The following is a 56,913-nucleotide window of genomic DNA, read 5'->3' on the forward strand; positions in this document are numbered from 1 at the left end:
GGGACATCGGCTACCACTACCTGATCGACGCCGACGGGACGGTGTACGAGGGCCGTTGGTCCGGCACCGACGGCACCCCCGCGCACGACGCCGCCGGCCGTCTCGTCACCGCCGCGCACATCGGCGGCTACAACTCCGGCAACCTGGGCATCGCGCTGCTCGGCACACTCACGAACACACCCGCGTCGGCCGCCGCCCGCGCCGCCCTCGTCCAACTGCTCGCCGAACTCGCCGTACGCCACTCGGTCGACCCGCTCGCCACCGTCGGCTACCGCAACCCGGTCAGCGGGGTCACCCGCACGGTCGCGGCCATCAGCGGTCACCAGGACTGGGCGGCGACCCTGTGCCCCGGCACGCTCCACGCCGATCTTCCGCAACTCCGCACGGACGTGGACCGGTTGATCGGCTGAAACACCCTCCATCACCACGCAAGGAGAAAGCACATGCGCAAGATCGCGACGATCCTCGCGGGGCTGTGCCTCACGGCGGGAGCCGGCTTCGCGTCGGCACCGGCCGCCAGCGCGGCGACGCCCTGTCCGAGCGGGGCCGTCTGCATCCGCGAGACGGACGGCTCCATCCTCAGCCGGAACATCTTCTACAGCTACGGCGCCCACAACCTGTCCAACGTCACCGGCTACCGCGTACTGGTCAACAGCCAGACGGGCGGGGCGGGTTTCCAGGTCTGCTTCGGCTACAACGGCGTCAACTGCTCCGAAGTGGCCCGCGAGACGGGCGAGTACGCGCCGTACGACATGACGCCCATCAACTCCGTGGTCCTGGTCCGGTGAGCGCCGGACGCGGTCGTGGGACCGCCCTCACCCGTACGGCCGTCAGTGCCACGGCAGTTGTCGGCCTCGCCCTCGGCACCCTGATGGGAGCCGGCGCGGGCCTCGCCGCCGCGCAGCCCGCCACCCGGCCCGCCGTGACCGCCCCGGACGTCACCGTCCTCGCCGTCAACAACCTCGGCCTCGACACCGCCCGCGCCATGAACTGGCAGTGCTGGCTGCGCAATACGGGCTACGACCCCGGCGCGATCGACGGCCAGCTCGGCACCAACAGCTGGATGGCGGCCCAACGCAAGTTCAACGACCTCGGCCTCGGCGCCGGCTCCGTCGACGGGGCCGTCGGCCCCAACACGATCCGCGCGCTCCAGCGTTACCTCAACATCTTCGGCTACAACCTCACGGTGGACGGCATCGCCGGAGCGAACACGAGGGCTGCGTTCTGGGCCTTCAACTCCTCCGGCTGCTGAACACGAGCCCGAACGGCCGGTTCCCGGAGGCGAGTTGTCAGGCCCCCGGGAACCACCGCCGCCCCACCGACTCCGTACGATGTGGCCTTGCCCAGCCACCCCCGAACGGACCCCCTCCATGACGACCAGCCCCCGGTCCCGGCTCCACACGACCGTGGCCGCCCTGCGGGCCGCCCTGGCAAAGAGCCCTGATCTGTACGGGCGTCTCCTTGGCGGCACGCTCGACGAGAAGACCGCCGGAGTGGCCGAGGCGGACGGGGTACCCGGTGAATTCCTCGCGTTCTGCCGGGTGTTGAACGGCGCGGACTGCGCCCCGTCCGTTCGCCTCTTCGGGCTGGAGGAGGCACGGGAGCACCAGTACTACTGCCGGCCGATCGACGGCTCACCCCTGCCGCTCTCCCCCGACACGCTCTTCTGCATCGGCCTCCTCGACGACACCCCCCTCTACCTCGACCGCGCGACCGGCGCGGTCCTGGGCATTCCCGACCAGCACCGCGAATGGTTCGACGCCGACCACTTCCACCAACGTGCCCCAGGAACAACAGAGTTCTTCCTCGACCACCTCGCCTCCCCGTCCTACCGCCCACTCGCCCTGCCGGGCGACGACTGGCTGGAGCTGTTGTGCCGGGCGGGGGTCGTCGAGGTGTCGTGAGGGCTGTTCTTGCGGGTGAGTGCCCCGCCGGGAGCGGTTCCGGGCTCAAGGTACCGGGGAACCCGGTTGATCAGCTCCGTCGGTCAACTCGGCTGAGCAGTAAGCCCGTTCACAGTGCCGCCGCCGCGCTGTGCAGGTTCTTCGCTGCCAGTGCGAGCCCCTCCGTCTGGGAGTAGGCCGCGTCCTCGTGTTCGATGTTGACGGCCATGTCAGGGTCGATCTCGGTGAGGGCGTGGAGGAACTCTGTCCAGAACGGGACTTCGTTGCCGATGCCGACTGCGACGAATTTCCAGGCGGGGTTCTCGGGCCAGGTGTTGCACCAGAAGCCGTAGCCTGTGGGGACCTTGTCGGGGGCGTCGGGCGGGACGCGGGTGAAGGAGGTGTCGAGTACGCCTCGGATGTCGGCGCCGGGGCAGAGGGTGGCGTCCTTCGCGGCGGCGTGGAAGACCAGGGGGCCGAGCCATTTGATGGACGCGATGACGTCCATGCCCTGCCACATGAGGTGGGAGGGGTCCATCTCGGCGCCGACGTTGGTGAGTCGGCCCTCGTCCACGAGACGCTTCAACGTCACCGGAGAGAAGACCACGTTGTGCGGGTGCATCTCGATCGCGACCCGGACGTCGTTCTCCCGGGCCAGCGCGTCGATCTCCCGCCAGAACTCGACGGCCACCCCCCACTGGTAGTCGAGGACGTCCAGGTAGACCCCGTCCCACGGATTCACCACCCACGACGGGTACTTGGCGTCCGGGTCCGACCCCGGGGTGCCGGACATGGTGACGACGTGCCGCACCCCGAGCAGCCCCGCGAGCCGGATCGTCCGCCGCAGGTCGTCCGCGTGCTTCGGACCCACCCCCGGCAGCGGGTTGAGGGGGTTGCCGTTGCAGTTGAGGCCGGTCAGTTCCAGGCCGCGTTCGGCGAACACGGCGAGGTACTCCTCGCGGGCCTTCGCGGAGGACAGCAGCAGATCGACCGGGCAGTGCGGGGACGGGATGAACCCGCCCGTGTTCACCTCGACTGACGTCAGCCCGTTCTCCTTCAGGATGTCGAGGGCGTCGGTCAGCGTGCGGTCGTGCAGGCAGGCGGTGTAGGCGCCGAGCTTGAGAGCCATGTCAGCAACTCCTAGGAGAACGTGGGGACGTGGACGGCGGCACCGTCCCGGCGGGAGGACTCGACGACCGCGCGGATGATCTCCATCGTCCGCAGCGCGTCCGCGAACGTGGCGCACTCCGGGAGGGGTTCGGCGACCCCCGCGACCTGATCGAGGAACGCCCGCGCCTGATACGTGAAACTGTCGCCGTTCGCGACCCCGACCCCCGGCGCCTCCATCGGCACCCCGCCCGCGAAGTACGGCAACGCCGGCCCGGCGACGACCTGCCGCGCACCCCGCGTACGGGCCTCGGGCTGGGCGTCGTCGAAGAGGTACTCGGCCGGCCGGTGCTGGTCGAACGCGGCCCGCCCGCCCACGCCCACGACGTCGAACGCGAGCCCGTTGGGCATCCCGAACCCTGTCCGCGTCACCGAGAACGTGCCCACGAGCCCCGACTCGAAGCGGGCCGTGAAGGACGCGGTGTCCTCGTTCTCGACCTCCCCGAACTCGTCCGACACGGGAGCCGCGTTGTGCCCGACGACCGCGCCCAGCGGCACCGGCCGCTTCGTGATCTGCGTCGACAGCGAGGCCCCCGACACCGAGGCGATCGGCCCGGCGACGTACTCCGCCGCGTCGATGATGTGCGAGCCGACGTCCCCGAGCGCACCCGAACCGGGCCCGCCCTTGAACCGCCAAGTCAGCGGCCCCGCGGGGTTGGTGGCGTAGTCGGCCCAGTAACGCCCGCTGAACAGCGTCAGATCGCCCAGCTCACCGGCCCGCACATGCTCGCGTATCCCGGCGATCGCGGGCGAGCGCCGGAACGTGTACCCGACGGCCGTCACGACATCGGCGTTCCGCTCCAACTCGGCCATCGCACGGGCGTCTTCGACCGACCCGGCGAGCGGTTTCTCGCACAGCACATGCTTCCCGGCCGCGACCAGCGCCTCGGCGATCGGCCGGTGCAGATCGTTCCCGACGACGATGCTGACCGCGTCGATCGACGGGTCCTCGACGACGGCCTCCCAGCTCGGCAGCGCCCGCTCGAAGCCGTAGCGGCGGGCGGCGTCCTCGCCGAGCGCCACGTTCGCGTCGGCGATCGCGGCGAGCCGCACCGGCGGCAGCCCGGCCCCGAACACGGTGTTCACGTTGCGGTATCCGGCCGCGTGACTGCGCCCGGCCATCCCGGCGCCGATGACGGCGACGGAGAGAGGCTTGTTGGACATGAGGACTCCTTTGCTCATTTCAAGCGCTTTAAGAAGAGGTTTGAGAAGAACCCGCCAGCAGACGGCCGATCTGCTCCCGCATGAACACCGAGGACTCGCGCGCCCGGTCCTCCCACGCGAAGACGCAGGAGGTCAGCGTGCCGTCGAAGCCGTTCGCGCCGAGCGCCCGGAACAGTTCCTCGAAGTCGACCTCGCCCTGTCCGATGTCCAGGTGCTGGTGGACGCGGGCGGTGGTGCCGGGCGGGTTGAGGATGTACCGGTTCCCGGAGGACGCCGTGTGGTCGAGGACGTCGGCGAGGTGGACGTGGGTGAGGAGGTCGCCCGCGTACTCGATGATGCCGGGGGCGTCGTCGCCGATGTGGAAGGTGTGCGGGGCGCAGTAGAGGAACGTGACGTTCGGGTGGTTGATCCCCCGGATCAGGTTGACGGCGTCGTACCCGTTCTCGATGAAATCGTCCGGGTGCGGCTCCAACGCCAGTTTGATTCCCTCGCGTTCGAACAGGGGGAGGAGTTCGTCGAGGGACTTCCAGAACTGGGCCTCGCTGCGGTCCGGGTCCTCGGGGCGGCCGTTGAACTCGGAGATCATGCTGTCCACGCCGAGGTCGGCGGCGATCTGGAGGGAGCGTTTCCAGTAGCGGACGGCGGCCTGGCGGGCCTCCTCGTCGGGGCCGGACCAGCGGAACAGGGGGAGGAGGGAGGAGATGCCGACCCCGGCGGCGTCGAGGGCCTTGCGGAACTTGCGGACGGTGGCGTCGTCGACGCGGGGGTGGCGGAAGAAGGGGATGAAGTCCTCCCGGGGGGACAGCTCGATCCAGTCGTAGCCCAACTCGGCGACCGTGCGCGGGAGTTCGAGGAGGGGGACGTCACGGATCATGTAGGGGTCGAGGGCGATCTTCATGACGGGGTGCCTTCCGGGGTGAGCGAGGCCAACTCGTGTTCCAGTGCCGCGAGTTCGGCGCCGCCGGCCATGTGGTGGGTGAGCGCTTCGAGGGTGATCTCGCTGCGGGCGGCGGAGAGTTCGAGCGTGCCGAGGCGTAGGACGCTGAAGTGGTCGCCGACCATGTAGGCGTGGTGGGGGTTGTGGGTGATGAAGATGACGCCGAGGCCGCGGTCGCGGGCGGCGGCGATGTACTTCAGCACGACGCCGGACTGTTTGACGCCGAGGGCGGCGGTCGGCTCGTCCAGGATCAGCACGCGTGCGCCGAAGTAGACGGCGCGTGCGATGGCGACGCACTGCCGCTGGCCGCCGGAGAGGGTGCCGATGGGCTGTTCGAGGTCGTCGAGGACGATGCCCATGTTGCGGAGTTCTTCGTCGGCGGTCTTCTTCATCCGCTCGATGTCCAGCCGCCTGATGGGCCAGGGGCCTTTGGTCATCTCGGAGCCGAGGAAGAAGTTCCGCCAGACCGGCATGAGCGGGACGGTCGCGAGGTCCTGGTAGACGGTGGCGATGCCCCGGGCGAGTGCGTCGCGCGGGGTGCTGAAGCGGACCGGCTGCCCGTCGACGAGGAACTCGCCCTCGGTGTGCTGGTGGAGGCCGGAGATGATTTTGATGAGGGTCGATTTGCCGGCGCCGTTGTCGCCGAGGACGCAGGTCACCTTGCCGGGGTGGACGGCGAGGGAGACGCCGTGCAGGGCACGGATGTTGCCGTACGCCTTGCCGGTGTTCCGCAACTCGACGACGGCGGAGGGGGTTTGGGTCATGTCCGTCACCTTCGGGTCGCCGTACGGCTGACCCACAGATTGATGAGCGTGGCGCCGAGGAGCATGACGCCGAGGAACGCCTTGAACCAGTCGGGGTTCCAGCCGGCGTAGACGATGCCCTGCTGGACCATCCCGAACATGAAGGCGCCGAAGACCGGCCCGATCGCCGAACCGGCACCGCCGGTCAGGAGGCACCCGCCGATGACGGCCGCCGCGATGTAGATCAGCTCCTGCCCGACGCCCTCGCCCGACTGCACGGTGTTGAAGGAGAACAGCTGGTGCATCCCCACGAACCAGGCACCGAACCCGACGGCCATGAACAGGGTGATCTTCGTGAAGTTCACCGGGACACCGACCGCGCGGGCCGACTCCTTGTTCCCGCCGACCGCGAACACCCAGTTCCCGTACTTCGTCCGCAGCAGGACCCAGGTCGCGAGGGCTGCGAAGACCAGCCACCACACGACCGTGATCTTCACTTGGACGCCGCCGACGTCGAAGGACGACGCGAAGACCGTGCGGGCCTGGTCGAAGCCGTCCATGGTGCTGATGTCGTCGGTCGCGACGTTGCTCGTGACGAGCTTCGTCACGGCGAGGTTGGCGCCCTGGAGGATCAGGAACGTCCCCAGCGTGATGAGGAAGCTCGGCAGTCCTGTGCGCACCAGCAGCCAGCCGTTGAGGTAACCCACCGCGAGCGAGACGATCAGGGCGGCGACCACACCGACCCATACGTTCATGGTGAGCTGGAAGCTGAGCATGGACGCGGTGAGCGCGGAGGAGATGACCGCGACACCCGACGAGAGGTCGAACTCCCCGCCGATCATGAGCAGGGCGACCGGCAGCGCCATGATCCCGATGGTCGACGACTGGTAGAGGACCGTCGCCATCGAACCGCCGTCACGCACCGTCGGCGCCGCGATCAGGAAGAACACGAAGACCGCCGCCGCCCCGAGGAACACCCCCACCTCGGGATGAGTCAACGCCCTTATGGCAAAGGGGCGTTGGACCGTACGGCCGGCCAGTGGGACGGTGCTCACCGAGTCCCCTTCGCGGCGAACGCGGCGACCTGCGCGACGTTGGACTTGTCGACGAACGCCGGACCGGTCAGCACCGGCGCCTCCCCGCCGCCGCTGTAGTTGCCGTTGTTCTTGTAGAGCCACAGCGAGTCGACCGCCAAGTACCCCTGGAGGTAGGGCTGTTGGTCGACGGCGAACTCGATGGTGCCCTTCTGGACCGCGGCCACCAGCTCTTTGTTGAGGTCGAAGGTCGCGATCTTCGCCTTGGAGCCCGCCTCGGACACCGACTGCACGGCCGTCAGCGCGATCGGCGCGCCGAGGGTGACGACCTGGTCGATGTCCGGGTTCTGCCGGAGCTTGGCGGTGATCGTCGACTTCACGGACGGCATGTCGGTGCCGTTGACGTTGAGGATCTCGGTCTGCCCGCCGAACGTCTTCTTCACCCCGGCGCAGCGCTCTTCGAGGTTGACGTCGCCCTGGGACTGGATGACGCACAGCGCGTGCTTGGCGCCGGTGCCGGTGAGGCGGGTGCCGAGGGCCTGGCCGGAGACGGACTCGTCCTGGCCGAAGAAGGAGAGGAGGCCCTGCCGCTTCCAGACGGAGAGGCCCGCGTTGAGGCCGACGACCGGGATACCGGCCTGCTCCGCCTTGGCGACGACGTCCTTGAGGGCGTCCGGCTTGGCGAGGGTGACGGCGATGCCGTCGACCTTCTGGTCGATCGCGTTCTGCACCAGGTTCGCCTGGTCGCCGGCCGTCTCGTCGTTCGAGTAGATCAGCTTGACGTTGTCCTTCGCGGCGGCGGCCTCGGCGCCCTTGCGGATCGTGTCCCAGAAGGTGTCGCCCGAGGGGGCGTGGGTGACCATCGCGATGGTGATCCGCGGGGTGTCCGCCTTGCCGGCCGAGGCGTTCTGGGCGCTCTCCTCGGCCTTCTTCCCGCCGGAGGAGCTGGAACAGCCCGCGAGGGTGAGGGTGACCGCGGCGGCCAGGGCGATCGCGGGGGCGAGTCTGCCGGTGGTGGGGTTCATGGTGGGTGCACCTCGCTGTGCAACGGAGGGAACGGGGGAGCGGGGGGACTTCGTCGAGACGTCATGACAATTTAAAGCGCTTTAAGTGCTGGTAATATCGGCCTGGTCCGGGCGGCGTGTCAAGGGTGCTGCACGGGTCGGATTCCGGCGCGGGGAGATGCGGATGGGAAGCGGTGCCAGGCGCCCCCGGCTGGAGGACGTCGCCGCGAAGGTCGGCGTCTCCACGGCCTCGGTCTCCCTCGTCCTGCGTGGTGTGCCCGGCCCCAGCGAACGCACCCGCCAGCGCGTCCTGAAGGCCGCCGCCGACCTCGGCTACCAGGTCGACCGCACCGCCAGCACCCTCGCGAGCCGCCGCTCGCGGCTCCTCGGGGTCATGATCGAGATCCGCAGCCCGTTCCACGCGGAGCTGGTCGAGCACCTGCACGACGCCGCCGAGGAGGTCGGGTACGACCTCGTCCTCGGCACCCTCACCCGCACCCGCGACGAGCACACCGCCACCCGTACGCTCCTCGCGTTCCGCAGCGAGGCCCTCATCCTGCTCGGCCCGACCTCACCCGCCGAGACCCTCGCCGCCCTCGACGCCCAGGCCCCCGTCATCGTCGTCGGCCGCCGCATCACCGGCGCCGCCCTGGACGTCGTCCGCAGCGCCGACGACGAAGGGGTCGGCCAACTCGTCGACCACCTGGTCGACTTGGGGCACCGCGACATCGTGTACGTCGACGGCGGCAAGGGCGTCATCGCGACGGACCGGCGCCGGGGGTACCGCACGGCCATGCGCCGGCACGGCCTCGACGACCGGATTCGGGTGCTTACCGGCGATCACACCGAGGAGTCGGGGGAGCGGGCCGCCCGGCTCCTCCTGGAGGCGCCTCAACTGCCCACCGCTGTCGTCGCGTTCAACGACCCGTGCGCCATCGGGGTGCTGACCGCCCTGAGCCGGGCCGGAGTCGACGTGCCCGGCCGGGTCTCCGTCGCGGGGTACGACAACGACACGCTGTCCAGGCTGAGTTGCTTCAACCTCACGACCGTCAGCCAGGGGGCGCGGGAGCAGGCGCGGCACGCGGTGACCGCGGCGGTGGAGCGGCTCGACGACGGCCGTACGGCTCCGCGTGAGGTGGTGCTCACGCCGGGGCTGGTCGTACGGGGGACGATCGCCCGCGCGGTGTGAGCTTTCGCGGGCATACGATCACATCTGAACCTCTTTGCCGTCTACCTGTCCCCAGGTCCGATGTGCCCCCTTCGCCCTCTCCCTAAGGTCGATCACGCCGCCGCCCGGACGAGGCGCGCGGCGAAAGGGAGGAACCGGTGCGATTGAGGAGATGGCTGGTCGCGGGCGCGGCGGCGGTCACGCTGGCCTCGGGGGGCGTGCTCGCGGGGCCGGGGACGGCCGCCGCCGACAACGGGGACGGGCTCTCCGCCTGCAACTCGGGCGAGATCTGCTTCTGGCGGTACGGCAACGCCGTGCTGTGGACCAAACAGTTCTGGTACAACGCCGACCACGGTGGCTACACCTGGTGGGCCGGCCAGGCCACCGACGTACGGATGCAGGACGACGCCGTCGAGATCACCAACCGGGACACGCAGTGCCGGGTCCGGGTCGGCAACCTCAGTGCGGCCAGCGGGATCTGGACCTGGCGAGAGTTCCCGAACGACCACGTCCGCCGCGACCTCGGCGCGATCCGCAACACCAACGACCGCCACGAGCGCATGTGCTGACGTGCCGTCAGGCAGGTCAGGTAAGGAGCAAGGCATGAACGTCCGACGACTCAGGGCGGTCGCCGCCGGTGCGGTGCTCGCCGCGTCCCTCGCCGTCCTCGCCCCGGCGGCGGCCCGCGCGGACAACGGCGACAACCAACCCGGCTGCGCCCACGGCGAGATCTGCTTCTGGTACGACACGCACGACACCTACCAGAAGCAGTTCTGGTACAACGCCGACCACGGCGGCAACAACTTCATGTTCTACGACCAGTACAACTACCGGGTCTCCGACCAGCGCCTCCAGGACAACGCGCTCCAGGTCACCAACCGCGACACCCAATGCCGGGTCCGCGTGGGGGACTTGTCCGGCGGGCTGTGGACCTGGCGGGAGTTCCCCAACAACAACGCCCGCTATCAGCTCGGCGACATCAACAACCGCAACGACCGGCACGAACGGCTCTGCTAGCCGCTCCTCACGACAGGGCCCGGCGCCGCGAGGTGCCGGGCCCGCCCCAGGGAACGCCGATGCGCACACGATGGACCCGGACCGCCCTCGGGATCACGGCGGTCGCGGCGCTGCTCACCTCCTGCGCGGCCGAGGCCGCCGAGGCGCCCGACCTCTCCGCCGTCCCCACCGACCGGGTCGCCGACGAGATCTTCCAGTCCGACGCGATCGACCTCATCGAGTACGTCAGGAACCGGCTCACCGCCGACTGCATGGACGAGCAGGGCTACCCCCAGCTGAAACGCACCCGACTCAGCACCCGCACCAAGCCGTTCACCGACATGGACGTCCGGCCCCCGCTCTTCACCACCCGCACCGACGAACAGGCCGCCCTCTACGGCTTCGGCGAGAACCGCGCCCCCGAGTCCGCCAACGTCCTGAGCCACGACCGGGGTTTCGACCGCCGGCTCGACACCTGCCAGGACGCGGCGGGCCGCCGGCTCGGCCCCGAGTTCGACAAGGTGCAGAACCAGAGCTACCAGCTCTACAACGACGTCGCCGACGAACGCGACGCCCTCCTCAAGACCCCCGAGGAGACCGCCGTCACCGCAGCCGCCCTGCGCCCGATGCTCGCCTGCGTGGAGAACACCGGCTTCCGGCAACGGACTTCGGGCGCCCGGGACCTCGACGCGTTCGGCATCGGGCGCCCCACCGGACGGTACGAGGGCGCCGAACCGCCCGACCCGCGCGCGGTTCCGGGGACCGTCGAGATCCTCCCGGCCGTCCCCGAACGGCGCTACGTCCCCACCGCCGAGGAGTCCCGCCTCGCCGTGGCCGCCGCCCGCTGCGCCCGCGAGACCGGCTTCGGGGAGAAGATCACCGCCCAACGGGTCAGGGTGCTGCGGGTAGTTGTCGCGGGACATGCGGCAGAGGTGGGCGAACTACGGCCCCAGGTCGAGGAGATGGCGAAGACGGCGGCGAAGCTGGAGGGCCGATGAACGTGGCCGGGCTGTTCCTGAGGGGGCGGCTGGATGAGGCGGGGGAGGGTACGGGTACGGGTGCGGCTACCGGTGAGGAACCGGCGAGCGCTCTCACCCGCAACCGCCGCCGAGCCCTCGCCTCCGTCGCCGCCGCCGTTCTCCTCGCCACCCTCGCCCTCACCGTGGGCGTCCTCGTCGGCCCCACCGTCCGCTCACCCGCGCAAGCCGTGGCCGACGCCGCGCCGCCCGCCGCCTCGCCGGTCACCGCCCTCGCCGAACGCCGGGTCCTGACCGAGCCGTTGATCACCCGGGGCACCGTACGCCCCGGCGCGTCCGTCGAGGTCACGGCACCCGCCGGGCTGACCGGCGACACGGCCGTCGTCACCCGGGTGACCCTGAGACCCGGCGCGAAGGTACGCGAAGGCGCCGTCCTCGCCGAGATCTCCGGCGCCCCCCTCTTCGGCCTCGTCCTCCCGTTCCCCCTCTACCGCGACCTCGGCGAGGGTGCGCGCGGCCCCGACGTCACCGCCGTCCAGACGGCCCTGCGCCGCCTCGGCACGGGTGCCCAAGTCACCGGCGTCTACGACGAGTCGACGGCCGGAGCCGTCAACGCCCTCTATCGGCAGCGGGGTTACACCCCGCCGTCGGACCTCCGTCGCACCGCCGTCGTCGCCCTCGACCGCGCCGGCCGTACCGTCTCCGCCGTCCGCGCCCGGGTCGGTGCGGTCCTGCGTGAACCGGACGCCGTGCTGCTCGCGCTCGACACCGCCGCCGTGACCGTACAGGCCACCGTGGCACGGAAGTTGAGCGTCGGGACGCGCGCCGAGATCCTCGACGAGACGCAGGGGGCCCGGCTCCCGGCGGTCGTGCGAGACGTCGCCGACCGGCCCGGCGCCGAGGGGTACGCCGTCACCCTCGCCTTCACGGACGGCGCGCTCACGCCCGGCGCGGACCGGACGGTTCTCGTGACCGTCCAGCCGGTGCGGGACTCGGAGCCGGTGCTGGCCGTGCCGGTCGCGGCCGTGTACTCGCGGGCCGACGCGGTGACGTTCGTGACGGTCGAGGGGGAGGGGAGGCGGCTGAGTGATGTGGTCGTGGAGACGGGGAGGTCGGCGGGCGGGTGGGTCCAAGTCACGCCGAAGGGCGGGGAGTTGGACGCCGGTACGCGGGTCGTCGTAGGGGACTCCGCATTCAAGTCGGAACAGGGGGAGGCGTCTTGAGTCTCGTACTCGATCTCCGTCAGGTCGCCCGGAGTCATCGCGACGGGCAGGTCGTCCAGGCGTTGCGGCCCACCGATCTCGCCGTCGCCCGGGGGGAGTACGTCACCGTCACCGGGCCGTCCGGTTCGGGGAAGTCCACGCTGCTCCAGCTGATCGGGCTGCTCGACCGGCCCGACGCCGGGACCTGCCATGTGCTGGGTCAGGACGTCGGTGTCCTCACGGAGGCTCAACGCGGTGCGCTGCGCGGGGAGTTGTTCGGGTTCGTGTTCCAGGCGTTCCATCTGGTCGCCGGGCGGAGTGTCGTCGAGAACGTCGAACTCGGCATGCTCTACGGGCGCCGTACCCCTGAGGAGCGCCGGACGCGGGCGCGGGCCGCCGTCGAGCGGGTCCGGCTCGGTCATCGGGCCGGCGCCGACCCCCGGACCCTGTCCGGCGGTGAACGCCAGCGGGTCGCGCTCGCGCGGGCGGTCGCCGGTGATCCCGTGGTCCTCCTGTGCGACGAACCCACCGGGAACCTCGACCGGGCCAACACGGAGAACGTGCTCGGTCTGCTGCGGCGGCTGCACGGGGAGGGGATGACGCTGGTCGTCGTCACGCACGACGCGCGGGTGGCGGAGCAGGGGAGCAGACGGCTGCGGGTGGAGGACGGCGTGGTGCTGGAGGGGGCGGGATGAGGCTCAAGGGGCGCCGACAGCGTCGTACCGGACCGTCCTTTCCTCCTGTCGTCTCCCGGCTCCGGCCCCGGGATCTCCTCTCCGAGGCCGCCCTGTCCCTGCTCGCGCATTCCGCGCGGTCCGCGTTGACCGTGCTCGGTGTCGTCCTCGGGTGTGCGGCGTTCGTCGCGGCGAGCGGGATCGCGTCGACACTGTCGCGGCAGGTCTCCGACTCGTTCGACGTGGCGCGGGCCACCCAGGTCGTCGTACGGCAGAGCGGGCGGGGCGGGGGAGCGGGGGTGCCGGAGTGGCAGCGGGGGGTGGCGCTGGAGCGGGTGCGGCGGTTGAGCGGGGTGGAGGCGGCCGGGGCGCGGACGAGCCTTCCCGAGCGGGCGGTCAGCCGTACGCTCACCGCCGGGAAGTCCGGTACGCAGGCGAAGGTGGTCGGCGTCGACGCGGGTGCGTTGGCGGTGATCGGGCCTCGTCTTGTCGTCGGCCGGGTGTTCGACGCGTTCCACGAGCGGGTTGCCGCGCCGGTCGTTCTGCTGCCCGCGGCTCTCGCGCGCGTCCTCGATGTGCGGCGGGTCGGTGTCGCCGTTCTCATCGGGGATCGGCCCTATACCGTGCTGGGTGTCTTCGACGATGTCGTCCGTGAGCCGGGGACCCTCGCGGCGGCGGTGGTTCCCTTCAGTGCCGCGCAGGTGTTGGGCGGGACTGCCGAGCGGGACGTCCTCGTCTCCGTGCGGGCCGGTGCGGCGCGGACGATCGGGGCGCAGGCGCCGTTGGCCTTGCGGCCCGAGTCCCCCGGGGATCTGGAGGCCGTCGCCCCGCCCGATCCCGTGACCCTCCGGCAGGGCATCGAGTCCGACGTCACCACTCTCGCGCTGGCCGCGTCCCTGCTCGCGCTCGGCGTCGGTACGTTCTCCATCGCCACGGCCGCGACTGCCGGGGTCTCGGCGCGGGCCCCCGAGATCGGGCTGCGCCGGGCCGTCGGTGCGCGGCCCGGGCATGTCTTCGTCCAGCTGCTCGCCGAGACGACGATGCTGGGCGCCGTCGGGGGAGTGGTGGGCAGCGCGCTGGGGGTGGTGGCGGTGGTGGGTGTCTCCCTCGGGAACGGGTGGGAGCCGGTCCTCGACCTCGGCACCGCCGGGGTGGCCGTCGTGGGAGGGGTGGTCGTCGGGTTGGTGGCCGGGTTGTTGCCGGGGTGGCGGGCGACGCGGGTGGAGCCGGTGGGGGCGTTGAGGGGGACGCGGTGAGGGGGGTGGGGGTGGGGGTGCGCGGTCGGGGGTGGGGTGCGGGGGCGTACGGCGGGTGCGGGTTGCGTTGTGGCCGATCGCGCAGTTCCCCGCGCCCCTGAAGGCGCTGACGCGCCCCGGGGCGGCGGCCGGCCGTGGGCCGCGCATCGGCGGAGCCCCATGCATCAGCGGAGCGCCGCGCTTTCCGGGCAGAGCGCCGCGCTTCCCTGAGCAGAGCCCAGCGCTTCCCTGAGCAGAGCCCAGCGCTTCCCCGAGCGGAGCGCTGCGCTTCCCCGGTCAGAGCGCTGCGCTTCCCCGAGTAGAGCTCCGTGTTTCCCTGCGCAGAGCCCCGCCCCTGCGCAGAGCCCCGCCCCTGTGCACAGCCCCGCGTTTCCCGAGGTAGAGCCCCGCGCTTCCCCGGGCGGGTGTTCGTTTGCGCAGCAGGTGCCGCCCCGCTGGGGTGGGCGGTTGCTCTTGAGTGGTGGCGGTCGTGGATCAGGTGCTCGCGGCGTGGAAGGGCCCTGCCCCGATGGGCGCGTCAGCGCCCTGTCAGGGGCGCGGGGAACTGCGCGGCCGGCCACGATCCACCCGCACTCGCTAGCCGGTCTCACCCCCCACCCCCATGCGCCATAGCCACCGCATGTGCCCGATCCCGCGCCCCCAACTTCCCCAGCAGGTTCGTCACATGGTGTTTCACGGTTCGGACGGTGATGCCCAGCCCCTCCGCGATCTCCGCGTTGGAGGCGCCTACCGCGATGTGTTCGAGGACTTGCCGTTCGCGGCCGGTGAGGGTGGTGGGGAATGCCGGGGAGGTGAGGGGGAGGCGGCGGAGGAGGCGGGCTCCTACGGCGGGGCTGACCCATCGGCCCCCGCCTCCGACCGTGACGACGGCGGAGAGGAGGTCGGTTCCGAGGGTGGGGCGGAGGACGAGCCCCGCGACCCCGGCCCGGCCGAGTTCACCGAGTTCGGAGTCGGTCACGCAGGCGTGGGTGATCAGGACGGCTGCACGGGCGAAACGACGGGCGGTCCCCATGTTGTCGGTGACCATGACGACGGCCCCTCGGCCGCTCCCGACACCGTGCCGCCGCAGCAGCGAACCGGCCTGCTCGGCGACCCCCCGCCCCACGAACTCGGTCCGTACGAGGAGCCCTCCGCAGCGGTAGTGCATGTCTGTCCCCCAAGAAGAACGGCCGGCGAGATCCGGTCAAGGTCTACCGCTCCCGGCGTTGTTCGGCCCCGAACAGCCGCCCCCGAACAAACAACTCGTGGAAAACGTGCGGACAACGGTCGTTATGTGACATGGCGTGACGAAGCGGGTAGATGCGGGTCATGCCACGCAGAGAGACTCCCCTCGGTACGGGCGACAGCCCCCTCCTGGAGTTCGCGGCAAGCCTGAGAACCCTGCGCAGAACGGCGGGCAGCCCCCCGTACCGCGAACTGGCGGAGCGGGCCCACTACTCGATCTCGACACTCTCCTCGGCGGCGTCGGGCCTGCGCCTGCCGACCCTGGCGGTGACGCTGGCGTACGTACGGGCCTGCGAGGGGGACGTCCCGGAGTGGGAGGACCGCTGGCGCAGAACGGCCGTCCTGATCGACGGGCGGGAACGGGGGACCGGCCCCGAAGAACACGACGGCTGCGGACAGCCCGTGCCGTACGCGGGCCTGCGGCCGTTCCGCGAGGAGGACGCGGAGTGGTTCTTCGGCAGGGAACGCCTGGTCACGGACCTGGCCGACCGCCTGGACGCCCACCGCTTCGTCGTCCTCCTCGGCGCCTCCGGCTCCGGCAAGTCCTCCCTGCTGCGCGCGGGCCTCGCCCCCCGCCTGCGCCCCACGGCCACCCCCCTCGTCCTCACCCCGGGCCCGCACCCTCTGGAGGAGTGCGCGATCCACCTCGCCGCCCGCACGGCCCTCACCCCCGGCGCCCTCTACGACGACCTGCGCGCCGACCCCGCCAACCTCGGCCGCGCCCTGCGCCAGACGGCCGTCCGCGACGGCACCCCCGTCGTCCTGATCGTCGACCAGTTCGAGGAGGTCTTCACGCTCTGCCGGGACGCCCCCGAACGGGCGTCGTTCATCGGCGCGTTGACGGCCGCGGCGGACGGCGGCTGCCGCGTCGTCCTCGGGGTGCGCGCCGACTTCTACGCCCACTGCACACGTGACCCGGCCCTGGTGACGGCGATGCGCGACACGCAGGTCCCGCTGGGCCCGATGAGCCCGGACGAACTGCGCCGGGCGGTCGTCGAACCGGCGCGCAGGGCCGGGCTCACCGTCGAGGGCGCGCTCCTCGCGACGCTGACCGCGCAGGCGCACGGCAGACCCGGCACGCTCCCCCTCCTCTCCCACGCCCTGCGCGAGACCTGGCACCGCCGCCGCGGCACCCTCCTCACGCTGGCCGCCCTCGAATCCGTCGGCGGCATCGAAGGGGCGCTGGTCAGGAGCGCGGAGGAGTTCTACACGGGGCTGGACGACGCCGAGCGCACCGCCGCCCGCCATCTCCTCCTGCGCCTCACCGCCCCCGGCGAGGGCACCGAGGACACCGGACGCCGGATCACGCGCGGCGAACTCGGCAGCGCGCCCGACGCGGACGACGTCACCGCCGCCGTCCTCGAACAGGCCGCCGCGGCACGGCTGATCAGCCTCGACGGGGACCGGGTCGAGATCACCCACGAGGCCCTGATCGGCGGCTGGCCCCGGCTGCGGGCCTGGCTCGCCGCCGACCGCGACCGGCGCCGGGCGCACCGCGCGCTGACGGTGGCCGCCGAGGCGTGGGAGACGGCGGGCCGCGACCCCGGCGCCCTCTACCGGGGCGCCCGCCTGGAGTCGGCCCGCCGGCTGGCGGACCCGGACGACGCCGGGCTCAGCGGCCGGGAACGCGCCTTCCTGCGCGCGAGCCTCGCCGCCGAGGCCGCCGAGATCCGTACGGCCGCCCGCTCCACCCGGCGGCTGCGCGCCCTCGCGGCGCTGCTCTGCCTGATGACGGTCCTGGCCTGCGTCGCGACCGTCCTCTCGGTGCGGGCCGGCGCGGAGGTGGCCCGCCAGCGGGACGACGCCGTCGCCCTCAACGCGGCGGCGGCAGCGACCCGCACGTACCCGTCCGACCCCTCCCTGGCCGTCCAGCTCGCCCTCGTCGCCCACCGCCTGCGCCCCGCGCGCGTCACCCGCGACGCCCTCCTCAGCAGCCTCATGACCACCTGGACCGCCCATCGCGCCGAGACGTACGCCCTCGACGTCAGCCCCGACAGCACCCTCCTCGCCCTCGCGGGCCGCGACCGGACCGTCGGCCTCTGGTCCCTGCGCGACCCCCGCCGGCCCGCCCGCACGGCCACCCTCCGGGGACACACGGACGCCGTGCACGCCGTGGCCTTCCACCCCCGACGACCGCTGCTCGCGACGGCGGGGGCGGACCGGACGATCCGGCTCTGGGACAGCGGGACGGGGAAGGGCGGTTCTGTGAACGGGGGTGTGGCGTACGGGGGTTCCGTGAACGGGGGTTCCGTGAGCGGCGGCCCGGGGAACGGGCGTGCCCCTCTCGCCGTCCTCACCGGCGCCCACCGCCCCCTGCGCTCCCTCGCCTTCAGCCGTGACGGGCGCCTGCTCGCCGACGGGTGCGAGGACGGCACCGTACGCGTCCGCTCTCTCGACGACCTCCGGCACCCGGTGCTGCTGCGCGCCCACGCCGACTCCGTGCGCGCGCTCGGCTTCAGCGCCGACGGGCGGCTCCTCGCGACGGCCGGTCAGGACGGCACCGTACGCCTCTGGGATCTCGCGGACCCCGGCCGGCCGGTCGCCCGTGCCTCCTGGCGGGCCCATGAACTCGGCGTCTTCTGGCTGGAGTTCCATCCCCGGGAGCCGGTCCTCGCGACCGGGGGAGGGGGCCGGGAGTCCGCTCGGCTGTGGGACGTCACCGACGCCGCTCGCCCCCGCCGCACGGCCGGTCTCGTCGGTCACGACGACGTCGTCGGGCACCTCGCCTTCAGCCCCGACGGGCGCGGGATCGCCACCGCCAGCGACGACCGGTCCGTACGGATCTGGGACCTCACCGGGCGCGTCCCGCGCGAGACCGCCACCCTCACCGCCTATCCGACCGCCGTCATGGGCGTCCGCTACACCCCCGACGGGCGGACGCTGGTCACCACCGCGTTCGACGGGACGGCGCGGGTGCTGGCGACGGATTTCGGCGGGGTGATGGGGAGGGCGTGCGAGGCGGTGCGGACGCCGGTCGGGAGAGGGGTGTGGGGGCGGTATCTCGGGGGGCTGCCGTTTCGGCCACCTTGTGGCGGGTCCTGAATCGCCCGTGTTCCGATGCCGTGCTGATTTCTACAGTGCTGTAGATTTTGCCGTGGGTTTACCGGGGCGGGCCCGGAGCCGGGGACAGAGAGCGAGGTGGCCCATGTCCGTCGACATGACGAAGGGTCAGCGGATCAGCCTGAGCAAGTCGGACGGTGGGGCGCTGACGTCCGTGCGGATGGGGCTGGGGTGGCAGGCGGCGCAGCGGAAGGGGTTTCTCGCGAAGCTCGCGGGGCCGAAGGAGATCGACCTCGACGCGTCCGCGTTGCTGTTCGCCGACGGGCAGCTCGCGGACGTGGTCTTCTTCCAGCATCTGACCAGCGACGACGGCTCGGTGCGGCATCTCGGGGACAACCTGACCGGGGGGAGCGGGGTCGGTGGGGACGACGAGGTCGTCCTCGTGGACCTGGGGCGCGTTCCGGGACGGGTCGACCAGATCGTGTTCACCGTCAACTCGTTCACCGGGCAGACCTTCGCCGAGGTGGAGAACGCGTTCTGCCGAGTCGTCGACGAGACCACCGGCAAGGAGCTGGCCCGCTACACGCTGAGCGGTGGCGGGCCGTACACCGCGCAGATCATGGCCAAGTTGCGGCGGGTGGGGGGTGGCTGGCAGGTCGAGGCGCTCGGCGAACCGGCCACCGGGCGCACGTTCCAGGACTTGCTGCCGGCTGTTTCCGCGCATCTGTGAGGGGGCCGGTCGGCGAGGGGGTGCGCATGGCGTTCCTCTCGCCGGCCGGGGTGAGGCGGGGTGGGGCTGCGCTGATCGGGCCGGTGCTGGTTGGGGTGGCCCCTCGACTTTCGCGTCCGGCGTTGAAGCGTCCGCGTCGGTCCCACGCCCGGCGCTGGAACGGCCCCCGTCGGCCCCCGCGTCCGGTCCTGTGGGCCTGGGCCCCGTCAGGCCCTGCGACGAGCCCTGGAGCAAGCCCCCAGTCAACCCCCGCACCCAGCCAGGGAGCGGCCCCCTCAACCCCTGCGCCCAGCCCGGGAGCAGCCCTTCGACCCCTGCGCCGGGCCCTGAAGTTACCCCCGTCAACCCTGCGCCCGGGGCCTGAAGTCGCCCCGTCAACCCCGTGTCCAGCCCTGCGGTGCCCCCCGTCACCCCTCCCCTCAGTCCCGTGAGTTTCCGAACAGCAGTCGGTAGCCGATCAGCAGGACCAGGGAGCCTGCGATGGCCGCGCCCCAGGTGTAGAGGTCGAAGAAGTCCTTCACCACCGGGCGGTCGAGGAACTTGGCGGAGAGCCAGCCGCCGATGAAGGCGCCGGCGACGCCGATGAGGGTGGTGCCGATGAGGCCGCCCGGGTCACGGCCGGGCAGCAGGATCTTGGCGATCGCTCCGGCGAACAGGCCCAGGACGATCCAGCTGATGATGCCCACGTTGTCGAACCTCCGTCGGGGCCGGCGGACGGTCGTACCGCCGGTGTTGAGGATTGCTTGGTTGCGCAATCCTATGAACTTCACCGGCGGTCCGACCAGGGGTTCCGGCCTCCTGATGCCGCCCCGTCGAGGTTCTGTCACGGATTCAGGACATTGCGCAGCCCCCGCTGTTCACGGACTCGCGATATCGAAGCCGTACCGCAGGGGCTGTTCGGTGACGCTGTAGTCGCGGCGGTAGACGTACACCCCCTCCACCCGGACACCGCCCCGGTCCGCCTCCACCTCGCAGGGGTACGTCACATGGAGCACCCGGGGCCGTCCGCCGACCCTCATGAGCAGTCCGTCCGCCGGGCCGCCGTCGAGGACGGCGGTCTCTCGGTCTGTCGCGGTGATCGCATCCATGGGGATAGTTTAAAGGTTGCGCAAGTCGGTAACTATCAGTCGGCGCTACGGAACCGGCTGCGGCTGCGGCGACTTCGCCGGCTCCGGCGTCGTCCCCCCGTCCGAGAGCCGCTTCTCCGGCAGGACCAGCGCGAGCACCAGCCCCACCGCGAAGAGCGGCACCATGTAGCGGAAGACCGGCGTCAGCGCGTGCTGGTAGGAGAGGATCACCGACTCCTGGACCTTCGCGGGGAGCGCGTGCACGGCCGCCGGGGTGAGCGAGTCCGTACGGCCGACCGCGCCCGCCGCCTCCGCCGGCACCCGGGACGAGAGCTGGTCGGCGAGCCGGTGGGTGAAGACCGCCCCGACCCCCGCCGTCCCCAGCGTCGCGCCGATCTCCCGGAAGAAGTTGTTCGCCGAGGTCGCCGTACCGACGTCCGAGACCGGGAAGTCGTTCTGCACGGCGAGGACGAGCGTCTGCATCATCATCCCGATGCCCGCGCCGAGCAGCGCGAAGTAGGCGCAGACGACGTACAGCGAGGTGTCCGGCGTGAGCGTCGACATCAGGACGGCCGTCACCCCGACGATCGCCGTACCGGCGACGGGCCACATCTTGTACCGGCCGGTCCGGCTGATCGCCTGCCCCGACGGGATCGCCGTGGCCATCAGACCGACGACCATCGGCAGCAGCAGGAGCCCGGAGACGGTCGCGCTCTTGCCGTACACCATCTGGAGGTACGTCGGCATGTACCCGATGATCGCGAACATCCCGACGCCGATCACGATCATGCTGATCAGCGTGGAGATGTTGAAGATCCGGCTGCGGAACAGCCTCGGCGGGATCACCGGCTCCGCGACCCGCCGCTCGACCAGGAAGAACACCGTCCACGCGGCGACCGCGCCCGCCGCGAGCCCGAGGATGACCGGGTCGGACCAGCCGTACTCCGTACCGCCCCAGCTCGCGAAGAGGACCGTGCAGGTCACCGCCGTCGCCATGAGCGCGATCCCGGGATAGTCGATCACCGGCTTCTCCGCTTTGCGCGGCAGCCGCAGCGCCACCGCGCACACCGCGAGCGCGACCGCGCCGAGCGGCAGGTTGATCCAGAACGCCCACCGCCAGTCCGCGTGGTCCGTGAACCAGCCGCCGAGCAGCGGACCCGCGACCGAGGAGAGCCCGAACACCGCGCCGATCGGCGCCATGTACCGGGCGCGCTGCCGGGGCGGCACCAGATCGGCGATGATCGCCTGCGAGGTGATCATCAGCCCGCCGCCGCCGAGCCCCTGGACGGCCCGGCCCGCGATGAGCAGCTCCATGTTCTGCGCGGCGCCCGCGATCGCGGACCCGGCGATGAAGATCGTGATCGCGCTCAGGAACAGCGCCTTGCGCCCGATGAGATCACCGAGCCTGCCGTACACCGGCATCCCGATCGTCGCGGCGAGGATGTAGGCGGTGGTCACCCACGCCATGTGCCGGACACCGTCCAGCTCGCCGACGATCGTCGGCAGGGCGGTGCTGACGATCGTCTGGTCCAGCGAGGACAGCAGCATCGCCGTCATCAGGCCGGCGAATATGAGGCCGAAGTTGCGGGGGAGGGCGGGGGAGCCCTCCTCCCGCGCGGCGGGGGCGGCGGTGTCGGTCACGACGAGGCTCCGGGGTCAGGGGAGAAGAGGGTGTAGAGGAGGGCGGTCGCCCGCTCCACGTACGGCACGGGCGAGTCGCCGTCCTCGGCGTGCAGCGACCAGCGCTCCATGCCGGTGCGCATGGCGGAGATCGCGACCGTGGCGATCAGGTCGGGCAGCTCCTCGGGGGTGTCCGGGCCCATCCGCGCGGCGACCGCCTCGACGAGGGAGCGGCGGAACCCGTCGAACCGGGTCATCAGCGCGGCCAGCACGGGCGGCGTGGAATGCGCCAGCTCGAACACGTCCCGCGCCGCACGCCGGTCCGGCGGGTCCTCGGCGAGATGTGCGACGAGCGCCGAGGTCAGCTCCTGGAGGACGGTACGGGGGTGCGCGGGGCCCGCCGCGACGAACCGCGCGACCAGCTCGCCCGGCAGCTCGGCGGGCGCCTGCCCGACGGCCGCCGCCTCCTTGCCGGGGAAGTAGTTGAAGAAGGTGCGCGGCGAGACGCCGGCCTCGGTGCTGATCATGTCGACGGTGACATGGCAGAAGCCGTGCTCCTTCGCCAGCCGGATCACGGCCTGGTGGATCTCCTGCGCGGTCTGCCGCCGCCTGCGGTCACGCAGGTCGCCGCCGCCCGGGGCCGGAGAGGAAGTCGATGGTGTCACTCCGCAATACTTGCACAGTCTGCAATCTTTGCGATCTGTGTACGTCGGAACTCGCCCGGCGTGACCCCCACCTGCCGCACGAAGAACTTCCCGAAGTTCGTCGCCTCCGAGAACCCCAGCGCCCGCGCCACCACCGACACCGGCTCGTCCGTGTGCGCCAGCAGCCGCCGCGCCTCCAGCGCCACCCGCCCGTCGATCACCTGCTTCACCGGCAGCCCGGTCGCCGCCAGACACGCCCGCGTCAGCGTCTTCACGGTGTACCCGAGCCGCCCCGCGTAGTCCTCGGCCCGCCGCGTCACCGCGTACGACCGCTCCAGCTCGGCCCGCAGCCGCGCGTACACCTCACCGCCGCCGCCCGCCTCGCCGTCGTCCCCCGGCAGCCGGTCCACCTGCAACAGCAGCGCGGCGAGCAGCAGCCGCAGGATCTCCGGCGACACCTGTCCCGGCCGGGTGAACTCGGCCCGCAACTGCGCCGTCAGCGTCGCCACCGACGCGTAGTCGCGCCCGGTGCCGAGCTGCCGGCAGACCGGGCCCCGCCACTCCCGCACGAGCCGCTCCAGTCCCGCGACCGGCGGCGGGAACTCCGCCGTGAACATCAGATGGACGCCGTCCAGGCCCCCGCCCGCCCCGAACCGCTGCACCTGACCCGGCCGCACCCACAGCAGCGTGCCCGGACGGCAGGGGTGGGTCACGAAATCCACCGTGTGCTCCCCGGCCCCGGAAGTGACCAGCGTGACCGTGTGGAAGCCCGCCCGGTGCACCCGCTCCAGCACACCCTCGGCCGGCCGCCGCCGCACCTCCGCGAGCCCGGCGATCTCGAAGCCGGCCGCCGGCGCGAGTGGCGGGTTGAACCCGAACCCGGGGATCGGTTCCACTGCCAGATCCGCTCCTGTCCGAGCCGGCCGTCCGATTCCGGCTGTCCGATTCCGACCAGCGCGGGTCGCCAGCGTATCTCGCGCGCTCCGGGCCGCCGTACGACAGTGGACGTCAGGCAACCGAACAGGAGAGAGCGCCGCCATGAACGGAACGATCACGGTCGTCGACAAGGGCGCGGTCCGCGTCCACAGCTACATGTCTCCCGACGACAGTCTGAATGTCACCACCCAGCTCATCGAGACCCCGGCCCGGATCGTCGCCGTCGACGCGCAGTACGCGCTCGGGTACGCCGACGAGGTCGTCGCCTACGCCCGGGGCCTCGGCAAGCCGATCGACCGGCTGATCGTCACCCACGCCCACCCCGACCACTTCCACGGCGCGGCCCGCTTCGGCGCCCCCGTCCACGCCCTCGCCGCCGTCCGCGACCAGATCGCCGCCCAGGGCGACACCCAGGACCCCACCGGGACCCCGATCCCGGCGGCCGACATCACCCCCACCGTCGTCGTCACCCCCGGCACCGAGACCGTCGACGGCGTGACCTTCGTCTTCGAGGCGGTCTCCGGCGGCGAGGCGGCCGACCAGCTCGTCGTCAAGCTCCCCGAGTCCGGCGTCCTCGTCGCCCAGGACCTCGTCTACCACGACACCCACCTCTTCCTCGGCAACGACGACATCACCGGCTGGGAGAAGGCCCTCGACACGCTCGCCGCCGACCCGTCGTACGACACCGTCCTCGCCGGACACGGCCTTCCGGCGGGCCCCGAGGTCTTCGGGGAGCTGCGCCGCTACCTCGCCGACGCGCGCGAACTCCTCGGCGACGACGGGGAGGCGTACAAGAAGGCGATCATGGGCAGGTACCCGGAACACGGCGGGCCGTTCCTGATCGACATCGCGAACGGATACCTCTTCGGCGGCGCGTGAGTATGACGTCCCCTCAGGGACGGCATGTCATACCTGAGGAGGAGCCGGGGTATCCCGTCTGGTGCCGTCGCACCAAGCCCAAGTGCCCGTAGGGGCACGATGCCCGGGAAGGGTGCCGGGAGCGAACCTGTCAAGGTCCCCGCACCTTGACCTGGAGAGAACCCTTCCCGTGGCTACCTTTCTCTACCGCATGGGCCGGACGGCCTTCCGACGACGCTGGCTGGTGGTGCTGCTCTGGGTCGCGCTGCTCGGCGGCCTCGGCGCGGGAGCCGTGAGCGCGCCCGCCGCCAAGGACAACGGCACCTCGTTCATGCCCGGCATCGAGGCGCAGAAGGCGTTCGACCTGATCGGCCAGCGCTTCCCGGGCCGCGACTCCAACGGCGCGAACGCCCGCGTCGTGTTCGTCGCGCCGAAGGGCGAGAAGATCACCGAGGGCGCGAATCGGGCCGCCGTCGACACTCTCGTCAAGGAGGCGGGCGACGTCTCCGAGGTCGAACAGGCCGTCAGCCCCTTCGCCGCCGGAGCCGTCAGCAAGGACGCGACGACCGCGTACGCGCAGGTCACCTACAAGGTGAAGGCCGGCGACCTCACCGACGCCGACAAGTCCGCCCTGGAGAAGCTCATCGACCAGGCCCGGGACTCCGGCCTGACCGTCGAGGCCGGCGGCGACGCGCTCGGCTCCACCCCCGCCGCCGGGGGCGCCGCCGAGGGGATCGGCGTCGCGCTCGCCGCCGTCGTCCTGCTCATCACCTTCGGCTCCCTCGCGGCGGCCGGTCTTCCGCTGCTCACCGCGCTGATCGGGGTCGGCGTCAGCATGGCCGCGATCATGGCGTTCGGCAGCCTCTTCGGGCTCACCGCCACCACCGGCACCCTCGCCACGATGCTCGGCCTCGCCGTCGGCATCGACTACGCGCTGTTCGTCGTCTCCCGCTACCGCGAGGAACGCGCGGCCGGCCGGCAGCCCGCCGAGGCCGCCGGGATCGCCGCCGGCACGGCCGGCAGCGCCGTCGTCTTCGCCGGTCTGACCGTCGTCATCGCGCTCGCAGGACTCTCGGTCGTCGGCGTGCCGATGCTGACGAAGATGGGGCTGTGCGCGGCCGGCGCGGTCGTCGTCGCGGTCCTGGTCGCGCTCACGCTCGTCCCCGCGCTGCTCGGCATGTGGCCGAACGCGACGCTCTCCCGCAAGGCCCGCCGCAGCAAGGCCGGCCGGGGCGGCGGCGAGAACGGCGGCTCGCGGTGGGCGCGGTTCGTGCTGCGCCGTCCGGTGCCGGTGCTGCTTGCCTGCGTCGCCGGGCTCGGCGTGCTCGCGATCCCGGCCGCGCACCTCGAACTGGGCATGCCGGGCGACGAGGCGAAGCCGACCTCGACGACCGAACGGCGCGCCTACGACGCCCTCGCGGAGGGGTTCGGCCCCGGGTTCAACGGGCCGCTGACCGTGGTCGTCGACGCCAAGGGCGCGTCCGACGCGAAGGGCGCCGCCGCCGCGATCGTCGAGCGGATCAAGGACACGAAGGGCGTCGTCTCGGTCTCCGAGCCGCGCTTCAACGAGGCCGGTGACACGGCCCTGTTCTCCGCCGTGCCGTCCACCGGGCCGAGCGCCGAAGCCACCAAGAGCCTCGTCCAGCACATCCGCGCCGAGCGCCCGGCGACCGAGAAGGAGACCGGCGCGACGTTCGAGGTGACCGGGTCGACCGCGATGAACATCGACGTCGCCCAGGCGCTCCAGGACGCGCTGGTGCCCTACCTCGTCGTCATCGTCGGGCTCGCGCTGATCCTCCTGCTGCTGGTGTTCCGCTCGCTCCTCGTGCCGGTCAAGGCCGCGTTCGGGTTCCTGCTGTCGGTGCTCGCCTCGCTCGGCGCGGTCGTCGCCGTCTTCCAGTGGGGCTGGGGCGCCTCCCTCATCGGCGTCGAGCAGACCGGGCCGATCATGAGCCTCATGCCGATCTTCCTCGTCGGGATCGTCTTCGGGCTCGCGATGGACTACGAGGTGTTCCTCGTCGCCCGGATGCGCGAGGCGTACACGCACGGCGAGTCCGCGCCGAACGCCGTGGTCAGCGGGTTCCGGCACAGCGCGCGGGTCGTGGTCGCCGCCGCCGTCATCATGATCGCCGTGTTCTCCGGGTTCATCGGCGCCGGCGAGTCGATGATCAAGACGATCGGCTTCGGCCTCGCGATCGCCGTCCTCTTCGACGCGTTCGTGGTCCGCATGGCCCTGGTGCCCGCCGTGCTGGCCCTGCTCGGCGAGCGGGCCTGGTGGCTGCCGGGCTGGCTCGGAAGGGTCCTGCCCCGGGTGGACGTCGAGGGGACGGGGCTCAGGGCTGAGGACGACGACGAGAGGGTGCGGGAGGCGGAGACGGTACGGGTCTGAGATGTGAGGGGGTACGGGGCCCGTAGTACTGGGGAGCGGCCCCGTACCCCTCAGGTCTGACACCATGATCTCCCCGGCCCCCGCCCGCCCCCTCTGCCTTCCCGGAGGACCCCCGTGAACGCCGCCCGGCGCCTGCACGCCCCCGCCGCCGACGCGTGGCTGATGGCGCTGACCATCGCCTCCGGCGTCACCGGCAGTGTGCTGAGCGGCGGGTGGCGGTTCGGCACGCCGAACGTGCTGCCCGCCGCGATCCTCGCCACCGTCGCCGGGGTCGTCCTCCAGTGGCGGCACCAACGGCCCCTCGCGGTCGTCACGTTCACCACGGTGTGCGGGATGGGCCAGGGGCTCCTCGGGATGCTCGTCACCCCGCTGCTGACGGCCCCGATGACCGTCGCGCTCTACTCCGTCGGCGTCCGCGAGGACGTCAGGACCCGGCGTACCGCCGCCCTGATCGCCGGGACGGGCATGCTGGCCGCCGGCACCGCGCTGGCCCTGCGCCGGAACGATTTCCTCCTCAGCGTCGTCAACCCGGTCTCCTGGGCCCTGCTGCCCGTCGCGTTCGGCAGCTACGTCCAGGTCCGCCGCGCCCTCGCCGCCTCCCGTGCCGAACAGGCCGAGCGCGCGAAGGAGGAGGAGGCGCACCGGCGGGTCATCGAGGAGCGGATGCGCATCGCCCGCGAGCTGCACGACGTCGTCGCCCACCACCTCGCCCTCGCCAACGCCCAGGCCGGCACCGCCGCCCACCTCAAGCACAGCAACCCCGAGCAGGCGTTCGCGATCCTCGACCAGCTCTCCGGCACGACCGCCTCCGCGCTGCGCGAGCTGAAGGCGACCGTGGGCGTCCTGCGCCAGGAGTCCGACGAGGAGAACCTGGCCCCGGCCCCGGGCCTCGCCCGCCTCCCCGACCTCACGGCGGCCTGCGCGGCGGCCGGGACGAAGGTGAGCGTCGAGACCGACGGGGACGTACGCGCGCTGTCGCCCGCCGTCGACCTCACCGCGTACCGCATCGTCCAGGAAGCCCTCACCAACGTCACGAAGCACGCCGCCGACCCCGAGGCGGAGGTACGGCTCGCCTACACCGACCGGTACCTCACCCTGACCGTCCGCAACGCCCTCGGCCCGGCCCGCCCCGGCACCGGACGCGGCTACGGCCTCATCGGCATGCGCGAACGCGCCCTCGCCGTCGGCGGCACTTTCCACGCGGGGCGGCGTCCGGGCGGCCGGTTCGAGGTCGCCTGCACCCTCCCCCTGTACCGCCACGACCCGGACGACCCGTACCCCGACGGCCCCGATGCCCCGTATCCCCCCGGCCCCGGCGTCCCGTATCCCCCCGACCCCGACGAAGGCAACGCCCCATGACCACGCGCGTCCTCCTCGCCGACGACCAGGCCCTCCTGCGGGCCACCTTCCGCATCCTCGTCGACTCCGACCCCGGCATGACGGTCGTCGCCGAGGCGGCGGACGGCCGCGAGGCCGTCGACCTGACCCGCGAGCACGCCCCCGACGTGGTCGTCATGGACATCCGCATGCCGGGCACGGACGGCCTCGCCGCCACGGCGGAGATCTGCGCGGACGAGACCCTCTCCGCCACCCACGTCCTCATCCTCACGACCTTCGAGGACGACGAGAACGTCGCCCGCGCGCTGCGGGCGGGCGCCGCCGGCTTCCTCGGCAAGGACGTCGGCGCCGACGTCCTCCTCGCCGGCATCCGCACGGTCGCGGCGGGCGAGTCCCTGCTCTCCCCGGCCGCCACCCGCACCCTCATCACCCGTTTCCTCACCACCCCCGACCCCGCCGAGGCCCTCGCCCCGCCGGCCCTCCTCGCGACCCTCACCGACCGCGAACGCGAGGTCATGTCCCTCGCCGCCCTCGGCAGGTCCAACGCGCAGATCGCCGAGCAGCTCGTCCTCAGCCACCTCACCGTCCGCAGCCACATCCAGCGCGCCATGACGAAGCTCCACGCCCGCGACCGGGCCCAACTCGTCGTCATCGCCTACCAGTCGGGGCTCGTGGAGGCGCCGCCCCGATGACCCGGACGCGGGACGTTCGTCTGGTGCCGGAGTGGGGAGAGTGACAGGAGTGACTCCGGGGGAAGGGGACGGACGATGACCCGTGTCGAGGGGCTCGTCGAGGGAAAGACGGTCATGATCACCGGCGCGTCCAGCGGGATCGGCGCCGCCGCGGCGACCCTCTTCGCCGCCGAGGGGGCGGCGGTCGTGCTCGTCGCCCGGCGCGCGGAGCGGCTCGACGCCCTCGTCGCCCGCATCACCGAGACCGGCGGCCGGGCCCTGGCCGCCCCCGCCGACGTGACCTCCCGCCCGGAGGTCGCCCGCGCGGTCCGGCTCGCCGTCGACACGTACGGCGGTCTCGACGCGGCGTTCAACAACGCCGGGTGGGGGGTGCGCGGGGCGCCGCTGCACGAGACGGACGACGCCCTGTACGACCGGATCATGGACGTCAACGTGCGGGGCGTCTGGAACTGCCTCAAGGAGCAGATACCGGTGCTGCTCGGGCGGGAGCGCGGCGGGACGGTCGTCAACACCTCCAGCACCGCCGGGGCGTTCGCCACCGGGGCCGCCGCGCCGTACGTCGCCGCCAAGCACGCGGTGCTCGGGCTGACGCGGGCGGCTGCCGCCGAGTACGGGCGGCAGGGGGTGCGGGTCAACGCGCTGATGGTCGGCTCGACCCGCACCGAGCTGCTGGGGGAGGTGCCGGCCGGGCGGCCGTCCGGGTCGCGCAGTGTCCTCAAGCGTCTCGCCGAGCCGCTGGAGGTGGCGCGCGCGGCGCTGTGGCTGTGCAGCGACCAGTCGTCGTTCGTGACGGGCGCGGCGGTTCCGGTCGACGGCGGGTGCAGCGCGGTCTGAGCCCGCCGGGACCGCGGGTGACGACGGGAGCCCGGTCGCCGTCACCCGCGGGTTCCTAGTGGGCGGTGCCGACGAGTTCGTACCCTGCCTCGTCGACGGCGCCCCGGACGGCCCGCTCGTCCAGCGGGGCGGTGGAGACGACGGTGACCTCGCCGGTCCTGGCGACGGCCGTGACCTCGCTGACGCCCTCCAGGGCGGAGAGCTCCTGGGAGATCGCGCCCTCGCAGTGGCCGCAGGTCATGCCGGAGACCTGGTAGACGGTGGTGACGAGGTCGTTCTCGTGCTTCTGCTCTGACATGGGCCTCTTCCTTGGTGGGGGTGGGTCACGCCTCGCGGGCGGGGGCCGGGACGAGGCGCAGGGAGACGAGGGCGGAGACGACGGCGACGCCGACGGCCACGAGGAACGCGTGGTCGAAGCCGGCGGTGCCGCCGCCCGCGATGCTGGAGGCGGCGGCGCTGGAGACGGCGGCGGCACCGGCGGCGGCGCCGAACTCGTGGAAGGTGCTGACGATCCCGGAGGTCACCCCCGCCTCGTGCGGCGCGACGCTGCTGAGGGCCGTCGCCGAGGCCGCCACGAAGAGCGCGCCGAGACCCGCCGAGGAGACGCTGACCCCGGCGACCATGGCGACCGTGCCGGACCAGAACACCGGGACCAGGAAGCCGGCGCCCGCGACCAGCATGGACACCGAGGTCAGGGTCCGGGCCCCCAGCTTGCCGATCACCTGTCCGGCGGCGGTCGCGGAGACCATCGTCACCAGCGCGACCGGCAGGAACAGCAGGCCCGTGACGAGGGCGCCGTGGTTCTCCTGGTTCTGGAGGTAGAACGAGCCGATGAAGAACACGGCGACCATCAGGGCCGTCGTCACGGCGATCACGAACGTGCCCGCGACGACCGGGCGGCGGCCGATCAGGGAGAGGTCCATCAGGGGCGCTGCGGCCTTGCGCTGCCAGGCGGCGAACGCGGTGTACACCACGGCGGAGACGACGATCAGGGCGAGCGTGACGCCGTTCAGCCAGCCGTGGTCGCCGGCCCGGATCAGGGCGTAGATCAGGGCGCCGGTCGCCGCCGCGACGAGGGCCGCCCCGGGCAGGTCGAGGGAGCCGGTGGCCGCCTTCGGCAGGCTCGGCAGGATACGGACGAGCGCGACGAGGATGACCAGGCCGACGGGGACGTTGATGAAGAACACCCACGTCCAGCCGGGGCCGGCGGTGATGACCCCGCCGAGCAGCACGCCGAGGGCCGCGCCCCCGCCGCCGAGCGCCGACCAGATGCCGAGCGCCTTGTTGCGTTCGTCGCCGTCGAAGAGGCGGACGACCACGGAGAGCGCCGCCGGTGACAGGAGCGCGGCGCCCACGCCCTGCGCCACCCGGGAGGTGAGCAGCATGGGGGCGCCGGTGGCGAACCCGGCGGTGAGGGAGGCGAGGGTGAAGACGGTGAGCCCGGCGAGGGCCACGCCCTTGGCGCCGAACAGGTCGGTCGCCCGGCCGCCGAGCAGCATCAGGCTGCCGAAGGTGAGGGCGTAGCCGCTGACCACCCAGGTGAGGGCGGCGCGGCCGAGGTCGAGGTCGGCCTCCATGTGGGGGAGCGCGATGGCCACCACGGTGAGGTCGAGGATCAGCATGAGCTGGGCCAGCCCCAGCAGGCCGAGGGCGAGCCAGCGCATCGGATGGGGGGTTCCCGGCGCGTAGGCGTCCGCGGATTTCGTCTCGCTCACAACTGTCATCCCCTAGGTAAACCGAACAGTGATGTTCAGGTTAGCGCACGTACGGCGCTAACCCAAACAGTGTTGTTCGGGTTGGTGGGGTAGGGTGAGGGGTATGAGTACGCGAAACACCGCCAAGCGCGCGGACGCCCTCCGGAGCATCGACGCGATCGTCCAGGCCGCCGCCGAATGCCTGGGGCACAACCCCGACGCCAGCCTCAGCGAGATCGCGCGCGCCGCGAACGTCGGCAGGGTGACGCTGTACTCCCACTTCGCCTCGCGCGCCGAGGTCGTCGACGCCGCGATCACCCGCGCCATCGGGGAGGGCAACGCGGCGCTGGACAGCGTCGACCTCGCCGGCGACCCCGCCCTGGCCCTGGCCCGCCTGGTCGACGCGAGCTGGCACCTCGTCGACCAGGCCCGCGCGCTGCTCGTCGCCGCCCAGCGCGAACTGCCCGCCGGCCGCATCCGCGAACTGCACGACGGGCCGGCCGCGCGGGTCGAGACGCTGATCGCCCGGGGCCGCGCCGAGGGCGTCTTCCGGACCGACCTGCCGATCCCCTGGCTCATCAACGTCCTGCACTCGATCATGAAGGGCGCCGCCGACGAGGTCCGCGTCGGCAACCTCACCCCCGACCGCGCCGCCGCACACATCACGGCCACGGTCCTCGCGGCCTTCACGCCGCCGGGGGTGGCGGTGCCGGCGCCGGTCTGGGAGGAGTAGCCCGCCGGACCGGCCGGTTCGGTCAAGTCGTTCGGCGGACCCCGGCCAGTTCCTCCGGCGCCACCTCCGTCCGTCGGTCCACCCGGTCCTCCGCCCAGGTCCGGGTGTCGATCAGCCACCAGCGGTCCACCGTCACCAGGTACAGCCGGTGGACGGCGGGCGGGGCCAGCAGCGCCGGTGCCAGCCGCCATCGTTCGCGCTCGCCGGGGTCGGGGAAGACGCCCTCGTAGAACGGCTCGTAGTACTCGGCCAGGCGCTCCGGGGCGAGTTCCTCGCAGCGGCCGGTGAACTGCGCCCCGTCCACCGGGGCGAATTCGACGCCCGAGCCGGCGCCCGTCACGAACAGCGCACCGCTCACCCGGGGATCACGGGCGAGGTCACCGCTGTGCCGGGACCCGGTCGACGACCCGAAGACCAGGCGCAGCGGACCCGGGAACCACACGTACTCCAGCGTCGCGACCCAGGGCAGACCGTCGCGCGCGGTCGCCAGGTTCAGATACCGGGCCCCCTCCAGCAGCCGCCGCGTACGGGCCGCCACGCCGTCCGTGTCGTCCACGGCGTCACCCGTGCCGCAGCAGGACGGGCAGGGCGGTGATGTCGTTGCCGATGAACGTGGGCCCCGGCGGCACCTCCTCGGGAGCGACCGCGAGCGCCATCCCCGGGAACCGGTCGAACAGCGCGGGCAGCGCGATCCGCGCCTCCAGCCGGGCCAGCCGCGACCCCGGGCAGAAGTGCGGGCCGAGCCCGAACGCCAGATGGTCCTTGTCCGCCCGCCCGATGTCGAACGTCCCCGGGTCCTCGTGGACCGCCGCGTCACGGCCGTGCGCCCCGTAACAGATCAGGATCGCGTCCCCCGCCCGTACGACGACCCCCTCGCCCAGGTCGATGTCCTCCACCGCCCACCGCATCGGCAGATGCATCACCGGGCAGTGCACCCGCAGCGACTCCTCGACCGCGTCGTCCCACCGCGCCGGGTCCTCCCGCAGCAGCGCCAACTGGTCCGGACGCGCCAGGAGTTCACGGATCGTGTGGTCCAGCAGGTTGATGGTCGTCTGACTGCCCCCGCCGATCATCAGCAGCAGCGTCGACACCAGCTCGTGCTCGTCGAGCGACTCCTCGCCCTCCTCGCGCGCGGCGATCAGGAAACTCGTCATGTCCTCGCCCGGCACCTCCCGCTTGGTGGCGATCAGCAGCCGCATCGCCGCCACCAGGTCCTGCGAGAGCGCCACCGACTCCGCCTCCGTCAGATCGGTCCGCGCCACCGCCCGGAACACCCGCAGCACCTCGGGCCGCTGGTCGCCGGGGATGCCGAACAGATCGCAGATCACACGCGTCGGCACACAGTAGGAGAACTCCCGGTGCAGATCGACGGGTTCGTCACCGGGCAGCGCGGCCAGCGCGTCGAGCAGCGCCGTCACCTCGGCCTCGACGTGCGGGCGCAGCGCCTCCACCCGGCGCGGGCTGAACGCCGGCGTGATCAGCCTGCGCAGCCGCGTGTGCTCACGGCCGTCCGCCGTCGCCATCGAGTCCAGGTCGACCCACGGCGACAGCCACGCCACCTCGCCCGCCTCGTAGCTCGGCACCGTCTTCTTCAGGTCCCGGGACACCCCGGGGTGCGTCAGCAGCCTGCGGACGACGTCCCCCCGGGACACCGACCAGGCGAGCAGCCCTTCCGGCAGCCGCACCGGCACCGCGGGCCCCGCCGCCCGCAACCGCTCCACCTGCGCGTACATGCACGCGCCGCCCATGCTCTCGATCGTCTCGGCGGGAAGTGCGCTGAAGGGGATCACTGTCCGTCTCCCTGGATGGTGGATGAACGCGGGCCGTCGGTGCCGTCGTCGAGACCTTCGGCAAGACAGCCCCAGAACGCTTCTTCGAGCGCGTGCACGGTCCACGCGCAGCGCACGGCGGCCACCGGGTCGTCCCCGCCGGCCAGCCCCGCCGCGAGCGCCCGCGACGCGAGGTCCAGCAGCTCCGGCGGGGTCTCGGCGAAGTACAGGAAGTGCCCGAGGGCCTTCTCCTCGAACCCGTACCGCTCCGCCAGCGCCCGCGCGACCCGCCGGTACACCTCCCCCGACCCCGGCGCGTTCACCAGCAGCGCGAGCGCCACGTCCGCGCGGGCGCCGTACAGCGCGCACCGCGTCAGATACGCCGGGTACGCCTGCGCGAGAGGACGCGGCTCGTACGCCGACAGGTCCCGCCCGTCCGGGCCCAGCGCCGCCGTGAACTCCCCGAGCAGCGCCAGCGCCTCGCCCTCGCCCTGCGCCATCGCCAGGTACAGCTCACCGGCGGGACCGGCCGGGAAGCGGGAGGCGAGGAGCGCGAAAGCACGCCGGTCGCTCTCCACCAGCCCGGACAGCTCCCCGGCGAGCCACCCCAGCCGCTCCCTCGGGACCCGGCCCGCCTCCAGCGCCTCGACGAACCGGTTCGGCCCGCCGCTTCGCGCGACCCTGGCCCGCGCCGCCGCGAGCGTCTCCGCCACCGCGTTCACCGTGCCCTCCCCACGACCCGCCGCAGACTCGCCGTCCGCGCCGGCCCCGGTTCGGGCACGGCGATCCAGGGGCCGTCGGTCGACGGGTCCACGACGCCGTCCTCCAGCCACCCGTGCGCCCCCTCCAGCACCCCGCCCGCCAGCGCCCGGTCACCGGCGTCGCTGTTCTCGGCGAGCCGCGCGAAGAGGTGCCCGATCCGCAGCCGGGACTGCGCGCAGAACGCGTCCGCGAGCGGCCCCGCCCGGACCCCGGCCGCCTCCAGGGCCTCGGCGTAGGCCAGGCTCGCGCTCATCGCGTACAGCTCGGCGCCGATGTCGACGATCCGGCCCGGCCCGCGCCGCTCCACGTCCAGCTCGCCGTCCGGCCGGGCCGCGCACTTGCCCAGCTCCTCCGCCAGCCGCCGGGAGGTCTCCGCGACGAATACACGATGACCACCCCCTACCCCACCCCCGGCCTCAGCCCCGCCCCGGCCCCCGTCCGCAGACAGCTCGCCCGGCGCCGGCCGCCTCGCCGCGGACCGGTACGCCGCGATCAGCTCCTGTGCCAGGAACGACCGCAGTGCCTCGCTGGACCCGTCGAAGATCCGGCCGATCCGGACGTCCCGCAACTGCTGTTCCACCGGGACTCCCCGCTCACCGCGCCGGGCCGCCGACGCGGCGGTCTCGTAGCCCCGGCCGCCCCGGATCTGCACCAGGTCGTCGGCGACCCGCCACGCCCGCTCGGTCGCGAACAGCTTCGCCAGCTCGGCGTCCGCCCGGGTGTCGAGGCCCGGACGCTCCGCCTGCCGGGCGACGACCTCGACCAGCGCCTCCAGCGCGAACGCCGTTGCCGCGATCGACGCCAGCTTCCCCGCGACCGCGTCGTGCCGCCCGATCGGCCGCCCCCACTGCACCCGGGCCGCACACCACTGCCGGGCCACGGCCAGACTCCACTTCGCGGTCGCGGCGCTCGCCGCCGGCAGCGACAGCCGACCCGTGTCCTGCGCGGCGAGCGCGACCGTCAGCCCCTCGCCCTCCGCGCCGATCCGGTGCCCGACGGGCACGGCCACCCGGTGCAGCCGCACGCACCCGTTCTCCAGACCGCGCAGCCCGAGGAACGAACCCCGGTGCTCGACCGTCACCCCGGGCGCGTCCGCCTCGACGACGAACGCCGTCAGCCCCCCGCCGCCGCCCTCCCCGGCGGGCACCGCCGCGAGGACGACCAGCAGATCGGCGACGACGGCGTTGGTCGTCCACATCTTCACGCCGTCCAGCACATAGCCGCCCGACCCCGGGTCCCGCACGGCCGTCGTCCGCACTCGGAACGGGTCGTTGCCGACGTCGGCCTCCGTCAGCGCGAACGCGGAGATCTCCCGGACGCAGCGCGGCAGGAACGCCTCCTTCTGCTCCGGTGTCCCGAACAGGGCGACCGGCTGGGCGAGCCCGATGGCCTGGTGGGCGGCGAGGAGTTCGCTGAGCGCCGGGTGCGTCGTGCTCGTCAGCATCAGGGCCCGGTGGTAGCAGCGGGCCGACAGGCCGAGGCCGCCGTAGCGGGCGGGGAGCCTGATGCTCATCGCCCCGAGGTCCTTCAGGCCCTCGATCACCTCGTCGGGTATCCGGTCGTCGCGCTCAATGCCCGCGCTGTCGGCCTCCTTCTCGCAGAACTCCCGCAGCCGCGCGAGGAACGCCTCCTCCTCGGCGGGCAGCCGCCGGGGATCGCCCTCCGGCAGGGCCAGCAGCCGGGGGTCCGCCTCGCCGAGGAACAGCCCCAGGCCGTACCCGTTCATACGGCGTCCGGCGCGGGAACGGCCTCGATGACCGACAGCGGCCCCGCCTGCCCGATCCCCACCGACCGCACCCGGAACCCGGTCTCCGCGAGCAGCGCCCGGAACTCGCTCTCGGTACGCTCCCGCCCGCCCGCGACGACCATCATGTTGAGGTCGGTGAAGAACGCCACCGGCGCCGAGGTGTCCGCCCGCTCCGGCAGGACCGTCCCCACGATCAGCAGCGTCGCCGACTCCGGCATGTGCGCCCGGCAGGTCCGCAGGATCGCCCGCGCCTCGTCGTCCCCCCAGTCCTGGAAGACGCTCTTGACGACGTACAGGTCACCGCCGCCCGGCACCGCCGCGAAGAAGTCCCCGGCCTCCACGGCGCACCGGTCCGTGAGCCCCGCCTTCGCGAGGGCGGCCGGTGCCTGCGCCACCCCGCTCGGGCTGTCGAAGACGATGCCCCGCAGCCCCGGCCGGGCGTTCAGGACCGCCGTCAGGAGTGTGCCGTCGCCGCCCCCGAGATCGACGACCGTGCCGGTCTCCGGGAACGGGTGGACCTCGGCGAGATACCCGGCCGCGATCGTGGACTCCTCGCTCATCGCCTCGTTGAACAGGGCGCTCGTCTCGTCGTTGCGCCCCAGCCAGTCGTAGACGCCCGTGCCGTAGGTGTGGTCGAAGGCGCGCTCGCCGGTGGTGACGGTGTGCTGGAGGCTCTGCCAGGACGTGAAGAAGATCGGGTGGCAGAACATCCGGGCGAACTTCCGCAGCGAGTCCGGGGAGTCGGAGCGCAGCAGGGCGCCGACGTCGGTCAGCGCGAACCGGCCGGGCTCGGGCTCGGTGGCGACGCCGACCGCGACCAGCGTCCGCAGCAGCCGCCGCAGCGACGGCTCGTGGACCTCGGCGCGCTCGGCCAGCTCCTCGACCGGGCGGGCGCCGGACCCGATCAGGTCGGCGAGGCCCAGTTCGGCGGCGACACCGATGGCGTGCGCGGTCATGTACCCGCCGATCCGCTCGATCAGGGCGGCGCGCGTCCGCATGCGCTCGGCGACGGACACGTCGGGGGAGACGGTGCTGCTCATGTGGGTGCTCCTTCTCGGGGTGTGTGGTCCTGCGGTCAGGGGCGCGGCGGGGTCAGCCGGTGCCTGACCCACACGTTCGGTTCGACGTACACGGCGTGGTCGTGCGCGACGTTCACGGTCACGGGCGTGAGGGCGCCGGGCACCTCGACCGGTCCGTCGGTGTCCAGCGGGAGGCCGGTCCACTCCCGCCACTGGGCGAGGCTGCCGGAGATCGTCATGGACGCCGGGCACACCTGGAGCACCTCGCCGCCCACCCGGGTGTGGACGCGCAGCCAGGGGTCCTCGGGCAGTCCGTCGGGGCGGCGCAGGGCGACGTACTCGGCGAGCGTCAGCTCCGGCCGCCGGTGCTTGGCGCTGGGCCGGACCGGCCCGACGAGGTCCGTGAACCCGGCGGCGCGGGCGTGGTCGAGCAGCGCCCGCAGCGTGTACGAGGACAGGTCGCGCGCCTGCCGCCCCGGCACGACGGCGATCTCCAGGGCGCACAGCGCGCGCGCCGCCCGGCCGGCCTTCGTGTCGGTGAGGCTGCGGCGCAGCACCTCGTCCCAGCCGGTGTCGGGCAGCGAGCCGGGGGAGCCGTCCCAGGCGAAGGGGACGGCGGCGGCGCGGGCGATCACCCGGTCGTCCGCGTCGAGCAGGACGAGCTGGTGGGCGGCGTGCCGCTCGAACGCCCAGTCCACGAGGAGCGGTTCGGGCCGGATGTAGGCGGGCCACGACGACTCCATCGTCAGCATCGCCTCTTCGAGGTCCGGCCGGCCCGCGATGCTGACCAGGCGGGGCGCGGTGGTGGTGGGGGACAAGGGGGCCTCTTCTCAGTCGGCGAGCCGGCGGACGGGCAGTTCCGCGGTGGGCAGCGGACGGCCCGGGTCGTGGGCGGCGAGCAGGGCGACGTAACTCCGCCGGGGCAGGGGCCGCGCCCCCAGCAGCCGGACGTGGCCGCCGTCGCGCTGGACGTCGACGGCGACCCCGCCCGCCTCGGCGAACCGGCGCGCCAGATCGGCGACGGCCGCCTTCCCGGCCCCGCTGCACAGGGTGAACTGGGAGTCGGCGCTGAACACGGCGCCGACCCGGACCCCGAAGGCGCCGCCGACCAGCCGGCCGTCCTCCCACACCTCCACGCTGTGGGCGTGCCCCAGTTCGTGCAGCAGGCACAGCCCCCGCAGCAGCTCGTCGGTCAGCCAGCGCTCGGCGCGGCCCGCCCGGCACTCGCGGACCACCCGCTCGAAGCAGACGTCCGCGGTCGTCGTCCACCCGGTCGCCGCCCGCAGCTGCCGGCGCAGACCGCGCGGCATCCGGGTCTGGCGGACCAGGATCACGGGGCGCGGGTCGGGCGAGCACCAGGCGATGGAGAACGGCTCGTCCGCGCCGGGGATCAGCGGGAGCCGGCCGGCCGCGACCTGGTCCTCGTAGGCGATCTCGTTGACGATGCGGTGCTCCGCGCTCTCGGCGGGGAACGGGTAGAGGCCGTGCCGGTAGGCGGCGAGCAGCGAGCGCGGACCGAGGTCGCCGCCGAAGGCGACCGGACCGTCGGCGGGGCCGGCGAGGACGTCCAGCGACTCCCAGGGGGCCTCGGGCCGGGCCAGGGTGCGGATGTACACGTCCACCTCAGAGGAAGTCGATGGCGGTCAGGTACCGCAGATAGCGGTCGAGCAGGTCGCCGTCCACGGGGGGTATCTCGATGCCGCTGCCCTCCAGTGCGGCGCGCACGTTGTCCTGCGAGAAGGTGGGGAACGTCGTCTCCAGGTACATCTCCGCGACGCTCATCTCGCCGGTCGAGCAGCGGTCGATGAAGAGCGGGGCGAACGGCGTCATCGGGTGGTCGGGCCGTTCGACGGCGGTCGCGACGATCCCGTCGACCCAGTCGTCCCAGGGGATCTCCCGGATCGCGTGGCCCCCCGCGCGCAGCCGCTCGGTGAGCAGGGAGACGTTCACCTTCCCCGGGTTGGTCAGGTGGTAGACCTCACCGGTCGGCAGCCGGCTCGCCGCGATGTGCAGCAGGGCGGCGGAGAAGACGTCGACCGGCGTGTAGTCCAGGGGGAGTTCGGCGACCGGGGCGGTCCCGGTGTCCACGATGAACTTCTTCATCGCGCACATCTCCGTCGCCGTGTTCCACGCCCCGCGCGCGCGGTCCCCGGAGATGTCGGCGGCCCGGTAGACCGCGACCGGCAACCCCTCCCGCGCCGCGTTCCGCAGCAGCTCCTCGGCGACCCACTTGCTCTCGACGTAGCCGACGGACAGCCGCTCGGGATGGTCCAGCGGCGTCTCCTCGGTGACGTGCCGCACCCCTGCCGTCCCGAACCCGGAGACCACGGCCATGGTGGAGACGTAGTGCACGGGGATGTTCCGGTACCGCCCGGCCAGCCGGACGATCTCCCGGGTGCCCTCGACGTTCGCCGGGCGCATGTGGGAGTAGGGGTAGATGAAGTTGACCAGTCCGCCGGGGTGGTGGATGACGTCGACGGTCCGGGCGAGCCGGTCGAACTCCTCGGCGCTCAGCCCGAGCAGGGGGCGCGCGAGGTCGCCGGGGAGCGCCCGGACCCGGCCGGAGGCGTGGTGCGCGGCGAGGTCGTCGTCCAGGTAGCGCAGCGTGTTCTCCCGCAGCCGCGCGCCGGCCTGCGCGTCGTCGTCGGCGCGCACCAGGCAGTGGACGGTGGCGTCGGTGGTCGTCAGGAGTCCGCGCAGGAGGTGCGCGCCGAGGAAGCCGGTGGCGCCGGTGAGCAGGACGTGCCCGGGGTCGGCCCACGCGGTGGCGCCGGCCGGGCCCGGGTGGAGGGGGACGCCGACGGCGGTGTCGGCCCGCAGGTCGGTGCGGGCGCCGGTGTCGGCGTCCAGGGTGCCCGCGCGGGCCGCGACGACGGCCGCCGAGAAGCCACGCAGCGTCGCGTCGTCGAGGAGGACCCGGATCAGCGGGCGCACCTGGGTGATCAGGACACCGAGGGAGGCCCGGACCTTGGCGAGGAGTTCCGCGGCGAGGATCGAGTTGCCGCCGAGGGCGAAGAAGTCGGCGTCCGGCGGGAGCGCGTCGACGCCGAGGACCTGGCACCAGAGGCCGGCGACGGCCTGCTCGACCCGGTTCGCGGCGGGGTTCTCACCGGCGGGGGCCGGCCGCTCGGGGACGGTCAGCGCGGCCAGGTCGGGCTTGCCGTGCGCGGTCGTCGGCATCGCGTCGAGCTGGACGAACCGGGCCGGGACCAGATGGGCGGGGAGCCGGCGGGCGGTGAAGGCGCGCAGTTCGGCCGGGTCGAGCGGGCGGCGCGCGGTGAAGTGGGCGGCGAGCGACAGGTCGCCCTGGTGCGCGAAGGCCGTCACCGCGACGTCGTCGACGGACTCGTGCGCCGCGAGGGTCGCCTCGATCTCGGCGGGCTCGACCCGGAAGCCGCGGATCTTCAGCTGGCGGTCGGCCCGGCCCACGATCTCCAGCTCGCCCCGCGCGGTCCAGCCGCCGAGGTCCCCGGTGCGGTACACGGGCGCCGAGTGTCCCGGCAGGGTCACGAAGCGGGCCCCGTCCGGTGCCGTCCCGGCCAGGTAGCCGTCGGCGACACCGGGGCCGCCGAGGTAGATCTCGCCGTGTCCGCCGGCCGGCACCGGCCGCAGCTCCTCGTCCAGGACGTGCACCTCGGTGAGCGGCAGCGGACGCCCCACGGGCGCGGGCCCCCGCGCGGGCAGCGACTCCTCGGTGATCTCCGCCGTGCAGGAGGTGATCGTCGTCTCGGTGAGGCCGTAGGCGTTGACGAGCCGGGAGCCCGGCAGCAGACGCAGCGCGGTACGGCAGTCCTCGGCGTGCACGGCGCTGCCGCCGACGATCGTCAGCCGTACCGGCAACGCGACGGGGGAGCGGGCGAGTTCGGCGAGGAAGGCCCGCCAGTAGGGCGGGGTCAGGTCCATGACGGTCACTCCGAGCGCGGTGAGCCGGCCGGGCAGTTCGCTCGGTGCCCAGGCGTACTCGGGCAGGACCAGCGTCGCGCCACTGAGCAGGGTGAGGAGGATCTGCTCGATGGAGGTGTCGAAGGACAGGGCCGCGAACTGGAGCACCCGGTCCTGAGGGCCGATGCCGTACCGCTCGCCGACGTGCCCGCAGAGGTAGCCGAGCGAGGCGTGGCTGACCCGGACGGCCTTGGGGGAGCCGGAGGAGCCCGAGGTGTAGATGACGTAGGCGGTGTCGGACGGCTCGACGGCGGCCGGGGGAGGTCCGCTCGCGGCGGTGGCGGCGACGTCGTCCGGGCCGAGGACGGTCACCGGGAGTCCGGCGAACCGCTGTTCGTGCTCGGGGCGGGCGACGACGAGGGCGCAGTCGGTCTCCTTGACGCAGGCCGCGAGCCGGTCGTCGGGGGTGCCCGGCTCCACGGGCAGGTAGGCGGCGCCGGAGCGCAGGGTCGCGAGGAGCGCCACGACGAGGTCGACGGAGCGTTCGAGGTGGACCATGACCACCGTGCCGCGGCCGGCGCCGAGCGCCCGCAGCCGGTGGGCGAGCCGGCCGGCCCTGCGGTCGAGTTCCGCGTAGCCGGTCCGGTGTCCGTCGTGTTCCACCGCGGGCGCGTCCCGGCGCAGCGCCGCCACCGCGGCGAAACGGTCGAGCACGAGCGGATTGCCGATGCTGTCCATAAGTCCCCTCAAGGCGTGCGAACTGCGTCCTTGGTTCCACGGGATTCGCCGGAACGAATTCGGCCGGAATTCCGGCGCCGCCGACATGGCGAGGGAACCCTACCGGGGTATGGCATGTCAATGGGTCCAAAAAGGGATGATCGCGGCATGAGGAGCCAGAGAACGAGCCATGAGAGGCGAATTACCGAATGACCGAAAAGGCCGGAGCGCATGGCTCCGGCCTTCCTCCCGCAAAAGGGTTTCCGTTTATCGGACGGCGGTCACGGCCCCGGCGACGGCGAGCGATTCCAGGGAATTCAGGGTCACCGTCGTGGTGAACACGGGGCGGCCGTTCTGGGTACCGGTCACCGCGTACCTGGCCTGTCCCGTCTCGTCCGGCGCGGCCGGTTCGAGCTCGATCCAGCAGGGGGTGTCGAACTCGACGTACCGCTGGAATGCGGTGTCGAGCGCGACGGGCCGCAGGTCTCCGGGCACCGACACGCGTGCGGCCTGGACGACGGCTTCGAGCAGCACCATGCCCGGTATGTGGTCGTGCGGGTGGTCGAAGAGCACCGGGTGCGAGGTGTCGACGCGCAGCCGGAAGCGGTGCGGTGCGGTGCCGGGCGCTATCACGACGTCCTCGGGGGCCGTCCGGTCCACCAGTGGCGGGGCGACGGGCGCGGGCGGCGGGGGAGCGGCGGCGAAGGCGCGGCGTGCGTCCGCGTACGTGCCGCGCAGCCGGTCGTAGATGGCCGGCGGGTGGGTGATGTACTGGATGACGGCGGTGCCGAGCGGGCCGTCGGCGCAGGCGGCCTCGATCCGGGCGATCAGCCGGGCCGAGCCGAGCTTGCGGCGGGTGATCCGCTCGTGCGTGACGCGCAGGCGGACGTCCATCGGCTCGCTGCGGGGGCGTAACGCCGCCTCGGTGAAGGTGTAGTGGGCGTGCTCCCAGCCGAGACGGTGGTTCAGCGGGACGCCCTGCGCCTCGTGGGACAGGACGGCGAGGGCCTGCCGTACGGTCTCGGCCAGGAGCATCGGGCTGGTGACGCCGCTGCCCAGCGTGTAGAAAGCATGCGAGCGCGGCCAAGCGAGGGTGACGGTATGGATGTGGGGGCAGATCTTCTGCCACTGGCGGACGAAGACCTCGTCCGTCCGTTCCTTGCGTGCGAGTTGGTGCAGATCGGCGGTGGGTGAGCCGATGTGAGCGCTGCTGGACATGCGCGTCCTTCCCCCGGGAAGCGTTGACGTGCGGAGCCTGGGCATACAGCGGAACCGGGCCTCGGCGGGAAGTTCGCGGAGTCCCGGCCGCAAAAATAAAGGTTATTCTTTTCTTTGTCGAGAGAGGCGGATGGGTGCGATGGCGGAACGGGTGATCAAGCAGGAGCGGGCGGTCCGGACGAGGGCGGCGCTGCTGCGCGCCGCGGCCGAGGAGTTCGCGGAGTCCGGTTACGCGGGGGCGAACGTGTCGAGCATCGCCGACCGGGCCGGACTCACGCTGGGAGCCCTCTACTTCCACTTCCGCAACAAGGGCGAGCTGGCCCGCGCGATCGTGCTCGAACAGCCCGAGACCGTGATGCCGCCGAACCCCTCCGTGGGCTTGCAGCACGCCGTGGACATCACCCTCACCTGGGCCTACCAACTGGTCGAGAACCCGGTGCTGCTCGCCGGGGCGCGGCTGGTGATGGAGCAGGAGCACTTCGTCCAGCCCTCGGAGAATTCCCACCAGCAATGGACCCGCATCATCTCCGAGGACCTGCGCGAGGCCCTCAGCCGCGGCGAACTGCGCCCGGACGTCGAGGCGGAGCCGCTCGCCCGGCTCGTCGTCAACGCCTGCACCGGCGCGCAGATGCACTCCCAGCTGGAGACCGGGCGCCGGGACCTGCCGGAGCGGGTGGAGGAGATGTGGAGATGTCTGCTCCCCGGCGCGGCCCAGCCGGGCGTCGCCGACCGCCTGGAGTTCGGCGAGTCCCGGGGGCGCGTCGTGTGACGCTTGCGGGGTGAGCCGGGGCGGCGCCGCCGTGCGCCGCCCCTTTTCCGTCCCCCGGCCGCCGTGCCCCGTCGCCGTCAGGCGGCCCGCAGGCTGTCCGTCGCGCCCTGGAACAGGTCGTACACGTACGCCGCGCTGGCCAGGGTCATGTGGTGGTGCCAGCCGGGGAAGGAACGGCCCTCGAAGTCCCGCAGGCCGTAGTCGCCCTCCAGCGTTCTGACGGCGCCGTGCGTGAGGGTGGCGCGGTGGGTCAGCCGGACGACGTCGGCGATGCGGTGGTCGACGAGCGAGGTGATCCAGTAGCGCAGCGGCCGGCGCTGCGCGGGCAGCAGCTCCGCGAGCAGCCGGTGCACACGCCGGCCGGCGGGGTGCGCCTGCCCCCCGCCCGGCAGCCGGACGAGCGTGGAGCGTACGACCGTCCGCCGGCCCGGTTCGTGGTGGTCGCAGCCCAGCGGACGGGGATGCCGCGCGTCCGTGGCCCGCAGCAGGCGCCGGGCCTCGGTGAACCCCGGGAACGCCGACGCCCCGTCCGCGCCGGCCACGAGCTGGCCCGGACGCACCTCGATGACGAAGTCCCTGCGGCGGGCGGTGAGTTCGGCGGCGAGGCGGGCCGGTGAGATACCGGTGCTCAGATCGGCGACCAGCGGGGCGCGGCGCGGGACCACCGGCCCGGTCAGCAGGTCCGCGCGGTCGAGCGCGTCCATCCACGACGGCTGCCCGGACGCCGAGCTGGGGATACGGGCCCGGCTGCGGCGGGGTTCGTCGGCCAGCCAGCCGTCGGGCAGCAGCAACTGCCAGTCGACCGGGCTGCTGAGGTGCTCGGAGGTGAGGAACAGCCCCGTGCCCACCTGGCAGTTGAGGACCCGTCCGGACTCCGGCAGCACCCGGCGGTGGACGCCCACGGAGTGGTCGCCGCGCTTCTCGATCAGGGTCGTCCCGAGCGTCCACACCGGGTCGGCCAGGCGGTGCGCGGCGGTGCGGGCGAGCGCCTCGCGGGCCGTCGTCCAGTCCCAGGGGCTCGCGCTGATGAACTGCTGTAACGCCTGGGGGGAGGCGTCCGAGGCGCGGGTGGCGCGGGCTATCTGGCGGATCGTCTTGCGGCCGGTCACGGTCAGCAGGCCGCACAGGTAGGCGTTGGCCCAGCGGCGCTGGTCGCTGCGGGGCAGGTAGCCGAAGACCGAGGCGCTGAAGGTGGAGAGCGTGCGGTCGGTGCACGGTGCAGGCAGAGTGGGGCTGCCGAGAGCGGGCATGGCGACTCCGTCCGTGAGGGATAATAAAAAAAGATACAACTTTTTTAGTTGGCGGTGCGGTGAGAACGCGGCGTTCTCGGTAAGTTGACGTTGCGTAGTCGCCTTAGGTGAAGCAGCGAAAGGTGAGGACCGTCTGATGGCGCAGTGCAGAGCGGCTCGCACCCGGCAGGCACTCGTCCACGCCGCGGCGGAGGAGTTCGACCGGCTCGGCTACCACGGGGCGTCACTGTCCGCGATCAGCCAGACCATCGGCATGTCCCTGGGCGCGCTGACCTTCCACTTTCCGGCCAAGGACCGCCTCGTCGAAGCGGTCCACGCCCTCGGCGCGACCCTCACCCAGCGGGAGGTCGCCCGCACCGAGGCCCTCACCGGCTGCCCCCTGCTGCGGGCCCGCGCCGTGCTCGTCGCCGTCACCGGACTCCTGCGCACCGAGGTCGTCGTCCGCGCCGCCGCCCGCCTCGCCGTGGAACGGCCCTGCCCCGGCTACGACTGGACGGCGACCTGGGTCCCCGCGCTCGGCACCCTCCTGGAGGAGGCCCACGACACCGGCTGTCTCCGCCCGGAACCCGCCCCGCGAGAGGTGACCGCCCTCGCCGTCGGCCTCGTCGCGGCACTCGTCCCCGGCCCGACGGCATGGGCCGGCGACCTGGTCGACGAGGAGAAGGCCGTCCTCCTCTGGGACCTCCTCGTCTCAGCCCTCCAGCCCGAGGGGCGGCCCCGGCCCGACGGCCCCGGCGGGCCGCCCGCGACCGGCCCGCGATGCTGCGGACGGCCCTGCGAGGACCGCCGCGCGATGGTGCCGCACGGCCTCGGAGACACCGCTGAGACTTATTGAGGTTTACGTGGCCTGCCCGCCGTGAGAGCCGCAGGATCGACCCATGAGCGAGCGGAGAACAGCCGAAGGGCGGACGCTCGCTCCCACGGACGCCGTCGCGCGTCCGGAGCCGTACGCATCCCGTGCCCCGCGCCCGTGCCGCGGACCCCGCCGCCGGTCGGCCGACCGGCGCACGCGGGAGAGGACACCGCCGGCCGGGGAACGCGGACGAGGGATCAGCGCCGGATGACACCGGAAAATCAACGGGGGGGTCGACGGCGGGGAAGGTGGCGGGCCCACGCGGCCCGCCGCCGCCTCGCGGGTCGGAAGGCCGTGTCGCCACGGCCAGGGCGCTGTGCGCCGCCCCTGCTAGGGGAGAAGGAGTGCATATGCGGTTCCGTGTCCTTGGGCCACTGGAACTTTCCGACGACGACAGGCCCGTGCCGCTCCAGGGGTCGAAACAGCGCGCGGTCCTCGGACACGTCCTGCTCAACGCGAACAGAGTCGTGTCCGTGAGTGCCCTGATGGACGTCCTGTGGCCGCAGGGCGAGACCCCCAACTCGGCCCGCAAGATCCTGCACAACGCGATCTGGGGACTGCGGGGCGTCCTGACGGCGGGCGGGGAGCACGCCGCCGGCGCCGCCCTCCTCACCCGCCCGCCGGGATACGTCCTCCAGGTCGACCCCGAGGCCGTCGACCTCTTCGAGTTCCGCCGCCTCGCCGAACAGGGACAGGGCCAACTCGCCGCCGGCTCACCGGAGTCCGCTGCCGTCACGCTGCGCCGGGCGCTCGGCCTGTGGCGCGGCAACGTCCTCGCCGACCTCGTCGAGGAGGGCTTCAACTGGCCCGAACTCGCGGGCATCGACCACGCCAGGACCGACGTCCTGGAGGACTGCTTCGACGCCGAACTCGCCCTGGGACGGCACCAGTCGGTGCTGCGCGAGATCGAGGCCGCCGTCGAGGGCGACGCCCTGCGCGAGCGGCTGTGCGGACAGCTCATGCTCGCGCTCTACCGGTGCGGACGGCACACGGAGGCCCTCGGCCTCTACATCCGGGTCCGTGAACGGCTCGTCGGCGAACTCGGCCTGGAACCCGGCCAGCACCTCCAGGAACTCCAGCAGGCCATCCTCCGCCACGACGCCTGCCTCCTCGTCCGCGACCCCGCACCCCGGGAACAGCTCACCGTCCGCCCCCCTGAGCCGCTCCCCTCCGTCCCGCGCCCCCGCACCGCCTCGCGCTCGGGGGCTCCCGTCGGCCCCGCACACGCGGTCCTCCTCGCGGGGGCGCTCCCCACGCGTCCGTCCGGCGGCCCGCCCGAAGGAGACCTCTTCGCCGACGAGGCGCCCTCGGCGGACCCCCACACAGGGACCGCCGGCGCGGGGGAGGGGGCCGGCGGGGTCACGCGGCCGTGCAGTGTCGTGATGGTGCACCCGACCGTCGAGGGGGAACCGGCAGGGGTCTACGCGGCCGGGCAGGACGACGCCGTCGAGGACGTCCTCGGACGGGTGAGCCGGGCCCTGCGGGAGGTCGCCGACTGGCTCGGCGGAACCGTCGTCGCCCCGGCGGGACCCGCCCAGCTCGTCGTGTTCACCGGCATCCGGGCGGCGGAGCGGGCCGTGTCCGCCGCGCTCGCCCTCCAGACCTGCGAGTCCGGCGGACAGACCCTGCGCGTCCGCGCCGCCGTCGCCACCGGCGAGGCCCACCTCTACCGCTTCGGCAAGGGGCCCGACGCCCCCGCCATGGTCGGCGGCCCCGTCGCCGACACCTGCCGGGCCCTCCTCGCCCGCGCCGCCGCCGGCACCGTACGCGTCTGCGCGACGACCCGGGAGCGCACCGGGGAGATCGTCGCCTACGGCGAGTCCGGCAGCCCCACGGCAGGCTGGCGGGTGCGCTCCGCCCACTGGCACGCCCTCAGCCACCCCTCCCTGCCGATCATCGACCGCGAGAGCGAACTCGACGTCCTCACCCGGCTGTTCGACCGCTCCCGGCACCGGGAGGTGTCCCAGCTCGTCACCGTCCTCGGCCGGGCCGGCGTCGGCAAGACCCGGCTGCTCCTGGAGTTCGAGCGGCGGGCCATGGCCCGCTGGGACGACCTCTGCTTCCTCGTCAGCGGCCCGGAGGCCGGCGCCCGCCCCCTCGGACTCCTGCGCGACCTCCTCCTCGCCCTGGCCGAGGCCCCCCGCGACACCGACCCCGAGGAAGCGGCCGGCCTGCTGCGCCGGATCACGCACGGCTGCGCGCTCGACCCGGACGAGGCCGCCGAGACCGAGCGGCACATCACCGAACTGATCACCTCGGGACCCGACGGCCCCCCGGCGCACCGGACCGCCCTCCTGCACACCGCGGGCCGCTCCCTCCTGCGCGCCGTCGCCACCCGCCGCCCCCTGGTGATCTTCGTGGACGACGGACACGAACTCGACGAGGAGAGCCTCGACTTCCTGGAGAACCTCGTCGACCCCACCGGCCCCCCGTCCCTCATGGTCGTCCTCGCCGCCCGCCCGCAGCTCCTCGACCGCCGCCCCACCTGGGGCAGCGGCCGGACCCAGGGCGCGACCCTCACCCTCGCGCCGCTCTCCGACACCGTCCTCGACCGGCTCACCGACATCGTCCACGGCCGGCTGCGCCAAGGGGTGCTCCGCCTCCCCACCCGCCGCCTCGCCGACCGGCTCGGCACCGCCCAGGCCCGGCCCGCCCGGCGCGACCTCCTGCGGACCCTGATGCGCCTGGACGTCTCCCGCCCGCCCCAGCGCAGCCCGAGCGGCGCGTGGGTGCTCAGCGGGAGCGCCGCCGGACACGCCCCGAACTGACCGGGACGAAAGCCCTCCGGCCCCACCGCGTCGGCGGTGGGGCCGGAGGGCTTCGGCGGTCAGCCCGGCAGCCCCGCCGAGACGACCTTCGCCACCGCGTCCACCTGGCGGTCCAGATAGAAGTGACCGCCCTCGAACACCTCCAGCGCGAACCCCGCGCTCGTCCGCTCCCGCCACGCCCGCGCCTCGTCCACGGTGACGACCGGATCGGCGTCCCCCACCAGCACCGTCAACGGCACCGGCAGCGGACCGCCCGGCGCCGACCGGTACCGGGCGAGGGCACCGTAGTCGGCGCGCAGCGCGGGCAGCACCATCGCGAGCAGCTCCGGATCGTCGAGCACCCCGGCACCCGCCGCCGCGCCGAGCTTCCGCACCGCCGCGAGGATCTCGGCGTCACCGTCGAGCCGGTCGTGCGGACTCGGCACCGGCCCCGGCGCCCCGCGCCCCGACAGGAACAGCCGCCCCGGACCGGGCAGTCCCCGGCCCAGCAGCAGCCGCGCCGTCTCGTACGCGACGACCGCCCCCATGCTGTGCCCGAAGAAGGCGTACGGCCGCCCGGTCAGCGGCGCGCACGCGTCCGCGACCCGCCCCGCCAGCTCCTCGATGCCCCGCGCCGGCGCCTCGTGCCGCCGGTCCTGGCGCCCCGGGTACTGCACGGCCAGCACCTCGGGGCCGGCCGCCCCCTCGAAGGCCCGCGACAGCGCCAGGAACGCGGACGCCGACGCCCCCGCGTGCGGGAGACACACCAGCAGGGGAGCCCTGTCACGGACCGGGCCGAACCTCCGCAGCCACGTCCCGTTCACGCGGACTCCGCGCCGATCACCCCGAGGATCTCCTCGGCGACCAGCCCCGGCACCTCCTGCGGCTGCCAGTGCGACACCCCCTTCAGCGTGACCAGCCGGTACGGCCCCGACACGTACGCGCCGGTCGACTCCGCCGCCAGCGTGCTCACCGACGCGTCCTCCTCGCTCCACACGAACGTGGTCGGCACCCGCACCGTCCCGAACGCGCTGCGCCCGTCCAGCAGCGTGCCCGCCCGGTACCAGTTCAGCGCCGCGTGGAACGTCCCCGGCGTGGAGTGGAAGGCGAGATAGCGGGCCTGCTGCTCGGCGGTGAGCGCGTTGTCGGCGCCCGCGAGCAGCTCCCGCAGCCGCGCCGCGTCGTCCCCGAGCCAGTAATCGGTGGAGCCCTCCGCCGTGAGCAGCCCGATGTACGACGACGCCTCCTGCTGCTCCGCGTCCACCCGGTACGCCTCCTGGTAGGCGTCCAGGTGCGGGAACGCGACGGCCGTCAGCGTCCGTACCCGCTCCGGATGCCGGGCGGCGAGGTACCAGGCGACGATGGCCCCCCAGTCGTGCCCGACGACATGGGCGCGCGCCACCCCCAGCTCGTCCAGGATGCCGAGGACGTCCCCCGCGAGGAGCGGCAGCCGGTACTCCTCGACCGGCTCGGGGCGGGCCAGCGGGGAGTAGCCGCGCTGGTTCGGGGCGATCGTGCGCAGCCCCGCCCGGTGCAGCAGCGGGATCACGTCCGTCCACGACGCGAAGCAGTGCGGCCAGCCGTGCAGCAGGACCACCGCGTCGCCGCCGGCCGGACCGGACACCTCGACGTCGAACGTCAGGCCGCCCGTGGTGACCTGGACGACCTCCCGTGCGAAGACAGCCTCCTGCGGGAGCGCCGCCTCGACGAGCGCCGCGAACTCCGGGGCGGCCAGCGCCTCCGGGGAGTCGACCAGGCTCACCACCCGGGCGTAGGCCACGGCGACGTCGTCGCTCACCGACGCGGCGGCCGTCACCCGGCTCGCGGCCCGCTGGTCGGGGGCGTGCGGGTCGGTGAGCCCGAGACGGGCCCGGTCGGTGCTCAGCGCGATGCCCCACGGCACGTCGACGGCCTCGCGCGCCAGGTCGGCGAAGAACTCCGCCGCCCGCGCCTCGCCGGGCCGCGCCAGGTGGTCGCGCAGCACCGTCGCCCCGATCGCGGCGACCGTCATGCCCTGCGCGTACGTCGGGTTGAAGCTGCACACCGCGTCCCCGACGACCAGCAGCCCCTGCGGGAACGACGCCAGCCGCTCGTAGCGGTGACGCAGGTTCGCGGGGAACCGGTACGGCACCAGGTCGTCCAGCGGACGCCCCCGCAGCACCACCTCGTGGACGTCGGGCCGCGCCAGGGAGGCGAGGAACGCCGTGAACCCCTCCTCGTCGGTGGGCGGATGGTCGCCGTCCACGCCGTACGCCGTCACCACCGTCCGGCCGCCCTCCACCCGGGCGCACACCGCGCCGCGCGGCGACGCCGGGGAGGCGACCACGTGGATCGACAGGTCGTCGCCCATCACCTCGTCCGGGACGGCGTAGTGCCGGGTCGTGTAGCCGAGCCCCACCTTCGCCGACTCCTCCTCGACCGCCGGGTGCCCCCACCCGGTCAGCCACACCGGGGTACGGGAACCCCGGCCCGTCGCGTCGACCAGCAGATCGCTGTCCAGGGTGTGCCGGACGCCCTCGTCGTCGGTGACGACCACACCGGTCACCCGGCGACCGCCGTCGGCCACCACCGGCTCGACGACCTCGTGCCGCTCCAGCACCCGCACCCCGGGCAGCGCCGCGACCCTGGCCCGCACCCGGTTCTCCAGGAACGGACGGCTCGCCGACACCAGGTCCAGCCCCGAGCGGGGCTGCCGCATCGCCCGGCCCTCCAGCACCCACCGCACGTTCCCGGTGACGTCGCCGTACGCGGCGCCCGCCGCAGCGAACTCCCGGGTGATCCCCGGGAACAGCTCCTCGATGACCTGCTGACCCCGGGCCAGCAGCGCGTGCACATGCCGGCCCTGCGGCACCCGGCGGCGCGGCGCCCCGTCGTCCGTCAGCGTGTCCCGGTCGACGACCACGACCTCGGCGTACACGTCGGCGAGCACCCGCGCGGCGAACAGCCCCGCCATTCCCGCGCCGAGCACCACCGCTCGATTCCGCACTGAATTCACCACGACCTGCTCCTTAGTCCGGTCGGCACACCGGCCTGGAGAACGCGACGGATCTGCGCGGCGGCCGGGAAGAGAGACACCGGCGAAAAGGCGGAACGCGCGGCCGGTGGGGATTCGCACGCTAGTCGGCACAGGTCAGTTCCCGTCAACTCGCCGATAACCGGCCGCCCTCGCCCACCCCGCCCGCAGGCCATGACCGGACGGTGACCGGCCCCTGTGAACCGGCTCGTAGATTGCCTCTGCATTTCGGTCGCGGACGACAGGAGGGGCTCTCATGACACCGAATTCACCGGCCGCCCAGCAACAGGAACAGGAACAGGGACGCGAACAGGGACGGGAACCGGAGGGGGAAAGGGAAACGGCCACCGGCGCGGAACTCGTCGCCCGCGCGAACGCGCTCGTCCCCCTGCTGCGGTCGAACATCGCCCGCACCGAACACCTCGGCAACCCCGCCCCCGAGAACCTCGCCGCGCTCGCCGACGCCGGCCTGTTCCGCCTCACCACCCCGGCCCGCTACGGCGGACTCCACCCCAGCATGCGCACCCAGGTCCAGATCATCTCCGAGGTCGGCCGGGGCTGCGCCTCCACCGGCTGGATCGTCGCCAACCACGCCGCGTCCACCGAGTTCACCCTCGTCCTGCCCGACGAGGCCACCGAGGAGATCTTCGGCGACAACCCCGACGCGATCTTCCTGTCCGCGGGCTGCGCCCCCGACGCCCGCGCCGAACGCGTCCCCGGCGGACTGCGCGTCTCCGCCCGCGCCCCCTACGCCTCCGGCTGCGAGATCTCCGACTGGGCGCTCCTCATCGGGATTCCGCTTCATGAGGACGGCGAGGTCAGGGGCGCGGTCAACGCCCTCGTCGCCCTCACCGAGGCCAAGGTCGAACGGACCTGGGACGTCGCCGGAATGAGCGGCACCGGCACCCACGCCATGACCGTGACCGACGTGTTCGTCCCCGAGCGGCGCACGGTCGTCGTCGAGAAGGACAACCTCGACCGGCTGGAGGAACTCCTCTCCCCGAGCGAACTCGTCAAGGGCAACCTGCACTCGCTGTCGTCCCTCGTGGGCGCCGCCCACGGCGCCCTCGACCTGGTCCGCGCCTCCCTGGAGCGGGGCCGGCCCATCGTCTACTCCACCTACCGGCGCGCCGCCGACTCCCCGGCGATCCAGCAGGCGTTCACCGAGGCCACCCACCTCGTCGACACCGCCACCCTGCACATGCTGCACGTCGCCGACGAGTTCGACGCCCTCGCCCCCGGCACCGAACTCCCGCGCGTGGCCCGCGCCCGCGCCCGTATGCACTCCGCGTCCGCGCTGTCCCGGGCCCGCGAGGGGATGCAGAAACTCCTCGACGTCGCCGGCACCAGCGGCTTCGCCAACGCCAACGCGCTCCAGATGTACTGGCGCGACCTGGAGGTCGGCAGCCGGCACGCCATGCTCGGCCTCCCGATGATCCTGGAGGACTACGGCCGGGCGCTCCTGGACCTGGGCCCGACGATCACCCAGTACCACTGACCCGGGCCCCCACCCCATCCCGCTGAATCCCTCTGCCGGAGGAACCGACCGGACCATGGACGACACCGATCTCGCCGAACCCCACCTCCTCGCCTGGCTGGCCACCGTCGGCCTCGACGCCCACTACGTCCGCGCCGAGGGCGACCACCTCTACCGCCTCGACGACGAGGGCCGAGAGGTCGCCGTCGTCGACTTCGCGGGCGGCTACGGCTCCCTGCTCCTCGGCCACAACCACCCCGAACTCGTCGCCTGCGCACGGGAGATGCTCGACGGGCAGGCCCCCGTCCACGCCCAGTTCTCCCGCCACCCCTACGCCGGCCGGCTCGCCGCCGCGCTCGACACGATCGTGCGCCGGGAGACCGGGACGGACGAGACGTATTCGGCGGTCTTCGCCAACAGCGGCGCCGAGGCCGTCGAGGTGGCCGTCAAACACGCCGAACTCGACCGCGTCATGAAGGTGGCCGCCCTGCGCGAGGAGATCGCGGCCCACATCGAGACGGCGCGGGCGGCCGGGGTGGCGGGCACCGCGCATGTCGGCGAACAGGCCGTCACCGCCGCCGGCCTCGACCCCGCGACCACCGTCGACGTCGCCGCGCTGGCGGCCCGGATCGACCGGGTCAACGCCGAACGCGCGGCCACCCCGCCCCTGTTGCTCGCCCTGGACGGCGGCTTCCACGGCAAGCTCATGGGCAGCGTCCAGCTCACCCACAACACCGCCTACCGCACTCCCTTCGCGGCCCTCGGCGCCCCGGTGCGCTTCCTCGGCCCCGACGACGTCGCCGCCCTCCCGAAGATCTTCGACGAGGAACGCGTCGACCTCCTCGACCTCGCCGTCGAGGGCGCCGAGATCACCGTCGTCCACCGCCCCCTGCCGGTGTTCTGCGCCTTCGTCCTGGAGCCCGTGCAGGGCGAGGGCGGTATCCGGGTGCTGGACGCCCGCACCGCGGAACAGATCCAGACGGCGTGCGCGCACGTCGACTGCCCGATCGTCGTCGACGAGGTGCAGAGCGGCATGGGCCGCACCGGGACCTTCCTCGCCTCCTCCGCCGTCGGTCTGCGCGGCGACTACTACGCGCTCGCCAAGAGCCTCGGCGGCGGGCTCGCCAAGGCCGCCGTCATGCTGGCCCGCACCTCCCGCTACCGCCCCGAGTTCGAGCTCGTCCACAGCTCCACCTTCGCCAAGGACGTGTACTCCACGACCATCGCACTCAAGGTCCTCGAACTCCTGGAGGCCGACGGGGGAGCGGCCTACCGGCAGGCCGCCGAACGCGGCGCACACCTGCGCGCCACCCTGGAGTCGGTCCACCGGGACTACCCCGACGTCGTCACCGACGTCCGGGGACGCGGACTCATGCTCGGCCTCGAATTCCACGACCAGTCCGCCTCCGCCCTCCCCGGCGTCCGCGCGCACGCCCAGGCCGGCACCTTCGGCTACGCCGTCGCCGGCACCCTCCTCGAACGCCACCGGGTCCGGACCTTCCCGACCGCGAGCGCCCCCCACACGCTCCGCTTCGAGCCGTCGATCCACATCGGGGACGCCGAGATCGCCCAGCTCGAAGCCGGGCTGCGGGCCGTCTGCGCGGGCCTTCGGGCCCAGGACCCGGACGTGCTGGTGGACCACACATGACGACGGCGCCGAGCAGGGCGGTCGCCGAGCTGCACGAGATCCGTGCGCGTGCGGTGGCGGGTCCGAGCGAGAAGGCGACCGAGGCGCAGCACGCGAAGGGCAAGCTGACGGCCCGCGAGCGCATCGGGCTGCTGCTGGACCCGGGTTCCTTCCAGGAGGTCGAGCAGCTCCGTCGGCACCGGGCGGTCGGTTTCGGCCTGGAGGCGAAGAAGCCGTACACCGACGGTGTCATCACCGGCTGGGGCACGGTGGAGGGCCGCACGGTCTTCGTGTACGCGCACGACTTCCGGATCTTCGGCGGGGCGCTGGGCGAGGCGCACGCCACGAAGATCCACAAGATCATGGACATGGCCATCGCGGCGGGCGCGCCCCTGGTCTCCCTGAACGACGGTGCGGGCGCGCGTATCCAGGAGGGCGTCTCGGCGCTGGCCGGGTACGGCGGGATCTTCCAGCGCAACACGAAGGCGTCGGGGGTGATCCCGCAGATCTCGGTGATGCTGGGCCCGTGTGCGGGGGGTGCGGCCTACAGCCCCGCCCTCACCGACTTCGTGTTCATGGTCCGTGAGACGTCGCAGATGTTCATCACCGGCCCGGACGTCGTGAAGGCGGTCACGGGTGAGGAGATCACCCAGAACGGTCTGGGCGGCGCGGACGTCCACGCGGAGACCTCGGGTGTCTGCCACTTCGCGTACGACGACGAGGAGACCTGCATCGCGGAGGTCCGCTACCTCCTCTCGCTCCTCCCGCAGAACAACCGCGAGAACCCGCCGAGGACGGAGCCGGGCGACCCCGCCGACCGGCGCGGTGACAGGCTCCTCGACCTGGTCCCGGCGGACGGGAACCGGCCGTACGACATGACGGCGGTGATCGAGGAGATCGTCGACGACGGGGAGTACCTGGAGGTCCACGAGGGCTGGGCGCGGAACGTCGTCTGCGCGCTGGCCCGCCTGGACGGCCAGGTCGTCGGTGTCGTCGCCAACCAGCCCCAGACCCTCGCCGGTGTCCTCGACATCGAGGCGTCGGAGAAGGCCGCCCGCTTCGTCCAGATGTGCGACGCCTTCAACATTCCCCTCGTCACCCTCCTCGACGTCCCGGGCTTCCTCCCCGGCGTCGACCAGGAGCACGGCGGCATCATCCGGCACGGCGCGAAGCTGCTGTACGCGTACTGCAACGCGACCGTGCCCCGGATCTCGGTCGTGCTCCGCAAGGCGTACGGCGGCGCCTACATCGTCATGGACAGCCAGTCCATCGGCGCGGACCTCACCTACGCCTGGCCCACCAACGAGATCGCCGTCATGGGTGCCGAGGGCGCCGCGAACGTCGTCTTCCGGCGTCAGATCGCCGGCGCCGAGGACCCCGAGGCGATGCGCGTGCGCATGGTCAAGGAGTACAAGGCCGAGCTGATGCACCCGTACTACGCGGCGGAGCGCGGCCTCGTCGACGACGTGATCGACCCCGCGGAGACCCGCGAGGTCCTGATCAAGTCCCTTCAGATGCTGCACTCCAAGCACGCCGACCTGCCGTCCCGCAAGCACGGCAACCCCCCGCAGTAGACCCGTCCCGGAGGTAACCGAACCATGTCCGCAGTTCCACGCCGTTCCCTCATAGGAGGCGCCGCGGCGGCCGGCGGAGCCCTCGTGCTGCCCGTCGCCGCCCCCGCCCGCGCCGCCGCCCCGGGCCCGGCCGCGACCCCGGCCGCTGTGACCGACGCGCCCCGCGTCCTGCCCTCCGACCCCCGTTACCCCGGTCTGGTCTCCGGGGCCAACCAGCGCTGGGTCGGCCGCCCCGACGTCGTACGGCTCGTCGGCAGTACCGAGGAGACGGTGCGGGCCGTGCAGGAGGCCGTCGACAAGGGGCTGCGGATCGCCGTGCGCAGCGGGGGGCACTGCAACGAGCCGTTCGTGAGCGATCCGGCGGTGCGGGTCGTCATCGACATGTCCGGCATGAACGCGATCACCTACGACGCCGCCCGGCGGGCCGTCGCGGTCGAGTCCGGCGCGCTGCTCGGCTCCGTGTACCGCACGCTGTACAAGCGCTGGGGGGTCGTGCTGCCCGGCGGGACCTGTCCGACGGTCGGC

Annotated in this window: 52 protein-coding genes (2 of these 52 running past the window's edge); 26 read left to right on the top strand and 26 right to left on the bottom strand. The window is 72.9% G+C overall.

Translation table 11 applies throughout. The features are described 5' to 3' along the window. The 4 genes from ABZX85_RS17775 to ABZX85_RS17790 all read left to right on the top strand — a co-directional run. On the top strand, positions 1–410 hold the 3' portion of the coding sequence (locus tag ABZX85_RS17775) for a peptidoglycan recognition family protein (RefSeq protein ID WP_355868769.1). Its footprint begins 460 nt before the window's first position; 410 of the gene's 870 nt are visible here — the last part of the coding sequence; the start codon falls outside the window, past its left edge; the stop codon is at positions 408–410. A gap of 33 nt (positions 411–443) precedes the next feature. Then, positions 444–788 (top strand): hypothetical protein, encoded by a 345-nt coding sequence (locus tag ABZX85_RS17780; RefSeq protein ID WP_355868772.1) that lies wholly within the window; start codon positions 444–446, stop codon positions 786–788. Further along, positions 785–1,252 (top strand): peptidoglycan-binding domain-containing protein, encoded by a 468-nt coding sequence (locus ABZX85_RS17785; RefSeq protein ID WP_355868775.1) that lies wholly within the window; start codon positions 785–787, stop codon positions 1,250–1,252. Before ABZX85_RS17780 ends, ABZX85_RS17785 begins: the two co-directional genes overlap by 4 nt. A 118-nt stretch (positions 1,253–1,370) precedes the next feature. Beyond that, positions 1,371–1,904, top strand: a complete 534-nt coding sequence (locus ABZX85_RS17790) for a hypothetical protein (RefSeq protein ID WP_355868778.1) — start codon at positions 1,371–1,373, stop codon at positions 1,902–1,904. Between the two features lie 109 nt (positions 1,905–2,013). Here the strand turns inward: ABZX85_RS17790 and ABZX85_RS17795 are convergent, their stop codons facing one another. Genes ABZX85_RS17795 through ABZX85_RS17820 form a run of 6 tightly spaced genes read right to left on the bottom strand, consistent with a single transcriptional unit; the run spans position 2,014 to position 7,953 of the window. Next, entirely contained in the window at positions 2,014–3,012 is a 999-nt protein-coding gene (locus tag ABZX85_RS17795) for a sugar phosphate isomerase/epimerase (protein WP_355868781.1), read from the bottom strand. Positions 3,013–3,023: 11 nt separating this feature from the next. Continuing rightward, positions 3,024–4,214 carry a Gfo/Idh/MocA family oxidoreductase gene (locus ABZX85_RS17800; RefSeq protein ID WP_355868784.1) on the bottom strand — a complete coding sequence of 397 codons (1,191 nt, stop codon included), beginning with the start codon at positions 4,212–4,214 and terminating at the stop codon, positions 3,024–3,026. A 28-nt stretch (positions 4,215–4,242) separates the two neighbouring features. After that, entirely contained in the window at positions 4,243–5,112 is an 870-nt protein-coding gene (locus ABZX85_RS17805; protein WP_355868787.1) for a sugar phosphate isomerase/epimerase, read from the bottom strand. Continuing rightward, positions 5,109–5,915 (bottom strand): ATP-binding cassette domain-containing protein, encoded by an 807-nt coding sequence (locus ABZX85_RS17810; protein WP_355868790.1) that lies wholly within the window; start codon positions 5,913–5,915, stop codon positions 5,109–5,111. The genes ABZX85_RS17805 and ABZX85_RS17810 overlap by 4 nt, the downstream gene beginning before the upstream one ends. Positions 5,916–5,920: 5 nt before the next feature. Continuing rightward, positions 5,921–6,949, bottom strand: a complete 1,029-nt coding sequence (locus ABZX85_RS17815; RefSeq protein WP_355868793.1) for an ABC transporter permease — start codon at positions 6,947–6,949, stop codon at positions 5,921–5,923. After that, positions 6,946–7,953, bottom strand: a complete 1,008-nt coding sequence (locus ABZX85_RS17820) for a sugar ABC transporter substrate-binding protein (protein WP_355868796.1) — start codon at positions 7,951–7,953, stop codon at positions 6,946–6,948. The genes ABZX85_RS17815 and ABZX85_RS17820 overlap by 4 nt, the downstream gene beginning before the upstream one ends. A gap of 163 nt (positions 7,954–8,116) precedes the next feature. Between ABZX85_RS17820 and ABZX85_RS17825 the strand changes: the two genes are divergently transcribed. From ABZX85_RS17825 to ABZX85_RS17855, 7 genes are all read left to right on the top strand, one after another. Next, positions 8,117–9,121: a LacI family DNA-binding transcriptional regulator gene (locus ABZX85_RS17825; RefSeq protein WP_355868799.1), complete on the top strand. Its 1,005-nt coding sequence runs from the start codon at positions 8,117–8,119 to the stop codon at positions 9,119–9,121. Positions 9,122–9,258: 137 nt separating this feature from the next. Next, positions 9,259–9,669 (top strand): hypothetical protein, encoded by a 411-nt coding sequence (locus ABZX85_RS17830; protein WP_355868802.1) that lies wholly within the window; start codon positions 9,259–9,261, stop codon positions 9,667–9,669. A gap of 34 nt (positions 9,670–9,703) precedes the next feature. Then, entirely contained in the window at positions 9,704–10,117 is a 414-nt protein-coding gene (locus tag ABZX85_RS17835) for a hypothetical protein (protein ID WP_355868805.1), read from the top strand. 59 nt (positions 10,118–10,176) lie between these two features. Beyond that, positions 10,177–11,094: a hypothetical protein gene (locus tag ABZX85_RS17840; protein ID WP_355868808.1), complete on the top strand. Its 918-nt coding sequence runs from the start codon at positions 10,177–10,179 to the stop codon at positions 11,092–11,094. Further along, on the top strand, positions 11,091–12,296 hold the full coding sequence (locus ABZX85_RS17845; RefSeq protein ID WP_355868811.1) for a hypothetical protein: 1,206 nt from the start codon (positions 11,091–11,093) through the stop codon (positions 12,294–12,296). The genes ABZX85_RS17840 and ABZX85_RS17845 overlap by 4 nt, the downstream gene beginning before the upstream one ends. Beyond that, a complete protein-coding gene (locus ABZX85_RS17850) occupies positions 12,293–12,970 on the top strand; it encodes an ABC transporter ATP-binding protein (RefSeq protein ID WP_355868814.1) in 678 nt (225 codons plus the stop codon). The genes ABZX85_RS17845 and ABZX85_RS17850 overlap by 4 nt, the downstream gene beginning before the upstream one ends. Next, on the top strand, positions 12,967–14,205 hold the full coding sequence (locus ABZX85_RS17855; RefSeq protein ID WP_355868817.1) for an ABC transporter permease: 1,239 nt from the start codon (positions 12,967–12,969) through the stop codon (positions 14,203–14,205). Before ABZX85_RS17850 ends, ABZX85_RS17855 begins: the two co-directional genes overlap by 4 nt. Before the next feature lie 586 nt (positions 14,206–14,791). On the opposite strand, the gene ABZX85_RS17860 is transcribed toward ABZX85_RS17855, so the two are convergent. Continuing rightward, on the bottom strand, positions 14,792–15,352 hold the full coding sequence (locus tag ABZX85_RS17860) for a response regulator transcription factor (RefSeq protein ID WP_355868820.1): 561 nt from the start codon (positions 15,350–15,352) through the stop codon (positions 14,792–14,794). A 161-nt stretch (positions 15,353–15,513) separates the two neighbouring features. Between ABZX85_RS17860 and ABZX85_RS17865 the strand changes: the two genes are divergently transcribed. Together ABZX85_RS17865 and ABZX85_RS17870 are read left to right on the top strand one after the other, a co-directional pair. After that, the gene (locus ABZX85_RS17865; RefSeq protein ID WP_355868823.1) at positions 15,514–18,471 is read left to right on the top strand and encodes an XRE family transcriptional regulator; all 2,958 of its coding nucleotides are present in this window, start codon (positions 15,514–15,516) and stop codon (positions 18,469–18,471) included. A 103-nt stretch (positions 18,472–18,574) separates the two neighbouring features. Next, positions 18,575–19,159: a TerD family protein gene (locus ABZX85_RS17870; RefSeq protein WP_355868825.1), complete on the top strand. Its 585-nt coding sequence runs from the start codon at positions 18,575–18,577 to the stop codon at positions 19,157–19,159. Between the two features lie 419 nt (positions 19,160–19,578). On the opposite strand, the gene ABZX85_RS17875 is transcribed toward ABZX85_RS17870, so the two are convergent. The 5 genes from ABZX85_RS17875 to ABZX85_RS17895 form a co-directional block, all read right to left on the bottom strand. Next, entirely contained in the window at positions 19,579–19,845 is a 267-nt protein-coding gene (locus ABZX85_RS17875; protein ID WP_355868964.1) for a GlsB/YeaQ/YmgE family stress response membrane protein, read from the bottom strand. 171 nt (positions 19,846–20,016) lie between these two features. Continuing rightward, a complete protein-coding gene (locus ABZX85_RS17880) occupies positions 20,017–20,247 on the bottom strand; it encodes a hypothetical protein (protein WP_355868827.1) in 231 nt (76 codons plus the stop codon). Positions 20,248–20,292: 45 nt separating this feature from the next. Then, entirely contained in the window at positions 20,293–21,867 is a 1,575-nt protein-coding gene (locus ABZX85_RS17885) for an MDR family MFS transporter (protein ID WP_355868829.1), read from the bottom strand. Next, entirely contained in the window at positions 21,864–22,511 is a 648-nt protein-coding gene (locus tag ABZX85_RS17890) for a TetR family transcriptional regulator (RefSeq protein ID WP_355868832.1), read from the bottom strand. Before ABZX85_RS17890 ends, ABZX85_RS17885 begins: the two co-directional genes overlap by 4 nt. Continuing rightward, entirely contained in the window at positions 22,508–23,386 is an 879-nt protein-coding gene (locus ABZX85_RS17895) for an AraC family transcriptional regulator (RefSeq protein ID WP_355868835.1), read from the bottom strand. Before ABZX85_RS17895 ends, ABZX85_RS17890 begins: the two co-directional genes overlap by 4 nt. Before the next feature lie 142 nt (positions 23,387–23,528). On the opposite strand from ABZX85_RS17895, the gene ABZX85_RS17900 reads away from it, so the two are divergent. The 5 genes from ABZX85_RS17900 to ABZX85_RS17920 all read left to right on the top strand — a co-directional run bounded on the left by ABZX85_RS17900 (position 23,529) and on the right by ABZX85_RS17920 (position 29,537). Then, on the top strand, positions 23,529–24,305 hold the full coding sequence (locus tag ABZX85_RS17900) for an MBL fold metallo-hydrolase (protein ID WP_355868838.1): 777 nt from the start codon (positions 23,529–23,531) through the stop codon (positions 24,303–24,305). A 169-nt stretch (positions 24,306–24,474) separates the two neighbouring features. Further along, positions 24,475–26,673 (top strand): MMPL family transporter, encoded by a 2,199-nt coding sequence (locus ABZX85_RS17905; RefSeq protein ID WP_355868841.1) that lies wholly within the window; start codon positions 24,475–24,477, stop codon positions 26,671–26,673. A gap of 114 nt (positions 26,674–26,787) precedes the next feature. Beyond that, entirely contained in the window at positions 26,788–28,032 is a 1,245-nt protein-coding gene (locus ABZX85_RS17910) for a sensor histidine kinase (RefSeq protein ID WP_355868844.1), read from the top strand. After that, the gene (locus ABZX85_RS17915) at positions 28,029–28,703 is read left to right on the top strand and encodes a response regulator transcription factor (RefSeq protein ID WP_355868847.1); all 675 of its coding nucleotides are present in this window, start codon (positions 28,029–28,031) and stop codon (positions 28,701–28,703) included. Before ABZX85_RS17910 ends, ABZX85_RS17915 begins: the two co-directional genes overlap by 4 nt. A 114-nt stretch (positions 28,704–28,817) precedes the next feature. Then, entirely contained in the window at positions 28,818–29,537 is a 720-nt protein-coding gene (locus ABZX85_RS17920; protein WP_355868967.1) for an SDR family oxidoreductase, read from the top strand. A 55-nt stretch (positions 29,538–29,592) separates the two neighbouring features. Here the strand turns inward: ABZX85_RS17920 and ABZX85_RS17925 are convergent, their stop codons facing one another. After that, a complete protein-coding gene (locus ABZX85_RS17925) occupies positions 29,593–29,835 on the bottom strand; it encodes a heavy-metal-associated domain-containing protein (RefSeq protein WP_355868850.1) in 243 nt (80 codons plus the stop codon). Positions 29,836–29,860: 25 nt separating this feature from the next. Beyond that, positions 29,861–31,252, bottom strand: a complete 1,392-nt coding sequence (locus tag ABZX85_RS17930; protein WP_355868853.1) for an MFS transporter — start codon at positions 31,250–31,252, stop codon at positions 29,861–29,863. Between the two features lie 103 nt (positions 31,253–31,355). Here ABZX85_RS17930 and ABZX85_RS17935 point away from each other — a divergent pair, with 103 nt between their 5' ends. After that, on the top strand, positions 31,356–31,964 hold the full coding sequence (locus ABZX85_RS17935; RefSeq protein WP_355868856.1) for a TetR/AcrR family transcriptional regulator: 609 nt from the start codon (positions 31,356–31,358) through the stop codon (positions 31,962–31,964). 22 nt (positions 31,965–31,986) lie between these two features. Here the strand turns inward: ABZX85_RS17935 and ABZX85_RS17940 are convergent, their stop codons facing one another. The 9 genes from ABZX85_RS17940 to ABZX85_RS17980 all read right to left on the bottom strand — a co-directional run bounded on the left by ABZX85_RS17940 (position 31,987) and on the right by ABZX85_RS17980 (position 43,078). Further along, positions 31,987–32,520, bottom strand: a complete 534-nt coding sequence (locus ABZX85_RS17940) for a pyridoxamine 5'-phosphate oxidase family protein (protein ID WP_355868859.1) — start codon at positions 32,518–32,520, stop codon at positions 31,987–31,989. 4 nt (positions 32,521–32,524) lie between these two features. Continuing rightward, positions 32,525–33,754 carry a cytochrome P450 gene (locus ABZX85_RS17945; protein WP_355868862.1) on the bottom strand — a complete coding sequence of 410 codons (1,230 nt, stop codon included), beginning with the start codon at positions 33,752–33,754 and terminating at the stop codon, positions 32,525–32,527. Continuing rightward, positions 33,751–34,455 (bottom strand): transcriptional regulator, encoded by a 705-nt coding sequence (locus ABZX85_RS17950; RefSeq protein WP_355868865.1) that lies wholly within the window; start codon positions 34,453–34,455, stop codon positions 33,751–33,753. Before ABZX85_RS17950 ends, ABZX85_RS17945 begins: the two co-directional genes overlap by 4 nt. After that, positions 34,452–36,221, bottom strand: coding sequence for an acyl-CoA dehydrogenase family protein (locus tag ABZX85_RS17955; RefSeq protein ID WP_355868868.1), 1,770 nt, complete (start codon positions 36,219–36,221; stop codon positions 34,452–34,454). The genes ABZX85_RS17950 and ABZX85_RS17955 overlap by 4 nt, the downstream gene beginning before the upstream one ends. Then, positions 36,218–37,282 (bottom strand): methyltransferase, encoded by a 1,065-nt coding sequence (locus tag ABZX85_RS17960; RefSeq protein ID WP_355868871.1) that lies wholly within the window; start codon positions 37,280–37,282, stop codon positions 36,218–36,220. The genes ABZX85_RS17955 and ABZX85_RS17960 overlap by 4 nt, the downstream gene beginning before the upstream one ends. 35 nt (positions 37,283–37,317) lie before the next feature. Then, positions 37,318–38,013 carry an N-acetyltransferase gene (locus ABZX85_RS17965; protein ID WP_355868970.1) on the bottom strand — a complete coding sequence of 232 codons (696 nt, stop codon included), beginning with the start codon at positions 38,011–38,013 and terminating at the stop codon, positions 37,318–37,320. Positions 38,014–38,091: 78 nt separating this feature from the next. After that, positions 38,092–38,877 carry a leucyl/phenylalanyl-tRNA--protein transferase gene (locus ABZX85_RS17970; protein ID WP_355868874.1) on the bottom strand — a complete coding sequence of 262 codons (786 nt, stop codon included), beginning with the start codon at positions 38,875–38,877 and terminating at the stop codon, positions 38,092–38,094. A gap of 7 nt (positions 38,878–38,884) precedes the next feature. After that, a complete protein-coding gene (locus tag ABZX85_RS17975; protein WP_355868877.1) occupies positions 38,885–41,881 on the bottom strand; it encodes an amino acid adenylation domain-containing protein in 2,997 nt (998 codons plus the stop codon). A gap of 246 nt (positions 41,882–42,127) precedes the next feature. Then, the gene (locus ABZX85_RS17980; RefSeq protein ID WP_355868880.1) at positions 42,128–43,078 is read right to left on the bottom strand and encodes a ScbA/BarX family gamma-butyrolactone biosynthesis protein; all 951 of its coding nucleotides are present in this window, start codon (positions 43,076–43,078) and stop codon (positions 42,128–42,130) included. A 139-nt stretch (positions 43,079–43,217) separates the two neighbouring features. Between ABZX85_RS17980 and ABZX85_RS17985 the strand changes: the two genes are divergently transcribed. Then, complete coding sequence (locus ABZX85_RS17985) at positions 43,218–43,847, top strand: ScbR family autoregulator-binding transcription factor (protein ID WP_355868882.1); 630 nt, start codon at positions 43,218–43,220, stop codon at positions 43,845–43,847. Positions 43,848–43,924: 77 nt separating this feature from the next. Here the strand turns inward: ABZX85_RS17985 and ABZX85_RS17990 are convergent, their stop codons facing one another. Next, on the bottom strand, positions 43,925–45,097 hold the full coding sequence (locus ABZX85_RS17990; RefSeq protein WP_355868885.1) for a transposase: 1,173 nt from the start codon (positions 45,095–45,097) through the stop codon (positions 43,925–43,927). 136 nt (positions 45,098–45,233) lie between these two features. Here ABZX85_RS17990 and ABZX85_RS17995 point away from each other — a divergent pair, with 136 nt between their 5' ends. Together ABZX85_RS17995 and ABZX85_RS18000 are read left to right on the top strand one after the other, a co-directional pair. Further along, positions 45,234–45,932: a helix-turn-helix domain-containing protein gene (locus ABZX85_RS17995; protein WP_355868887.1), complete on the top strand. Its 699-nt coding sequence runs from the start codon at positions 45,234–45,236 to the stop codon at positions 45,930–45,932. Between the two features lie 368 nt (positions 45,933–46,300). Continuing rightward, a complete protein-coding gene (locus ABZX85_RS18000; protein ID WP_355868890.1) occupies positions 46,301–48,718 on the top strand; it encodes a BTAD domain-containing putative transcriptional regulator in 2,418 nt (805 codons plus the stop codon). Positions 48,719–48,777: 59 nt separating this feature from the next. Here the strand turns inward: ABZX85_RS18000 and ABZX85_RS18005 are convergent, their stop codons facing one another. Then, positions 48,778–49,521, bottom strand: a complete 744-nt coding sequence (locus ABZX85_RS18005) for an alpha/beta fold hydrolase (protein ID WP_355868893.1) — start codon at positions 49,519–49,521, stop codon at positions 48,778–48,780. Further along, positions 49,518–51,695 carry an alpha/beta fold hydrolase gene (locus tag ABZX85_RS18010; protein WP_355868896.1) on the bottom strand — a complete coding sequence of 726 codons (2,178 nt, stop codon included), beginning with the start codon at positions 51,693–51,695 and terminating at the stop codon, positions 49,518–49,520. The genes ABZX85_RS18005 and ABZX85_RS18010 overlap by 4 nt, the downstream gene beginning before the upstream one ends. A gap of 271 nt (positions 51,696–51,966) precedes the next feature. On the opposite strand from ABZX85_RS18010, the gene ABZX85_RS18015 reads away from it, so the two are divergent. The 4 genes in view from ABZX85_RS18015 to ABZX85_RS18030 are tightly spaced (at most 55 nt apart) and all read left to right on the top strand, a layout consistent with a single transcriptional unit that may run on beyond the window. Then, positions 51,967–53,208, top strand: a complete 1,242-nt coding sequence (locus ABZX85_RS18015) for an acyl-CoA dehydrogenase family protein (protein ID WP_355868899.1) — start codon at positions 51,967–51,969, stop codon at positions 53,206–53,208. A 55-nt stretch (positions 53,209–53,263) separates the two neighbouring features. Then, positions 53,264–54,835, top strand: coding sequence for an aminotransferase class III-fold pyridoxal phosphate-dependent enzyme (locus ABZX85_RS18020; RefSeq protein WP_355868901.1), 1,572 nt, complete (start codon positions 53,264–53,266; stop codon positions 54,833–54,835). Beyond that, positions 54,832–56,388 (top strand): acyl-CoA carboxylase subunit beta, encoded by a 1,557-nt coding sequence (locus ABZX85_RS18025; RefSeq protein ID WP_355868904.1) that lies wholly within the window; start codon positions 54,832–54,834, stop codon positions 56,386–56,388. The genes ABZX85_RS18020 and ABZX85_RS18025 overlap by 4 nt, the downstream gene beginning before the upstream one ends. A 24-nt stretch (positions 56,389–56,412) precedes the next feature. After that, positions 56,413–56,913 carry the 5' end (the start) of an FAD-binding protein gene (locus ABZX85_RS18030; RefSeq protein ID WP_355868907.1) on the top strand. The gene runs 1,116 nt beyond the window's last position, so only the first 501 of its 1,617 coding nucleotides appear in the window; it begins with the start codon at positions 56,413–56,415; its stop codon lies beyond the right edge, outside the window.

Source organism: Streptomyces sp. NPDC004539 (assembly GCF_040610055.1).
Lineage (GTDB): Bacteria > Actinomycetota > Actinomycetes > Streptomycetales > Streptomycetaceae > Streptomyces.

Bases quoted from the DNA above. Each gene is read 5' to 3' on its own strand.
- ABZX85_RS17810 (WP_355868790.1), bottom strand. From the start codon at position 5,915: ATGACCCAAACCCCCTCCGCCGTCGTCGAGTTGCGGAACACCGGCAAG.
- ABZX85_RS17855 (WP_355868817.1), top strand. From the start codon at position 12,967: ATGAGGCTCAAGGGGCGCCGACAGCGTCGTACCGGACCGTCCTTTCCT.
- ABZX85_RS18000 (WP_355868890.1), top strand. From the start codon at position 46,301: ATGCGGTTCCGTGTCCTTGGGCCACTGGAACTTTCCGACGACGACAGG.
- ABZX85_RS17795 (WP_355868781.1), bottom strand. From the start codon at position 3,012: ATGGCTCTCAAGCTCGGCGCCTACACCGCCTGCCTGCACGACCGCACG.
- ABZX85_RS17955 (WP_355868868.1), bottom strand. From the start codon at position 36,221: ATGAACGGGTACGGCCTGGGGCTGTTCCTCGGCGAGGCGGACCCCCGG.
- ABZX85_RS17920 (WP_355868967.1), top strand. From the start codon at position 28,818: ATGATCACCGGCGCGTCCAGCGGGATCGGCGCCGCCGCGGCGACCCTC.
- ABZX85_RS17985 (WP_355868882.1), top strand. From the start codon at position 43,218: ATGGCGGAACGGGTGATCAAGCAGGAGCGGGCGGTCCGGACGAGGGCG.
- ABZX85_RS17835 (WP_355868805.1), top strand. From the start codon at position 9,704: ATGAACGTCCGACGACTCAGGGCGGTCGCCGCCGGTGCGGTGCTCGCC.
- ABZX85_RS17790 (WP_355868778.1), top strand. From the start codon at position 1,371: ATGACGACCAGCCCCCGGTCCCGGCTCCACACGACCGTGGCCGCCCTG.
- ABZX85_RS17780 (WP_355868772.1), top strand. From the start codon at position 444: ATGCGCAAGATCGCGACGATCCTCGCGGGGCTGTGCCTCACGGCGGGA.
- ABZX85_RS17880 (WP_355868827.1), bottom strand. From the start codon at position 20,247: ATGGATGCGATCACCGCGACAGACCGAGAGACCGCCGTCCTCGACGGC.
- ABZX85_RS17825 (WP_355868799.1), top strand. From the start codon at position 8,117: ATGGGAAGCGGTGCCAGGCGCCCCCGGCTGGAGGACGTCGCCGCGAAG.
- ABZX85_RS17915 (WP_355868847.1), top strand. From the start codon at position 28,029: ATGACCACGCGCGTCCTCCTCGCCGACGACCAGGCCCTCCTGCGGGCC.
- ABZX85_RS17900 (WP_355868838.1), top strand. From the start codon at position 23,529: ATGAACGGAACGATCACGGTCGTCGACAAGGGCGCGGTCCGCGTCCAC.
- ABZX85_RS17870 (WP_355868825.1), top strand. From the start codon at position 18,575: ATGTCCGTCGACATGACGAAGGGTCAGCGGATCAGCCTGAGCAAGTCG.
- ABZX85_RS17845 (WP_355868811.1), top strand. From the start codon at position 11,091: ATGAACGTGGCCGGGCTGTTCCTGAGGGGGCGGCTGGATGAGGCGGGG.
- ABZX85_RS17935 (WP_355868856.1), top strand. From the start codon at position 31,356: ATGAGTACGCGAAACACCGCCAAGCGCGCGGACGCCCTCCGGAGCATC.
- ABZX85_RS17800 (WP_355868784.1), bottom strand. From the start codon at position 4,214: ATGTCCAACAAGCCTCTCTCCGTCGCCGTCATCGGCGCCGGGATGGCC.
- ABZX85_RS17995 (WP_355868887.1), top strand. From the start codon at position 45,234: ATGGCGCAGTGCAGAGCGGCTCGCACCCGGCAGGCACTCGTCCACGCC.
- ABZX85_RS17990 (WP_355868885.1), bottom strand. From the start codon at position 45,097: ATGCCCGCTCTCGGCAGCCCCACTCTGCCTGCACCGTGCACCGACCGC.
- ABZX85_RS17975 (WP_355868877.1), bottom strand. From the start codon at position 41,881: ATGGACAGCATCGGCAATCCGCTCGTGCTCGACCGTTTCGCCGCGGTG.
- ABZX85_RS18015 (WP_355868899.1), top strand. From the start codon at position 51,967: ATGACACCGAATTCACCGGCCGCCCAGCAACAGGAACAGGAACAGGGA.
- ABZX85_RS17840 (WP_355868808.1), top strand. From the start codon at position 10,177: ATGCGCACACGATGGACCCGGACCGCCCTCGGGATCACGGCGGTCGCG.
- ABZX85_RS17960 (WP_355868871.1), bottom strand. From the start codon at position 37,282: ATGAGCAGCACCGTCTCCCCCGACGTGTCCGTCGCCGAGCGCATGCGG.
- ABZX85_RS17965 (WP_355868970.1), bottom strand. From the start codon at position 38,013: ATGCTGACGATGGAGTCGTCGTGGCCCGCCTACATCCGGCCCGAACCG.
- ABZX85_RS17860 (WP_355868820.1), bottom strand. From the start codon at position 15,352: ATGCACTACCGCTGCGGAGGGCTCCTCGTACGGACCGAGTTCGTGGGG.
- ABZX85_RS18020 (WP_355868901.1), top strand. From the start codon at position 53,264: ATGGACGACACCGATCTCGCCGAACCCCACCTCCTCGCCTGGCTGGCC.
- ABZX85_RS18025 (WP_355868904.1), top strand. From the start codon at position 54,832: ATGACGACGGCGCCGAGCAGGGCGGTCGCCGAGCTGCACGAGATCCGT.
- ABZX85_RS17865 (WP_355868823.1), top strand. From the start codon at position 15,514: ATGCCACGCAGAGAGACTCCCCTCGGTACGGGCGACAGCCCCCTCCTG.
- ABZX85_RS17820 (WP_355868796.1), bottom strand. From the start codon at position 7,953: ATGAACCCCACCACCGGCAGACTCGCCCCCGCGATCGCCCTGGCCGCC.
- ABZX85_RS17805 (WP_355868787.1), bottom strand. From the start codon at position 5,112: ATGAAGATCGCCCTCGACCCCTACATGATCCGTGACGTCCCCCTCCTC.
- ABZX85_RS17980 (WP_355868880.1), bottom strand. From the start codon at position 43,078: ATGTCCAGCAGCGCTCACATCGGCTCACCCACCGCCGATCTGCACCAA.
- ABZX85_RS17925 (WP_355868850.1), bottom strand. From the start codon at position 29,835: ATGTCAGAGCAGAAGCACGAGAACGACCTCGTCACCACCGTCTACCAG.